The organism is Blastocatellia bacterium, from assembly GCA_035275065.1.
GTDB lineage: Bacteria > Acidobacteriota > Blastocatellia > UBA7656 > UBA7656 > DATENM01.
Genome location: DATENM010000064.1, coordinates 1 through 57,671, shown reverse-complemented (window position 1 = coordinate 57,671; position 57,671 = coordinate 1). Strand labels below are relative to the sequence as shown.

Sequence of the window (57,671 nt, the reverse complement as noted above, 5' to 3'; positions counted from 1 at the left end):
GTCGTCTGGGTCGGCACCGGCGAATCCAACGTCCGCAACAGCGTGTCGTTCGGCGACGGCGTTTATAAGTCGAATGACGGCGGCAAGACATGGAAGCACATGGGCTTGCGCGACACCATGTACATCTCGCGCGTCCTCGTGCATCCGACGAATCCCGACACCGTCTATGTCGCGGCGCTCGGCCATGCCTTCGGGCCGAACGAAGAGCGCGGCGTCTTTATGACCACAGACGGCGGCAAGACCTGGCAGAAGACGCTCTACATCGATCCGCAGCATGGCGCCGCCGATATCGACATCGATCCGTCGAACCCGAACATCCTCTACGCCGCGATGTGGAATTTCGAGCGCAAGCCATGGACGTTCCACAGCGGCGACGAAAAAGGCGGCCTCTACAAATCGATTGACGGCGGGCGGACGTGGCAGAAGCTTACGAAGGGCTTGCCCAAGCTCATCGGCCGTATCGGCGTGCGCGTCGCGCCGAGCAACCCCGAAGTCGTCTACGCCATCACCGAAGCCAAAGACGGCACGCTCTATCGCTCGGATGACCACGGCGAGTCATTCAAGATGGTCTCGAAGCAGGCGAGCATCGTCTCGCGCGGCTTTTATTACACCAGAGTGCGCGTTGACCCGCAGAACGAAAATCGTGTCTATGCGGTGGCGTCGACGTTGTTCGTTTCGATAGACGGCGGCAAATCGTTCCGCCCCATCTCTGGCAAGACTCACGTTGATTTTCATGCCTTCTGGATCGATCCGAAAGACCCGAACCGCATGTGGCAGGGACAGGATGGCGGCATCGCCGTTTCTTATGATCGCGGCGAGCACTGGGAATACGTCAACAACATCCCGCTCGGTCAGTTCTATCAAGTGGCGGTAGACAATCGCCAGCCATTTTATAACGTCCACGGCGGCTTGCAGGACAATGGCGGCTGGACTGGCCCGAGCCGCACGCGCGAGCCGGCGGGCATCCTCAACGACGACTGGCGCATGGTGAACTTCGGCGACGGCTTCTTCGTCTTGAACCACGCGGACGACCCCGACCTCTATCTATCCGAATCACAGGGCGGCAACGTCGTGCGCACCAACTACCGCACACGCGAGCAGCAGCTGGTCACGCCGCAGCCATTCGATAATGGCGGCCCTGCCGGCGAGATGAAGTACCGCTTCAACTGGAATTCGCCGATCATCCAATCGCCGCATGACAAGAACACCGTCTGGTTCGGCGGCAACGTCATCTTCAAATCTACAGACTTCGGCAAGACGTGGCAGCAGGTCAGCCCTGACCTGACGACGAACAACCCCGAGCGCTTGAAGGATTCGGGCGGCCCTGTGGCCATCGAAAACACCGGCGCAGAGTATTACTGCACGGTCATCAGCCTCGCCGAATCGCCGGCGCAGGCGGGCGTCGTCTGGGCCGGCACAGACGACGGCAACCTGCAACTGACGACCGACGGCGGCAAGACGTGGTCAAACCTCGTCAAGAACGTCAAAGGCATCGGCGCCGATTCGCCGGTGTCGCACGTCGAGCCGTCGCGCGCCGGGGCCAACGTCGCTTATGTCGCCTTCGAGCGGCACATGTTCGACGACTTCCGGCCCTACATTTATAAGACCACGGATGGCGGCAAGTCGTGGACGAACATTGCCGGCAACCTGCCCGACCACGCTTACGTGCAGGTGGTGAAAGAAGACCCGAAGAATCCTTCGCTGCTCTACGCCGGCACCGAGCTTGGGCTATTCGTTTCTTACAGCGGCGGCAATACGTGGATGCCGCTCAACCTGAAAAACCTGCCGGCAGTCTCTGTGCATGACATTCTGATTCACCCGCGCGAAAACGACTTGATCCTGGCGACGCACGGGCGCAGCCTCTGGATATTCGACGACGCCACGCCGATTCAGCAGATGAGCGAGCAGATTGCCGCAAGCGATGCCCACCTGTTCGACATTCGCCCGGCAGTGCGTTTCACATCGCGCTTCACACGTTATGGCATTGGCGATAAAGTCTTCGCCGGCCCGAACCCGCCGTATGGCGCGTTGATCACTTATTACTTGAAGAGCAAAGTTGACGACAAGGCGGCCGTCAAAGTCGAAGTGCTGGACAGCAGCGGCAAGGTCATTCGCGAGATCAAGCAAGCGCCGAAGGACGCCGGCCTGAACCGCATCAGTTGGGACTTGCGTTACGAAGGGGCGCGCCTCCGCCGCGAGCCGCCGCCCGAAGAGGAGGCGTTCTTTGGTGGCCCGCGCGGCCCACAGGTCTTGCCCGGCACCTACACCATCCGGCTGACGGTTGGCGGCAAATCCTTAGAGAAGCGCGTCGAGGTGCGGCTTGATCCGACAGTCGAAACGGCGGCGGCGGACTTGCAGTCGCAGCTCGATTACGGCCTGAAGGCGCGCGACCTGCAATCGGCGGCGACCGACGCGCAACGCGCGCTCGACAGCATCAAGGAGCAGGTGCAGAACATTCAAAAGGTGGTCAAGGATCGCATGCCCGATGCGCCGAAGGAGTTGACCAAGGCGCTCGAAGATCACCTGAAGCAGGTCGAGGAGATGCAGAGCAAGCTGGCGCGGCAGGACAGCGGCGGGCTCGGTTTTGGCGGCAGGTCGGGGGTTGCCGATCAGATAGGCGGCTTCTTTGGGACGATTGACAGCGTCAACGCCGCGCCGACCGTCTATCAGCGCGAAGGCTTCACCGATTTGCAGACCAAGTTCCGCGCCCGCATGGAAGAGATTAACCGCTTCATCACCGACAATGTGGCGCAACTGAACGACACCCTGCGCCGCAACAACGCGCCGCCGGTGGTCGGCATTAAGCCGGTCGAAATCCCGCGCTGACCGCCGGCAGCGGGAAGAGAGACGCGGCGACGCAGAGACGCGGGGACGCGGGGACGCGGGGAAAGGAAGACAAGCAGTCAGTCTCTCTGTCTTTCCCTCGCCGCGTCGCCGCGTCTCTCTTTCTCTTAAGTGCGCTTGCGGCCCATCAGCGCGTCTACGCTCCAGACGCCGGAGCCGTGCGACGCGATGTAGAGGAAGAGGAAGCAGAAAAGCACCGCCAGCTCGCCGGCATTCAAGATCGGCAACGTCCCCCTCGGCGCGTGCTGAATGAAGTAAGCGAACGCCATTTCGCCCGAGGCAATGAAGGCGGCGATACTGGCGAACAAGCCGATGGCGATCAGCAAGCCGCCGACCAGCTCAATCACTCCCGCCGCTTTCAGCAAAGGGCTCAGTTCCATCGGTGGTTTGTTCGGCCAGCCCAACAGCTTTTGAGCGCCATGCATGGCGAACAGCAAGCCGGCGATGATGCGCAGCACGGCGTAGAGGTACGGCGAAAACCTTCCAAGCCAACGTGTCATTCATTATCTCCAAAGGAAAAGTTGGTGCACATCTCGGGTGCCTACGGATCGGCAAGATCACCGCGAGGATGCGTCACGGCTGCCGCCCGTTCAGGCCCCTGTGCTTTAGCCTGTGTGCAGTCTATGCGAATCGGCGCGGATTTCCAAAGCGTTTTTGCTAAGGCTGCGGGGCTGGTGCCGCGAGGTCTGCCATGCGACGGCGGAAGGCTTCATGCCGCTGCCTGGCTTTCTCCAGCAGGGCGGCGAATTCCGCATGGCTGCGGACGTTTTTCAGTAACGGGTCATTGGCGAAGTAGGAATAACAGAAGAAGCCTTGCTCAATGCTGCGGCTGAAGGCCCGCAAGGCGAGCTCCGTATTGCCGAGCGCGTCAAAGGCTTGCGCGAATTTATAGGCGATCTCGCCATCGCCGATGCCGGTCCGCGTGTTGGCCGCTTCCGCCTTCCGCAAAAGCCCCAGGCCCGCGCTCTTGTCTCCTTCAATCCCAAGTTTCAGCGCCCTGCCAATTTGCGAAACTACCCATGTGCCGTTGAGCTTGTAGGCGCGGTCGAAGTCGGCGGCGGCCAGTTGCAGGTCGTTCTGATAATAATGAGCCAGGCCGCGATAAAACGTCACGTACGCCGTTTCTTGAAGCGGCAAATTGCTCACGAACTTGTCGTACTGGCCTGTGTAGAGGTAGCTGTGAAAGACGTCCCTCTCGCGCTGCGGGTCTATGCGGATGGCGCGGTCGCTCTCGGCCAGCGATTCGTCGAGCAGGCCGGCGTAGCGATAGGCGTAGCTCAATTCCGAATGGGCGTTGGCGAGATTCGGATTGTCCGCGAGCAGGGCGAGCAAGTGCGGCACGGCTTCCTCGACCCGCCCGGTTTCGGTCAACAGCTTGGCGTACCACACACGCGTCTGGGCTTCATCGGGATCGAGTTCGAGCGCCTGTTGATAGTCGGCTTCGGCTTGTAATAGCTCGCGGTGGTCGCCGGAAAATTGCAGCGCGTTGATCTGATAAGCGCGCGCCAGGTAGGTCCAGCCCAATGCAAAATTCGGTTCGATCTGGACCGCCTCGTTGAGCAATTGGATGGCGTCGCGGTGGCGGTTGCCCGACATCAGGTAGCGGCTCCTGGCAAAGTCCGCCAAAGCGCGCGGATCGACCGGCACGCTGCGGTTGAGCCGCGCCCCTTCACGCTCGGTCAATTGCAGGCGCAGCCCCTTGACCACCTGTTGGGCGACGTAATCCTGAAGCTCGATCATCTTGCTCGACTGCCCTTTGATCGCTCCGCCCCACAACTGCGCTTTGTGCTCGACGTCAATGAGCTGTGCGTTGACCGTCAAGTCGTCGCCATCAACGATGTAGTTGCCCATCAGCAGGCAGTTGACATTTAACTGCCGCGCCACTTCTTCAGGCTCGACATCCATGTTGGCATAGCGCTCGACGTAAGGCGTCGGGCTGACGATGAGGGAACTGATCAGACCGAGTTTGTTAATCACCGAATCGGCGAGCGCCAGCCCGTAATCATACGGCTGGCCGCCCGGCCCTTTGTTGACGAACGGCAGCACGGCGAGCCTTTGAGTTCTCCCGCCGCGCGCCGGCGCTTTGCGCGGCCAGATCGTATAAGCGAGGACGGCCAACGCCACAACGATTGCCGCGACAATGAGCGTTTTCGGTTTGGTGAAATAACTTATAAGCGTCGGCGCGGTCGGGCGCTGGCTGGCAGACGCTGAGGCCGCCACGGAAGCGGCTGTAGCGGCCTGGCCTGCCGGCGCTGAGTCGCCCGCAAGCGGCATGGCGGGCGTCAGGTTCAGCTCGACTTCGTCGTTGAATTCGCGCACCGCGGCGGCGAAGCGGTAGCCGCGCCGCGGCAGCGTTTCGATATACTGGCCGCCGCCCGCCTGCTCGCCGAGCGCTTTGCGCAACATCGAAATGTGCACGGCAAGGTTGGCTTCTTCGACGAAGGCGTCGGGCCAGATCTGCTCCATCAACTCTTCTTTGCTGAACGAGCGCCCGGCCTGCCGCACCAGCACGAGCAGCATCTCGAAGGCTTTCGGGGCGAGCGCCACGGTTTGTCCGGCGCGCCGCAAAGTGCGCTCGTCTTCATCGAGGATGAACGCCTCGAAGGCGTAGCCGTGTCGTGGCCGTTTCTCGCTCGCTGCCTTCATACCGTCTCGCCGCCGGATTAAAAGAACGCCTGGCGGAATTGCTCTTGCCGCGCCCGCGCTTTCTCCATCAACGCGGCGAACTCGGCCTCGCCGCGCAACGGCGTCAGCAGCGGGTCGCTCATGAAAAAGGCATAGCAGAAGAAGCCCTGCTCGATGCTGTGGCGCAGCACGCGCAAAGCCGATGCCCGGTCGCCGAGCGCGGCGTAGGCTTGCGCGACTTTGTAAATGCCTTCGGCATCGCCGACGCCACTCTGCTCGATGCCGTGCTCGACATTACGCAACAAATCAAGCCCCGCTGCCAGCTGGTTGTGGATGGCGTAGCTCAACGCCTTGCCGATCTGCGTATACAACTGCGGTTCGGTTTCGTAGGCGCGATCAAATTCGGCTGCGGCGCGCTCCCAATTCTTCATGTAATAGTTGCCCAGGCCGCGGTAAAAAATCAGAAAGGCGTTGTCATCGCTGGCCGGCAGGCTGGCGAGAAATTTCTCGTACTGGCCGGTGTAGAGATAACTGTTGAAGGCCGAGCTGCCGGCTTTAACCAGCGGGTCGAGGGCGCGGGCGCGCTCGCCTTCCTCAACCGATTCCGCAAGCATGCCGGCGAAGCGATAGGCGTAGCCGAGCTCCCAGTGCGCTTCGGCATGGTTCGGATTGGCGGTCAGCAAGCGCCTGAGCAGAGGCACCGACTGTTCAACGCGGTTGGTGTCGGTGAAGAGGTTGGCTTTGAAGATGACCGCTTCCGTCAGGTCAGGGTTGAGATTGAGCGCCTGGTCGTAGGCCGCCTGGGCGCTCAGATGCAGATCGCGACCGCGCAGCTTGAACGACGCCGCGGCGTTGCGCGCCCGGCCCAGATGCGCCCAGGCGAGCGCGAAATTCGGGTCGAGCCGTACGGCTTCTTCGAGCAGCGGCACGGCGGCCATGAAATTGTTGTTCAGGTAGAGGTCGCGGCCTTGCAGGTAAAGTTCGTAAGCCTGCCGGTTTTCCGTGCCTTTCTGCTTCAGGGCCTCGGATTCATCGAAGCTCAGCTTCATCTGCAAGCGGTCAACGATACTAGCGGCAACCTGCTCATGGACTGCCGGCAGTTTGTCATAGCGGGTGTCGAGCGGCAGCCGCGCCAGAATCTCGCCTTTATTGGCATCGATCAACTGCACGGTGATGCGCAGCGTATCGCCTTCCTTGAGATACGTGCCGGTCATCAGCGTGTCGACATTCAACTCGGCGGCGGCGCGCTTCGGATCAATATTGGCGCCGGCATACTTCTTGACGTAAGCCGAGGGGCGGACGATGAGCGAGCGGATGCCGCCAAGTTTGGTGGTGATCGAATCGGCCAGCGAGCTGCCAAGAAAATCGGTGGCGGCGTTCGGGTTGAGATTGCGAAATGGCAGGATGGCTAGCCGGCGCGGCTGCGCGTTTGCCTTGGCGGTCGGGCGCGACAGCATGACGTAGCCGGCGGCGACCGCGATCAAGACAAGGGCGGCGGCGATGAACAGCGTTTTGCGCCGCAGGCCGCGCCCTCCCGCGCCGGCGCCAGCCGCCTGGGCGGTGACGGCGGGCGCGGCGTGATCTCCGCCGGGCGCGGCGCGGTCTGCGCCCGGCGGCGCAATCGTTGGTGTGGGCGGTAGCGCCGCTTCGCTCGTCGGGCCATTCTGCGCGGCGGCGTTGATTGCGGATTCTTCCGGGCCGCCCGTCGTGGCGGCGCCCGTCGGCACCTCCGAATTCGCGCCGGCCTGCACGGGCGCGGCAAAGCGGTATCCCTGACGCGGCACCGTCTCGATATAGAGGCCGCCATCGGGACGCTCGCCGAGCGTCTTGCGCAAGGCCGAGATCATCACCGCGAGATTGGCTTCGCCGGCTTCGCCCGCCGGCCAGATGCGCTGGATCAATTCGCCCCGCCCCATCACGCGCCCGCCGCTCTCGACCAGCGCCAGCAAGGCTTCAAACGCCTTAGGCGGCAGCGACACCGCCCGCGCGCCGCGCTGCAAACGGCGCGCGGCGGGGCTTAAGCGAAACCCGCCGAATTCATAAAAGCCTTCTGCTTCTAACGACATAAAGGCCCCTGCCGAGCATTTAGAAGATTATTTAGCGACTCTTAAAGACTTAAATATCGCCGTGCGGTTATCGTCCGCGGCGTGGAAAGGTGCTGGCGTCGGGTTGCAGTGAGAACAAGGTGCCCGGCGCCGGCGCCAATTATATGCCGGGTCCACATCGGTGACAAGGATATGGTTACAGACGACGGCAAAGGCAGCAGATTGATCAGCGCCATACGGCGCGCCGGCACGGCGCCGGCCTCGCGCCTCGCCTTCGCCGTCCTCATGTGGCTCGCCGCCGCACAGGCTGACGCGCCGGCGCGCCCGCCGCAGGCGGCGCCGCTCGACCTTCAGATCACGCAGGTGACGCGGCTGGCGCAGGCCAACCCGCAGGCGGCCACAGATGTCGAGGTTCGCTGGACGGCGCGCGTGCCGCAGGCGACGACGCTCGACGGCTTCGATGTGCTGCTCGAAGTCCGCTACAGCGATGGCGCGCGCGCCAGCGCCCGCGGCGACGCGCTCAAGGCGACGGCGCGCTCGGTGACGCTACAGGTCGCCTCGCACCCGAAGGCCAACCCGGCGGCGGCGCTCAAAACTTTCCACGTCAGCCTGCGGGCGCGCTTCAAAAACAGTCTCTCGGCGAGTGGTTCACAAACCGTAGTCAGAGACGGTTCATTTTAGTAGGCATCATTACAGCGGCCTCCGGGCGCGCTGGCTTGATCGCAGGATGTCCGCAGCGGACTTTCTAAACATTAATTTCAGTTCGAGAAGGAGAGACCCATGAAGAAGAGCCTGTTGATTGCGACTTTGATGTTCACCCTGACCGCCGGCTTCGCTGGCGTGCCCGCGGCCAGCGCCCAGGACTGCAATGTGCCGACGGCGGTTTCCAGTCTGGTCAAGCAACTGCGCGACGAGTGCAAGAAGCTGGAAGGCGACCAGGCCAACACCAGCACCTGCACGTCCAAGCGCGCCAGCTTCTTGAAGATGGTAGACGCCTGGAATCGTCTGGTCAGCGGCAGCTCGCTGCAAATCGGGCCGCGCGATATGGAGTTCGGCGTGGCGCAGACCGGCAACCTGCTCGCCCCCGCCGACCGCCGCTTCATTAGCCAGATCATCGAGCCCGAAAAAGGCGTCACCGTCAGTGTCAAGAAGCGTGATGACGGCAGAGCCGATTGCATCGTCAACATCTGCGCCGTTGATCTCAACACCGGCGCCGAGACCAAGCTGTCGAGCGACACCATAAACGGCAACGCCGCGGTCGGCACGGAGGTCAAGCGCACCTTCGCCGCCTCGCAGGTGGGCAACAAGATCGTCATCGTCCGCCTCGATGGCAAAGGGGTTGGCACACGCTTCCCCTACACCTTCACCGCCACCAAGAACTGATCACGCGCAGACGCCACCTCAAGGCAGGGCGACCACACAGACCCGCCGCCCTGCCAATTTATCAACCGCGGTTTCGCTTAAATGAAATCAACCTGAGGAGAATTTATGAAAACGCAAAGATCGAATCGTCGCACAGCCATCTCGGCGCTCCTGGCGCTGGCCTTACTCATCGCTCAGAGCTTCGCGCTCTCGACCCGCGCTGCCGGCCCGGACGTTGACCTGTCGAACGAGCAGCGCAACGTCAGCAGCTTTCTCAACGACCTGAGCCAGCTCGACGCCCTCGTCAGCTCGGCCACAGGTCCGCAACTGACGCCGCAGCTCAGAGCCCGTCTGGCGACGCAGGGCGACACCGTCAAGCGCCGCATCGCCGACTTCCAGAACGACATCCGCGCCGCGATCACCAAGCTGAAGGCCGCGGGTCTCTACGAAAGCCTTGACCAGCGCGCCCTGGCCAGGGTGCGGAGCGCCAAGCTGCGCAGCTTCATCCAGGAGCATGGCGGCGCGAGGAAGGTGCTGGAGTCTGCCATCGTCGTGATTGCCGAGCTTCGCGGCGACATTGACCAGACGCTCAGGGACTTGAACGCGCACGCCGGCGCGCAGACGATCAACGAGCTTGACCTCGCAAACGGCTCTGCGAGCCAGTTTCAAGGCTACCGAGTGATCCGCGCCGGCTACCACCCGGAGCCGGCATTCGGCAAGTTGAAGCAGGTCTTCAAGTGTCTGGTATCGGCAGGCGCCTACCTCCTTGCTTCGAGCAAGGAGAACAACGGGGCGGCGGTGCAGACCACCGAAGAGGCGTTCGACAAGAACTGCTAGAGGCCCAGGCCAACGCGGCGCGGCGACCCGTGTCAGCAAGACACCGTCGCCGCGCCGCCCCGTTCACCGCCAGATTGAGGGATTCATCATGACCAGGCAGAGAAGAGCATCTTTATCACCGCGCCATCCGCTGCATCTGGCATGGATGACATTGATGGCGCTGGCCGTGGCCTGCGCCGGTGGCGGGTGGTTCGGCGTCCGCGCCCAGGATGGCAGCGCGACGGCACGTCCGGCGCTCGTCGTGACGCCGGGCTTCAGCGGCGACCAGACGCTCGCGGCAGATTCGCTGATCGAGTTAAGTTTGAACCGCCCGCTCGGCAAAGACGAAGGCCGCGTCGCGCTGTTCATCGGCCAGATGGATGTCACCAGTCTTTGCGCGATTGGCGAAACGTCGCTGCATTACGGGCCGAAGCTCGTGCCGCTGTCTTCAGGACAATCGCTGTTGACGGTCTACCTGGTGCCGCCCGAAGGCGCCTGGCGCGAAGTGGCTCGTTTCACCCTGCGCGTCGAAGAGAAAAAGAACGAGAGCGCCGATACAAAAATTGCCGCGACGGCGGCTAAGCCAGCGACCGCCGCGGCTCAAGCCGGCTCGCCCGCCCAGCAACCCGCGACTGCCGAGACCGCTAGGCCGGCGACTAAACATTTCGGATTCGATAAGCTCGTTCTCACCCCGGCGCTGGTCATTGGCATTAAATCGCAGCCGGCGCAGTCGAACTTTCCGCTGACGGCGCGGCCCGACCGTCCGACCTTCACCGATCTGACCATGCAGGGCAGCATCAAGAGTGAGGCGGGGCGCGGCCTCTTCGGCTCGCAGTCGCAGTTTGATTTCGTCGGCGCGAGCTTTCAGAAAGAGGCGCTGCGCTTCGGCCAGCTCGGCGAGCGCGCGCCGCAGGTAGACCTCGCCAGTTACCTGATGCAGATTCAAATCGGCAAGGTGAAATATCAAGCCGGCCACTTTTCATTCGGCACGCTGCGCCACCTGATGAGCAGCTTTTCGAGTCGCGGCCTGATGGTCACCGTGCCGATTGCCGGCCGGGGCGACCTCTCGTTGGCGGCGATGAACGGCAGCAGCGTCGTCGGCTTCGGCAACTTCTTCGGCCTCGACAAGCGCCGCCATCAACTCTTAAGCGGCACGCTCGGCTGGGAGTTTTTACAGAAGCGACCGGGCGGCTTGCGCTTCGAGGCCGGCATGCTGGACGGCTGGCTGCAACCGGTCAACGGCTTCAGTCAGGGAAGCATCAACGACGCCGAGCGCAGCCGCGGCATCGCCTTCCGCGTGCTGGCGAGTGACGCGGCGCAGCGCTTCAAGATCGATAGCGGCCTGACGCGCAGCCTGTTTGTTAATCCGGCGGATGCGCTGCTCAACCAGACGGCCAACGTCAAACCGTTGCCGGCGCTGACCCGCAACGCCCGCTTTCTGGATGCCTCGGCGCAAGTCATAAAGGATAAACCGATCACCAAAGAGAAGAAGGCCAATCTGACTTTCGGCTTTCGCCACGAGCGCGTTGACCCGCTGTTTCGCAGCCTCGGCGCGTCTGTGCAGGCCGACAAATTTACAAGCGAGCTGTCGGCAGTCGCCAACCTCGGCGATTTCAATGCGCAGTTCACTCACGCGCGATTCAACGACAACCTGGCGAACATTCCTTCGATACTGAAGTCGCTGACGCGCGCCAACACTTTGACCGTGGGCGTGCCGTTGGCGGCGTTCTTCAGTGATCCGCAAAAGCCTTCGCCGCTGTGGCCGCGGCTCTCTTACACCTTCAATCAGATACATCAATTCGGCGCGGCGATTCCCGTACGCGGCGGCTTCGAGATTGACCGCGGCGCCATCCCCGATCAGGTCGCCACCAGTCAAGCCTTCACCGCCGACTGGCAGGTTCAGAAGCTGCGGCTCGGCTATCGCCTGAATCACTCGTTGCAGGACAACCGGCAGCCGGGCTTTGCGCAAGCCGACCTGGCCGGGCTGGTTAATGGCTTCAACATCGGGCTGGCGGCGAGCGGCGCGCTCGATCTTGGGCTCGATATCAACGACGAGCGTGCGGACAATCGCGGCGCGCGAACCCTCGATCACACCCTGCGGCTGGCGCCGACGATGAACTGGCGAATGAATAAACGGATGACCTTTGCCTCGAACTTCTCGACGACGCGGGCTGCCGACGAAGCCCGCACCAAACGCAACCGCAATATCGAATTCGACTTGCAGTGGACCTATCAATTCGGCTTCGAGCGCGACCGCCTGCGCAGGCTGCAAGGGCAATTCTTCACGCGCTATGCCAACCGCTACGCCTTTACGCGCAACTTCCTGGTTGTGCAAAGAGACTTGCAGAAGACGCAGATTGTCAACATGGGGTTGAGCCTCAACTTTTTCTGAGATCGCATGCGACCGCCATTCAACTCTCCGATCAACGTAGTCGTCAGGAGAAATCATGAAACGATTTGTCATCATCACGACATTCATTTTGGCGCTGGCTGTGAGCGCGGCAGCGCAGGAGATCAAGGTGTCGCCGTCGAGCGTCAACGCTTACTCGCAGGGCGCGACCAGCGCATTCCTGAGCTTCAGCAATGTCGTCAACCGGCGACCGGCTGACGCCTGCTTTTGCGGCGAGCTGGTGTCTGCGTCCCCCGACCTCGGCATGCGCTGCCGACCGGGCACAGAGTTCGGCTGCCTGCCGGTGCGCTACGATCAATCGAGGCTCGCCGGCAATGGCAGTTACACGGACATTATGTCTGTGCCGGCGGCGGTCGCAAGACGGGCTTACCTGGATGCGGCGGGCGGCGCCGAAGCGACTTTCTTTTATGTGCGCCGTTTCGTCAGCACCGCCGGCGGCCCTGACGAGTTCGTGCCGGTGACCATCAGGCTGGCGGGCAATGGCGTGGCCTCGCCTTTTTCGATCACCAACGTGAAGCTGAGCTGGGGCGTTGACAAGCCTGTGCTGCTGATCAACAGCGACGAGCGGCTGCCGGCGATTAAGGCTGAGATCACTTACACCGGCAGCGGGCGGCTCACGGGCCGCTGGGAGATCGTCAAGCCCGGCGAAGCCTTGCCCGACGGGCGTGACCTGTTGACCGAAGCGACGCTGCCTGTAGCCGAGCGCGGATTGCAGCGCCGCTTTACGGAGTTGAGCCGCTTCAATATCTTTTTGCCGCCGGTCGGGCGCTTCACCATGCCGGGGCCTGAAGGCTGGCGCGTGCCGAGCCACATCGAGGGCTTATACGTCGTATTGCTCAGAATCGAAGCCGCTGACGATGCCAACCCGGCCTCGCTCGCCACCGCCACCGCGACCGGCGGCGTCGCCGGCTTTGCCATGCCTGTGCTGCGCTATTACGTCGGCGGCAGCAGCGGCGCGACGGCGGCGGGGACGACGCCCGCCGATCCGTTGCTTCCGGCAGACGGGGCGCGCTTTGCCGCCGGCGCATCGGCGGAATTCAACTGGACGCCGGTCGCGGGCGCGGTCTTCTATCGTCTTGACATCGAAGACGAGCAATCACAACCCCTGCTGTCAGCGATCTTGCTTGCCGGCACGCAGCAGTACCGCGCCCCGTCATGGCTCGGCGAGCGGGCGGCGGGCAGCGCCCTGCGATGGCGCGTCAGGGCTTTCGATGCGTCGAATAGCTTGCTGAATGAGACGCCGAAGCGCACCCTTCGCCTGGCCGCCGCTGTGCGATAGGCGGAGAGAAAAGGTTTTTACATCGCCTTTCATTTTGCCGGACCTGGCCCGGCCCAGCGCGCCACAGCGGGTCACACGGTTGGCCAGCGACCGTCGTATTTGCTCGTCAGTCGCCCCGCACTAATTTTCGGAATCAAAGGCTGGTCATGGTGGCCAGCCTTTTAAATTTGGGTTTTCAAGTGCGGGATAACTGAGTATTATGGTGACGTGGACTCGATAGCCAGGCCGCCGGGCAAAGGCCCGAGGCTTCAATCCTCCGTTTATTCAAGAACTTGATGTCATGTAGGGGAATCGTTCCAGACCCGCGTGTCTTCTGCCTTTTAACGGACTCCTACATCACCCCATAACCCGGCGCGTTGCGCCCCGGCTGTCGCTCTACATCCGCGGGCGCTTCTTCACGAACCCATTGCAGTCCATGCGCCGGGCTGCATCCTCTTATTGTGCAAGGGAGATCAACAATGGCTAGCACGGCAAGCGAGGCGCTTAATACCGGCGCGTTGGATACACGCCTATTACTGCGGACGTTGATGGCGGTCAAGAAGGGCGACTTTTCGGTTCGCCTGCCGGACGACCAGACCGGCGTTGCCGGCAAGATCGCCGATACGCTCAACGAAATTATTGAAATGAATGAGCGCATGGCCAGCGAGCTACAGCGCATGAGCCTGGTGGTTGGCAAGGAAGGCAAGATCACGCAGCGCGCGACGGTGGGCAATGTCAGCGGCTCGTGGGCGAAACAGATTGACTCGCTCAACAGCATGATTTCGGATCTCGCGCAGCCGACGACGGAAGTGTCGCGGGTCATCGGCGCGGTTGCCAAAGGTGACCTGTCGCAGACGATGGCGCTTGAGATCGAGGGCCGCCCCTTGAAAGGCGAGTTCCTGAAAACCGCAAAGATCGTCAACACGATGGTTGACCGGCTCGGCTCGTTCGCCTCTGAAGTCACGCGCGTCGCCCGCGAAGTCGGCACCGAAGGCAAACTCGGCGGCCAGGCGCAGGTTAAAGGCGTGTCGGGAACGTGGAAAGACCTGACCGACTCGGTCAACCTGATGGCCGGCAATCTGACGGGGCAGGTGCGTAACATCGCCGAAGTCACAACGGCGGTTGCTAACGGCGACCTGTCGAAGAAGATCACCGTCGATGTGAAGGGCGAGATTCTTGAGCTGAAGAACACCATCAACACGATGGTGGACCAGCTCAGCTCGTTCGCATCGGAAGTCACGCGCGTCGCCCGCGAGGTCGGCACCGAAGGTAAGCTCGGCGGCCAGGCCATCGTCAAAGGCGTCGCCGGTGTCTGGAAAGACTTAACGGATAATGTGAACCTGATGGCCGGCAACCTGACCGGGCAAGTGCGAAACATCGCTGATGTAACAACCGCCGTGGCCAATGGCGATTTGTCGAAGAAGATCACGGTGGATGTGCGCGGCGAAATTCTTGAGCTGAAGAACACGATCAACACGATGGTGGACCAGCTTAACTCGTTCGCTTCCGAAGTCACCCGCGTCGCGCGCGAAGTCGGCACCGAAGGCAAGCTCGGCGGGCAAGCGGTGGTTAAAGGCGTTTCGGGAACGTGGAAAGACCTGACCGACTCGGTCAACTTCATGGCTAGCAACCTGACGGGGCAGGTGCGTAACATCGCCGAAGTCACAACGGCAGTCGCAAACGGCGACCTGTCGAAGAAGATCACGGTAGACGTGAAGGGCGAGATTCTTGAGCTGAAGAACACCATCAACACGATGGTCGATCAGCTCGGATCATTTGCCTCGGAAGTCACGCGCGTCGCCCGCGAGGTCGGTACGGAAGGGAAACTCGGTGGCCAGGCCGAGGTCAAAGGCGTGTCGGGAACCTGGAAAGACCTGACAGATAACGTCAACGCGATGGCCGGCAACTTGACGGGGCAGGTGCGTAACATCGCCGACGTGACGACCGCCGTAGCAAACGGGGACCTATCGAAGAAGATCACCGTCGATGTGAAGGGCGAAATCCTTGAGCTGAAGAACACGATCAACACGATGGTTGACCAGCTCAACTCGTTCGCCTCCGAAGTCACGCGCGTCGCCCGCGAAGTCGGCACCGAAGGCAAGCTCGGCGGCCAGGCGCAGGTTAAAGGCGTGTCGGGAACGTGGAAGGATTTGACGGATAACGTCAACGCGATGGCCGGCAACCTGACTGGCCAGGTGCGTAACATCGCCGAAGTCACAACGGCAGTCGCAAACGGCGACCTGTCGAAGAAGATCACGGTAGACGTGAAGGGCGAGATTCTTGAGCTGAAGAACACCATCAACACGATGGTCGATCAGCTCAGCTCGTTCGCATCGGAAGTCACGCGCGTCGCGCGCGAGGTCGGCACCGAAGGCAAGCTCGGCGGCCAGGCCATCGTCAAAGGCGTCGCCGGTGTCTGGAAGGATTTGACCGACAACGTCAACCTGATGGCCGGCAACCTGACTGGCCAGGTCCGTAACATCGCTGATGTAACAACCGCCGTGGCCAATGGCGATTTGTCGAAGAAGATCACCGTCGATGTGCGCGGCGAGATTCTTGAGCTAAAGAACACCATCAACACGATGGTCGACCAGCTCAACTCGTTCGCCTCCGAAGTCACGCGCGTCGCCCGCGAGGTCGGCACCGAAGGCAAACTCGGCGGCCAGGCTGATGTGCGCGGCGTGGCTGGCACGTGGAAAGACCTGACCGACTCGGTCAACTTCATGGCTAGCAACCTGACGGGCCAGGTCCGTAACATCGCCGACGTGACCACGGCAGTCGCTAATGGCGACCTGTCGAAGAAGATCACCGTCGATGTGAAGGGCGAGATTCTTGAGCTGAAGAACACGATCAACACGATGGTCGATCAGCTCAGCTCGTTCGCCTCCGAAGTCACGCGCGTCGCCCGCGAGGTCGGCACGGAAGGCAAACTCGGCGGACAGGCCGATGTGAAGGGTGTGGCCGGCGTTTGGAAAGACCTGACCGACAACGTCAATCTGATGGCCGGCAACCTGACCGGGCAAGTGCGAAACATTGCTGACGTAACAACTGCGGTCGCAAACGGTGACCTATCGAAGAAGATCACGGTGGACGTGCGCGGCGAAATCCTTGAGCTGAAGAACACGATCAACACGATGGTTGACCAGCTTAACTCGTTCGCATCGGAAGTCACGCGCGTCGCCCGCGAAGTCGGCACCGAAGGCAAACTCGGCGGGCAAGCGGTGGTTAAAGGCGTGTCGGGAACGTGGAAAGACCTGACTGATTCAGTAAACTTCATGGCCGGCAACCTGACGGGGCAGGTGCGTAACATCGCCGCAGTTACTACGGCAGTCGCAAACGGCGACCTGTCGAAGAAGATCACCGTCGATGTGAAAGGTGAAATCCTTGAGCTGAAAAACACGATCAACACGATGGTGGACCAGCTCAACTCGTTCGCCTCCGAAGTCACGCGCGTCGCCCGCGAGGTCGGCACGGAAGGGAAACTTGGCGGCCAGGCCGAAGTCAAAGGCGTCGCCGGTGTCTGGAAAGACCTGACCGACAACGTCAACTTCATGGCGGCGAACCTGACCACACAGGTGCGCGGCATCGCCCGCGTCGTCACCGCCGTCGCTAACGGTAATCTGAAACGCAAGCTGACGGTCGAAGCGCTGGGCGAAATCGCCGAGCTTTCCGACACGATCAACAGCATGATCGATACGCTCGCCACCTTTGCCGATCAGGTGACGACCGTGGCCCGCGAGGTCGGTATCGAAGGCAAGCTCGGCGGCCAGGCAAACGTGCCCGGTGCCAGCGGCACGTGGCGCGACCTGACCGATAACGTCAACCGCCTGGCAGCCAACCTGACTACACAGGTGCGCGCCATTGCCGAAGTCGCCACCGCCGTTACCAAGGGTGACCTGACGCGTTCGATTACGGTCGAAGCGGCGGGCGAAGTCGCGGCCTTGAAGGACAACATCAACGAGATGATCCGCAACCTCAAGGACACGACGCGCAAGAACACCGACCAGGACTGGCTGAAGACCAACCTGGCGAAGTTCACCCGCCTGCTGCAAGGCCAGAAAGATTTGATGACGGTGTCGCGCTTGATCCTTTCCGAGCTTGCGCCGCTGGTCAGCGAACAACACGGCGCTTTCTATATCTCCGAGAATGGCGACCAGAACCCGGCGCTGAAGCTGCGCGCCAGCTACGCTTACAAAGAACGCCGCGGCCTGTCGAACCAGTTCCGCCTCGGCGAAGGGCTGGTCGGGCAGTGCGCGCTTGAGAAGGAGAGAATTCTCATCACCGACGTGCCGGAAGATTATGTGCGCATCAACTCCGGCCTCGGCGAATCTTTGCCGATGAACATCGTCGTCCTGCCGGTGCTGTTTGAAGGACAGGTCAAGGCGGTCATCGAGCTGGCTTCGTTCCATCACTTCAGCGACATCCACCTCGCCTTCCTCGATCAGCTCACCGAATCGATTGGCATCGTCTTGAACACCATCGAAGCCAATATGCGGACGGAGGAGCTGCTGACGCAGTCGCAGTCGCTGACACAGGAGTTGCAGGTGCGCCAGCAAGAGCTGACCGAGACCAACAAGCGGCTGGAGCAACAGGCCAAGTCGCTGCAAGCTTCCGAAGAGCTGCTCAAGAAACAGCAGGAAGAGTTGCAGCAGACCAACGAAGAACTGCAAGAGAAGGCGCGATTGCTCAGCGAGCAGAAGAACGAAGTCGAGCGCAAGAACCGCGAGATCGAAAACGCCCGCCGGGCGCTCGAAGAGAAGGCCGAGCAGTTGTCGATCACCTCGAAGTACAAATCCGAGTTCCTCGCCAATATGTCGCACGAGCTACGCACGCCGCTCAACAGCATGCTGGTGCTGTCAGAGCTGCTGGCCGAAAACAAGGACGACAACCTGAGCGAGAAGCAGATCGAGTTCGCGCAGACGATCCATTCCTCGGGCGCTGACCTGCTGGCGCTGATCAACGAGATTCTCGACATGTCGAAGATCGAGTCGGGGACGGTGGATGTCGAAGTCAACGACGTTCCCTTCGACAACCTGCGCGAGTCTTTGGAGCGTGCCTTCAAGCCGGTCGCCGAGACCAGGGGGCTGGAATTCACTGTCGATCTCGACCCGCAGTTGCCGCCGTTTATGCGCACGGACGCCAAGCGTTTGCAGCAGGTCTTGAAGAATCTGCTGTCGAATGCCTTTAAGTTCACCCACGAAGGCAGCGTCCGGCTGCGTATCGAGGAAGCGACGCAGAGCTGGGTCTTTGACAACGAGGTGCTCAACCGCGCGGCGCGGGTGCTGGCGTTTTCGGTCATTGACACGGGCATCGGCATCCCCGCCGACAAGCACCGCATCGTCTTTGAGCCCTTCCAGCAGGCCGACGGCACGACGACGCGCAAGTACGGCGGCACCGGGCTGGGACTGTCAATCAGCCGCGAGATCGCCAGCCTGCTCGGCGGCGAGATTCGCATGTCGAGCGCGCCCGGCGAAGGCTCGACCTTCACGCTCTACCTGCCGCTCTACTTTACGCCAATCCCGGGAAGGGGCGAGGGCAATGGCTCAAGTCAGGCCGACCTCGAGATGTCGCGGCGGTCGAGCCTGGCGCGCTCGGGCGAGTCGCTGGTCAGCAGCGCCGCCGACCCGCTGCTCAACCTCGACTCGTCGCTGCTGTTACAGGTTGATATTGCCGACGACCGCGAGCAGATCGAAGCCGGCGACCGCGTCTTGCTGATCGTCGAAGACGACACCAACTTCGCGCGCATCCTGCTCGACCTGGCGCGCGAGAAGGGCTTCAAGGGGATTGTCGCATCGCGCGGCGACGCGGCGCTGGCGCTGGCCAAGAAGTTCACGCCCGACGCCATCACGCTCGACATCCGCCTGCCGGTGGTCCACGGCCTGGCGGTGCTCGACCGCTTGAAGCATGACCCGGCGACACGCCACATCCCCGTGCATATCATCTCGCTGATGGAAGATCACCATGTCGGCTTGAAGATGGGGGCGCGCGTCTACCTGAAGAAACCTGTGACCAAGGAAGGGCTGACCGATGCCTTGAGCAATATCAAGAGCTTCATCGAGCGGCCCGCCCGGCGGTTGCTGGTCGTCGAAGACAACGACGTGCAGCGCAACGCCATCGTCGAGCTGATCGGCAACGGCGACGTGCAGACGACGGCGGTGGCGAGCGGCGAAGAGGCGCTGTCGGCGCTCAAAGAGACGGCCTACGACTGCATGGTCTTAGACCTCGGATTGCCGGGAATGAACGGCTTCGAGCTGATCGAGCGGGTGAAGTCCGAGGTCGGCTCAATCGATTTGCCGATCATCGTCTACACCGGCAAGGAGCTGTCGAAGTCCGAAGAGACCGAGCTAAAGCGCGTTGCCGAAACCGTGATCATCAAAGACGTGAAATCGATGGAACGCTTGCTCGATGAGACGGCGCTCTTCCTGCACCGCATCGAGGCCAACTTGCCGGAGCCGAAGCGGCGCATGCTCGAGCAACTGCACATGACCGATTCGGTGATTGCCGGCAAGAAGGTGCTGGTCGTTGACGACGACATCCGCAACATCTTCGCCATCACCAGCGCCCTCGAACGCCACCAGATGGAGGTCGTCTACGCCGAAAACGGCAGGGGGGCCATCGAGCTGCTCGAATCAACGCCGGATGTTGATGTCGTGCTGATGGACGTCATGATGCCGGAGATGGACGGCTACGAGGCGATGAGCGAAATCCGCGGCAAGGCGCAGTACAAGTCCCTGCCGATCATCGCGCTGACCGCGAAAGCCATGAAGGGCGACCGCGAGAAGTGCATCGAGGCGGGGGCCTCGGATTACATCACCAAGCCGATTGACATCGCGCAGCTTTTGTCGCTGCTGCGCGTCTGGCTGTACAAATAGCAGGGGAGGTGACGAGTGACAAGTGACAGGTGACAAGACGATGTGACTGCGCTTCCCGACACGGCATGGGTAGCGTAGTTCTTCTCGTCACTTGTCACCTGTCACTTGTCACTGATCGTTATGAATTGGTCGAGCACAAAGATGAGTCAGCGCGAGAGCGATCCGGACATTGAGGATATCGAGATCAAGCTATTGCTGGAAGGCGTCCACCTGCATTATGGCTACGACTTCCGCGAGTATGCCCCGGCCTCGCTCAAGCGCCGCATCGGCGACCTCATGCGCGACGAAAAAGTCGCCAGCATCTCGCAACTGCAAGATCGCATCCTGCATGACGCGAGTTGCTTCGAGCGTTTCGTCATCGCCTTGACGGTCAACGTCACGGCGATGTTCCGCGACCCGAGCTTCTACCTGGCGTTGCGCACACAGGTGGTGCCGCTGTTGAAGACTTACCCCTTCGTGCGCATCTGGCACGCCGGCTGTTCGAGCGGCGAAGAGGTCTATTCGACGGCGATTGTCCTGACCGAAGAAGGCATCTACGACCGCTGCCGCATCTACGCCACCGATCTGAACGAGGCGGTGCTGAAGCACGCCCGCGAGGGCATCTATTCGCTCGAATACATGCAGGGCTACGTCAACAACTACGTCAAGGCCGGGGGGCGGTCAGCCTTTTCCGAGTACTATGTGGCGGACAACGACAGCGCCATCTTCCGCTCGTCGCTGCGCCGCAACGTCGTCTTCTCGCAGCACAACCTGGTGACCGACCGCTCGTTCAACGAGTTCAATCTCATCCTCTGCCGCAATGTTCTGATCTACTTCAATCAGGCGTTGCAGAACCGCGTTCACCATCTGCTTTACGAGAGCCTGGCGAAGTTCGGCGTGCTCGCCCTCGGCCACAAGGAGACGATCAGCTTCACGCCGCACGAAGATCGGTACGAGGCGCTGGAAGCGAGCGAGAAGCTCTACAGGAGGGTCGCCTGATGAATCACGAACTGGTCGTTGTGGGCGCCAGTCTGGGCGGCTTTGACGCGCTGGCGGTGCTGCTCGGCGGCCTGCCGGAAAACTTCTCGCTGCCGATGGCGGTCGTCCAGCACCGCAGCGTTGATTCGGACGAGTTGCTGTCGACACTGCTTCAGCGCGTCTGCCGCTTGCCGATTGCCGAGGTCGAAGACAAGCAGCCGATCTTGCCCGGCAAGGTCTACCTCGCGCCGGCGGATTATCACTTGCTGGTCGAGCGCAATCACTTCGCGCTGTCGGTTGACGAGCGCGTGCAGTTTGCGCGGCCCTCGATAGATGTGTTATTCGAGTCGGCGGCGGATGCTTACCGCGACCGATTGGTGGCGATCTTGCTGAGCGGCGCTAACGAAGACGGGGCGCAGGGCATTGCCAGCGTCAAGGCGCACGGCGGCCTGACCATCGTGCAGGACCCGACCTCGGCAGAGAGCGCCCGCATGCCGGAAGCCGCGATTGCCGCTTCGGCGGTCGATTACGTCCTGCCGCTTGCCGGCATCGTCGAGTTCATGAATGATCTGGTTCGCAAGAGCGAGGGGAATTTATGGTACGGGCGCAGCAGGCGAATACAGTGATATTGGAACAGGGGCTGAGCAGGCCGGCGCAGGAATCGCAGGTCCATATCCTGCTGGTCGATGACCGCCCTGAGAATTTGCTGGCCCTCGAAGCGACGCTCGGCTACCTCGGCCAGAACCTGATTATGGCCAGTAGCGGCAGGGAGGCGTTGAAGCTGCTGCTCGACCAGGATTTCGCGCTCATCCTGCTCGACGTTCACATGCCGGACATGGACGGGTTCGAGACCGCCGCGCTGATCCGCGACCGCGAGAAGTCGCAGAGCATCCCCATCATCTTTCTGACCGCCATGCACAAGGGGCCGGGCCAGGTCTTCCGCGGCTACTCGCTCGGCGCCGTCGATTACATCTTCAAGCCGTTTGAGCCGGAAATCCTCAAGGCTAAAGTCGCCGTCTTTATCGAGCTGTATAAAAAGACGGAAGAGATCAAGCGTCAGGCCGAGCTGCTGCTGCTGAAGAACCAGGAACTGGATCACACCAATAAAGAGATCGTCGAGCTTTACCGCGAGATCGAAATCAAGAACGACGAGCTGGAGATGCGCGTCGAGCAGCGCACCGCCGAGCTGGCGCGCGCTAACACCGCTTTGCAAGCCGAGATCATCGAGCGCCAGCGCGCCGAAGAAGAGCGCCTGCAACTGCTGATCAGCGAGCAGCAGGCGCGCGCAGAGGCCGAAGCCGCCAACCATGCCAAGGACGAGTTCCTGGCGACCGTCTCGCATGAGCTGCGCACGCCGCTGACTTCGATCCTCGGCTGGACGCGGCTGCTGCGCGTCCGCGAGGCCGACGCGGCGTCGCTGGCCCGTGGCCTTGAGACCATCGAGCGCAACGCCAAGTCGCAGGCCAAGCTGATCGAAGACATCCTCGACGTCTCGCGGATCATCAGCGGCAAGCTGCGCATCGAGGCCCGGCCCATCAAGCTGGTGCCGATCATCGAGATGGCGATTGACGCCGTGCGCCCGGCGGCCGAGGCCAAGGCGATTGACATCGCCACCACCTTTGACGCGCCGGCGGGACTGTTGCGCGGCGACCCGACGCGCTTGCAGCAGGTGGTCTGGAACCTGTTGTCAAACGCCGTCAAGTTCACCGCCAACGGCGGCGAGATTCGCGTCCATCTGGAGCGTTACGGCGAGTGCGCCCGCCTGATCGTCAGCGACAATGGCTGCGGCATCAGTCAAGAGTTCTTGCCTTTTATCTTCGACCGCTTCTCGCAGGCCGAGCGCCACATGACGCGCAAGCACGGCGGCCTGGGCCTGGGGCTGGCCATCGTCCGCCACCTGGTCGAGATGCACGGCGGCAGCATCCAGGTCGAGAGCCCCGGCGAAGGCCAGGGCGCGACCTTCACGGTTGACCTGCCGATGAGCTTCGGCCAGTCGGAGGCGGCAGGCGTTCATGAGGCGGCAGACGACAGCGAGGCGGCTGAACATGCGGACGAGCCAGAGCCCCGGCTCAAAGATTTGCGCGTCCTGGTGGTCGATGATGACCCCGACACCTTGCACATGTTGACCGTCGCCCTGGAGATGGCGGGCGGCGAAGTGCGCGCCTGTGCTTCGGCCAGCGAAGCGCTCGACACCATGGGAGAGTGGCGAGCCGATTTGCTGGTGTCCGACATCGGCATGCCGAATGAAGACGGCTATGCGCTGATTCGCAAAGTGCGCGCGCTGGAGCCTGAGGCGGGCGGCGCGATTCCGGCCATCGCGTTGACGGCTTTTGCGGGCGCCTCGGATCGGGCGCGCGCCCTGTCGTCAGGCTTTCAGACGCACATCAGCAAGCCGGTCGAGCCGAACGACCTGATCAAAGTCATCCTTCAACTGGTCGGCCCTCGCGAAGCGGTCGGAGAGCCGCAACCGAAATGAAGAGGCGCAATCTGATAGATTGCGCAGCGACTCGCGCAATCTATCAGATTGCGCCACATCCAAATGAAATCCGCTCTAGCGCTTGAGTAAGCGCCATCCCATCCCGCATAATGGAGGATCGTTACAGCGACGATTGAAGCCAGCGCATACGTCTGAGCTTCGGTCGTCTCGGTGACGCGGTGTAAAGCTCTCAGGGTCAGGCAAGCATTATCGGTTAACCCCCACGTTCGAGTCGCCGCGGAGTTCATCCGGAGGAGGGAACTCGCTGCGGTCTGTTGTGCCGGCCAAGGCCAGCGTTGATGTCGGTCTGCGCTCTGTGACGCGCTTTGCAGAATCTGTTGATGTTCGAGGTCAGTGATTTAACATGAGTTTGCTTGTTCAACCGATAGGCGATGAGGCGGCGGAGGCCATCGAAGCGCCGCTGTTTCTGCACCAGTTTTTCGAGCGCGCCGCCCGCCGCTGGCCGCATCAAGTGGCGATAGATGTGCCGCCGGGCATGCATCGGCCCGCCCGCCAACAACTGACCTACGCCGAGGTCGAACGGCAGGCCAATGCGCTGGCGGCGTTCTTGAGCGCCTTCATCAGCGGTGAATCGGTCGTCGCCATCGCGCTGCCGCGCCGTGGCGCGCTGCTCTACGTTACGCAGTTGGCGGTGCTGAAAGCCGGCAGCGCTTACACCTGCATCGATCCGGCCTTCCCGGACGATCAGGTGCGCGACATTCTCAAGGATTCCGCCGCCGTCGCCTTGCTCACGGACGCCGAGGGCTTAGGCGGCGTCAGCCGTCTGGGCTTCGACCGCGAACTCGCCTTTGATGTCGCCGAGCTGATTGCTCAATCCCGCAACCTGCCGGTCGCGCCGCCGCCGCCCGACTGGCTGACGCCGAGTAGCCTGGCTTACATCATCTACACGTCGGGCACGACGGGGCGGCCCAAGGGCGTCGAGATCGAGCATGGCGGCATCAGCAACCTGGTCAGCCATGACCTGGAAGTCTTCGACTTCTCGCCCGACGACCGCGTGTCGCAGAACTCGTCGGCTGCTTACGATTCTTCGGTTGAAGAAATCTGGTTCGCGCTCGCCGCCGGAGCGACGCTGGTGGTGATGGACGATGATGCGGTGCGGCTCGGGCCTGATCTGGTCGCCTGGCTGCGGCGCGAGCGCATCACCTTGTTGTGCCCGCCGCCGACCTTGCTGCGGACGATGGGCTGCGAAGACCCTGAAGCCCTGCTGCCGGACTTGGCTTTCGTTTACGTCGGCGGCGAGGCGCTGCCGCGCGATGTCGCCGACCGCTGGGCCAGGGGCCGCCGCCTGGAGAACGGTTATGGGCCGACGGAATGCACGGTGACGGCGCTGCACGGCAGGGTCAGGGAAGGCGAGCCGATCACCATTGGCCGGCCGGTGCATGGGCTGCGAGCCTACGTGATGAATGAAGCGCTCGAAGAAGTCGCCGACGGCCAGCCGGGCGAGTTATGCCTGGGCGGTGCCGGGCTGGCGCGCGGCTATCGCAACCGGCCAGAGCTGACCGCCGCGAAATTCCCGACGCACCCGCGCTTCGGGCGGCTCTACCGCACGGGCGATCTGGTGCATCGCGATGCGGACGGCAATTATTTTTTTGATGGTCGCATAGACGCGCAGGTTAAGCTGCGTGGCTATCGCATCGAGCTTGAGGCCATCGAGGCGCGGCTTGCGGAGATTCCCGGCGTGCGCGAGGCCGCGTGTTGTGTTCAAGGCGAGGGCGCGCAGCAGGGGCTTGTGGCTTTCATCGTGCCGGATGAATTGAGCGCGCCGCCGTCGTTTGATGATCTGAAAGCGCGGCTGGCCGACGTGCTGCCGCATTACATGGTGCCGGGCCGTTTCGGCTTGCTTGCAGAGTTGCCGACGAGCGTCGCGGGCAAGATGAACCGCAAGGCGCTGCCTCTGCTCGACGCCATCGGGCGCGGCGAGAGTCAACCGCGAATTGCGCCGCGCAATCCGCGGGAAGAACAGATTGAATCGGCTTTCCGCCGGGTGCTGCAAACGCGGCAGGCGGTGTCGGTTGACGATGATTTCTTTCACGATCTCGGCGGCGACAGCCTGCGCGCCGCACAGGTAATCTCGCGGCTCCGCGACGCGCAGGCGACGGCCCACTTGACGGTGCGCGATCTGTACGAAGCGCGCACCATCGAGGCGCTGGCACTTCGGGCCGGCTTCGCGTTTCAGCCGCCGGCGATGATCGAAGAGCGGAATGAAGCGGCACAGGGCCGCCCGATCCTGGCGACGGTCTGCCAGGTCGCGTGGTTGCTGGCGGGTCTGGTCGGCGGCTCGTCAGCCGCTTACTTTGTAGCCTCAGACGTATTGCCGGGTCTGATTCGCCGGCTCGGCTTAATCCCGTTTCTCGTGCTGGGGCCGTTTCTACTATTCGCCGGTTTAATCGTCTACACGCCGCTGGCAATTCTGCTGGCGACTGCGGTCAAGCGCGCATTGATTGGCCGCTATCGCCCGCTGCGCGCGCCGGTCTGGGGCAGCTTTTATGTGCGCAACTGGATGGTGCAGCAAACGCTGCGGATCATTCCGTGGTCGTTGCTCGAAGGCACGGTCTTTCAACTGAGCGCCCTGCGCGCGCTTGGGGCGCGCATCGGCAAGCGCGTGCATATTCATCGCGGCGTCAACCTGCTGCAAGGCGGCTGGGACTTGCTCGACATCGGCGACGACGTGACGATCAGTCAGGACGCGTCGCTGCGACTGGTGGACTATGAGGATGGCCAGATTGTCCTCGGCGCGATCAAGATTGGTGAAGGCAGCACGCTCGACATCCGCGCCGGTGTCGGCGGTGACACGGTCATCGAGCCTGAGGCTTATCTCACGGCGTCCTCATCCTTAAGTGATGGCGACCACATTCCGCGCGGCGAGTGCTGGGACGGCATCCCTGCGCGTCCCGCGGGTTTTGCGCCGCCGCGCCCCGTCGTCGCTGAAGGTGAGCGGCAGTTGTCGCCGCACACGCACAGTGTCGCGCTCATCTGTGCGCGCTTCGCGCTCGGCTTGCTGCTGGCGCTACCGTTCGAGCTGCCGGTGTTAATGCTGGCGTTGAGCTGCGGTGTGGACACCGAAACGGCGCTTGATTGGCTCAATGCGCCTGCGCTCACGTCCTCGCTGTTGATTGCCGGGGTTTTGATGGTGACGCTGCCGGTGCCTTTGACGCTGGCGCTGGAAGCCATGTTGATGCGGGCGCTGGGCCGCGTGCGCGCCGGGGTCATCAGCCGTTGGAGCCCTGCCTATTTGCGCGTGTGGCTAAAGACACAGATGGTGCAATCGGCGGGCGAGTGGCTGAGCGGCACGCTCTTCTGGCCGATCTGGCTGCGGCTCGCCGGTATGAAGATCGGGCGCAACTGCGAGATCAGCACGATCACCGATGTGGTGCCGGAGCTGGTCGAGATTGGCCGCGAGACGTTTTTCGCCGACGGTATCTATCTGGCGGGGCCGCGCGTTCATCGCGGCGCGGTGGCGCTCAAGCCGACGCGGCTGGGAGTCAATACCTTCCTGGGCAATCATGTCGTCATCCCTGCCGGCCAGCAGATGCCCGACGACGTGCTGCTAGGCGTCTGCACGGTCGCCGATGATACGCAGATACGGCCCGGCACCTCATGGTTCGGCCATGCGCCATTCGAGCTGCCGCGCCGCGAAATCGTCGAGTGTGACCGCAGCCTGACGCATGAGCCCTCGCGGATTCGTTATGTGAATCGCGTCTTCTGGGAGGTGCTGCGCTTCGCGCTGCCGGCGATGCCGGTCCTGGTGCTGCCTGTCTGGTACAAACTCCTGGCGGATGCCGAGCAGGCATTCACGGCGCCGGTCTTCTTCTTTGCGATGGTGCCGCTGATGAGCATGGCGGCGGGCGCGTTTTTCTGCCTGCTGGTGCTGGTGATGAAGTGGGGGCTGGTCGGTCGTGTACGGCCCGGCACGCATCCTTTATGGTCTTGCTGGTGCAGCCGCTGGGACTTCCTGTATGTCGCCTGGGGGGTGTACGCGCGGACGGCGCTGTCGACGATTGAAGGCACGTTACTGCTGACGTGGTATCTACGAGCGATGGGCATGAAGATAGGCCGGCGCGTGGTGCTAGGGAGCGGCTTCGCGCATGTGGTTGACCCCGACATGCTGCACTTTGAAGATGGCGCGACGGTGAGCTGTCAGTTCCAGGCGCACACCTTTGAAGACCGCGTCCTGAAGATCGATCACGTTCACATTCGCCGCGGGGCGACCGTCAGCGGCAATGCCGTGCTGCTGTATGGCGCGGAGATTGGCGTGCGCGCCAACGTCGCGCCGCACAGCGTCGTGATGAAGCGCGAGAGCTTGCTTGCGGGACAGGCGTATGCCGGATGCCCGACGCGCCCGGTGCAGGTGACGCCGCAAGCGGCAATGGCCGCCGCCGGCGATTGACTGTGAGCGCCGGATCGGTAGCGCCGGGCGATTGATCGCGGAAGGCATGGCCATTGCGGAAGCCGATCTGAGTAGAGTACAATCCTCTGCGAGCCAGCGGTTATCGCCGGCGGTTTGAAAGTTTGGTATCGGGGCGTGGCGCAGCCTGGTAGCGCACCTGGTTTGGGACCAGGGGGTCGGAGGTTCGAATCCTCTCGCCCCGACTGATCAATAAAAGCAAGCGAGAGCGCCTGCCGCTCTCGCTTGCTTTTTGCAATCCGTCTATGACCGTACGCGCCGATTTTGCGCCATTCTCCTACCGGCCCGCATCCTCACCCGCCGCCGTCACAGACTTAAAACTGACCCGGTTACGGATCGCCTTGCCGACACATTCGCCACAGCCGAGCCCGTCGTTATTGTCAAATGAGTAGTGGATGCCGCCATACAATCTTGAGATGGCTGCTTCCGCCGCGGCCTCGTCGAAAGAGTTGAACGTGCGCGGCTGCTGGGCCGGCGTCAGCGCGTGATTGGCATGGGTCATGTCCGTAAACCGCTTTACCCCGAACATGTCGGTCAGCACGCTCGCCGCGGCGCCCGACTGGGTCGAGTGTCCTGAGGTGTAGGTTGGAAAATTCGGCGTGACAATGTAAGGCTGCCAGTTGCGGTCGATGTTGTCGTTGATGAAAGTCACCGGACGCTCGAGGTTATATGTGTACTTGCTGTTCCAGCAGACGACGAAGGCGTCATGAACGGCCATGCCGACGCGCGCATAGGCTTCGGCAGCCCTGGCGAGCGAAAGTCCCTGGCCGCGGGCGAACTGGCTGACGATGGCTATCCAGTGTCCCGCCGGCGTGCCGGTGGCGCCGGGATTGTCAGCCCAGTAATCAGCAATGGTCTTCTGCTCGGCGGTGAGCCCTACCCCGATGTTATAGACCTCCAGGGCGGCGGCGTAAAAACTTGACGTCGCCGAAGTTGAAAACGCCGGGTGGCCGGGCGGCGGGCATTCGCCGCCTGATGTCAGCACCATCGGGCGGAGCTTGCCCCAGCATGGCTGTAGCGGATTCGGGTTGAAGGCCGGCGTCGTCGGCTGCCAGGCGCCGGCAACAGGCGCCGGAATGTAGGCGCAGTTGTTATTACTGGCGAAGCCGTCGCCGGCTGCCCAGGCGAGGATCGCGGCTGCCATCTGCTGGCCATAAAGCACTGAGCGAGTGTAGCCGATGGTCGAAGCGTCGCCCTGGAATTGCGAATCGAACTTTTGCTCCAGATTGTTAATGGCGGTCAAAGATGGCGCGGAGATCGTCGGGTAGAGGCCGCGGATGACGGCCGCCAGGGTCGTGTTGGCGACTGTGAGCCAGTCATATTTCTTGTTCTTCTTCGGCTGCGGCAGCAAGGTCAGCCCGTTCAACTGGCCGACCAATGACCGGTTGTCGTTAGCGCCGGCGACGATGGCTTCGTACAGCGCGACGGCGGTGATGCCATAGATGCGCGAGGCCACCGGTGGCGTCGTCTTCTCAGTCTTCACAACGTCATATAAGGTCTCGAACCAGGTCGAGGCGACCTCTGAGGGTAGCTTATCGGCTGTTCTTTTGCTGATCTCATAGACTTGAGCCGAAGCCGGAGAACCAATCAACAGCAATGAGGTGATCAGGATCAGTGGGAGTAACCTTGCCTGCATGAAGGCTCCTTCGAGAAGTGATGCGAGAGGCGTCCACACAAATAACGGATAGAATCCTATCCGGCAAGGCGACCGATTAGCAAGTCACCAACGGGCACGACGAGCATCGAACCCCTGGCCACGACGTCGTTGGGATTCTTCGTCATGAGATCGGTGAAGACTTCCTCCGCTTTATGCAAGCTCGCAAAGGCGGCGGCGCGACCGCGCCGAGCGTGCTGCCGAGGTCACGATAGCAGGCGACTGATGCTCTGTTCGACGGGTGCACCAGGCGACGCATCGCGCCGAATATTTTTTGCCCGGTTGAGGGAGCGCGGTACGATGCCAGGCTTTACGGCATCAAGTTCATTCGATGAAGGAGGTCAGGGAATCGCGGGTCAGCGTGCAAGGCGTCGAAATATGGGGCGACATTTGTGTGTATCATCCAGGGGGAATGTTCGGTTAAGCCTTTCGCCAACCACTCGAAAGCCCTGTCCTGATCACCCAGACCCACATAAGCCAGGGCCAGCCAGTATGGCTGAACATATCGCTGCCGCGACAGCCTGAGCAATTCGCCCAGAATGCGTTCGGCTTCACGCCGATTACCCATAAGCGCGCAGACATAAACGGTCGCTGCCTGATATTCAATGCCGCCACCGCATTTCATCCCCTCGCGCAACTCGCCGAGGGCTTCGACAAACTGCCCCTGTCGGGTCAAGTCCGTGGCCAGGTTCAGGTGAGCGGCGGCAAGGCGCGGCTCAATTTGCAGCGTCTTGCGGGACTGCTCTATCGCTTCGGCGTAGCGGCGGCTCGATTCCAGGATTAATGCCTTGTTCGAGTTGGCCACCAGGTTGAGAGGGTCGAGCCGCAGGGCCGTATCAATTTCAATGAGCGCCTCGTCCAGTCGCCCATTGTCCATCAGGAAGCCCGCATAGTACATGTGCGTCCTGGCGGCGTTCGGGTCCATTTGCAGGGCGCGTCGGAACTCCCTCTCTGCCCCCGCATGGTCCCAGTGGTACTTGTATTTGAGGATGGCCAGCATCACGTGGGCTTCCGGCAGCGTCTCGTCCAAACGCAGCGCCGCCTGCGCCGCCGCTTCGGCTCGCGGGTAGGCTTGTGACGGCGGCGTCAAATAGCTAAGGGTGTCGTAGGCCTGAGCCAGACCGACGTAGGCGAGGGCGTAGTTCGGGTCTTTGGCCAGCGCCTGCTGGTAATAGTTAAGGCTTTTTTCGAGACTGCCTTCGACGCGCCTGTCCCAGAAGTAACGGCCTTTGAGGTAGAGTTGATAGGCCTCGACATCGTCCGTGTAGCGACGGGTTAAGAGCTGTTCGTCCTGGCCGCTCAACTTCAAGCCGAGGTTCTTGACCACTTCCCGCGAGATGTCGTCTTCGAGGCGCAGCATATCCGACATCTTGTAGTGATACTGTTTATTCCAAAGATCATGATTCTTACTGACGTCGAAAAGCTCGACGCTGGCCGTGATGTCGTCGTCATGCTCGTCGAGCCTGCCGACGAGCACGACCTCGGCATCGAGCGCGTGACCTGCCACTTGCGGGTCGAAGGCCGGATCGTCCGCGCTGTAGTGTGCCGCGGCGGTGCGGGTCGCCACTCGCAGGTTCGGCACCTGCGAGAGCCTGTCGAGCAACTGGTTCGAGATCCCGTTGGCCAGGTATTCGGTGCCAGCGTCATGGTTGACGTTGACGAAGGGCAGGACGGCGACCGAACCGACGGGCTTATGATTCTGGATGAGCCAAAACAGGGCGACGCCGGTAATCAGGAACAGCAGCGCCGCCGCCGCCGCCGACAGGAAGGCCGCCCGGTGGCGGCGAATGAATTTCGCGCCCCGATAGCCGAAGGTGTCCTTGCGCGCACGCACAGGCAAGCCGGCGAGGTGACGATGGATGTCTTCGGAGAACTCGCTCACCGAGCTGTAACGGCGTTGCGGTTCCTTGCGCAGCGCCATCAAGACGATATTGTCCAGATCGCCCTTGAGCTGAGACGCGGGGACGGGCAGACGCGGCGACGCGGCGACGGATGACCCTGTTGATGGGGTCGCCGCGTCGTCGCCTCGCCGCGTCGCCGCGCCGCTTGGCCGCTCCGGCAACTGTTCGCAGATCGCTTTCGCGACCTCTTCGACTTTGCGGCTCTTCACCCGGTAAGGGCGGCGGCCCGAGAGCAACTCGTAAAGCAACACGCCGAGCGAATAGACATCGCTCGTCGTCGTTACCGGCTCGCCTTTCACCTGCTCGGGGCTGGCGTATTCCGGCGTCATCACGCGTGCCGCCGTCGCCGTCAGCTCCGCCTCTTCGCCTTCGGCTTGCAGCAGCTTGGCGATGCCGAAGTCCAAGAGCTTGGGCGTGCCGTCTTCGGTGACCAGGATGTTCGATGGCTTGATGTCGCGATGAATGATCAGGTTCTGATGCGCGAACTGTACTGCTGTGCAGACTGTGCAAAACAGCTTGAGCCGCTCTTTCAGGGTCAGCCGATGCGCCTCCGCATAGTCGCTAATCGGCTCGCCTTCGACGTACTCCATGACGAAGTAAGGCAGGCCGTCTTCGCTGGTGCCGCCATCAAGCAAGCGCGCGATGTTCGGGTGCTGGAGGTTGGCCAGGATTTGCCGCTCGCTCAGAAAGCGGCGCAGGATCGCCCGCGTCTTCAGGCCGCCTTTGACGAGCTTGAGCGCCACCCGGCGGTCGAACTCCAGGTCGCGCGCCAGGTAGACTTCGCCCATGCCACCTTCGCCGATCAGCGAGACGATTTCATAATGGCCGATGCGTTCGCCGCGGCGTGATTCTTCCAGCTCGCGGGCGGTGTGGCTGGCCTGTAGCTTGAGCGCCGGCTCGCGCATGAAGCCGGCGGCTTCGACCTCTTCGTCGGCTGAGAGCAGCGCCTCGACTTCGGCCAACAGGTGCGGCTGGCCTTCGCAGGCGCGGGCGAGAAAGGCGCTCCGCTCATCCGGCTCATAATTGATGGCGTCGGCGAACAGCTCTGCCACTTTCTCGTCATGTCGGTTCATCGCTGACCCTTTCCCCGTCCGCTTGTTCGTTATTCTTCTTTGATCGCGCCGAGCAGCCAGGCGCGCGCAAATCGCAAGTCGCGCTCGACGGTGCGCTGCGACACGGCCACCTCGTCGGCGGCAAGGACGGCGGGTATCTCTTCGACCTTGAGCCCGCCGAAGAAGTGCAGCTCGACGACCTGCGCCTGGCGAGGATATTTCTTCTCGAAGACCTTGAAAGCGTCGCCGAGCGCCACGAGATTGACGTCGCGCGTCGGGGCGAGGCGTTCGGCGCGGCTCAAAGAGAGCGCGATCTGGCCGCCGCCGCGCTTTTGTGCCGACTGCTGGCGCGCGTAATCGATCAGGATGTGGCGCATGGCGCGGGCCGCGATGCCGATAAAATGCGCCCGGCTCTGCCACTCGATGTGCCGCAAGTCGAGCAACTCCAGATAGGCCTCATGCACCAGGGCGGTGGCTTGCAGGGTATGGTCGGGCCGCTGGCCGCGCAGATAGCCCGCGGCCAGGCGGCGCAGCTCGTCATAAACCAGCGCCGTCAGTTGTTCGAGCGCCCGCTCGTCGCCGCCGCTCCATTGCACTAAAAGTCTGGTAATCCCCTCGGAATGCGACATGGCCCCTGGATCGAATCCCTTAGATTGAAGTTTGGATCAGCTGATCCCGAGGTTGGGGACGGGACCGGCTAGGCAGCATAGCAACTCCGCCATCTTTTTTCAAAATGTTTTTTAAAGTCCCGTGGCGGGTTCGCGGCGCAGAATCCGATTACCTCAATGGCCAGCCAAATCTGCTGACGGCGAATGTCTGTCTGTCGCGGCAGAGGGGCGGGCAGTGAAGCGGCCCCGTGCTCATTAGCACAAGCTGGCGGCAAGCCTGAAGCTGCCCGCCACAAACACAAAATGCGGATAGAGTGGCAGAACGTATCGCGCACCCGTCCGCCAGATAATCACCCGATCAATTTCCCCTTGCACCCATGCCAGGGCCAACACAGGAGTAATGGCCATGAGACATTCAAGAAAGTTGGCGGTCTTCATCCTGACGCTAACCTGCGCGCTGTACAGCCTCGCCGCGCTCGCCCACTCTTCAGTCCGGGAACAGAAGTTGGGCCACAAGACTCTCGCAGATCATTCGCCCGCCGCAATCGCGGGCCTTTCCAAAGCCGACCAGGCCACCCGCTCGCAGGTGAGCGAAGCCTATGGCAAGCTGCCGCTGAGTTTTGAGATCAATCGCGGGCAGGTCGCCAACCCTGTGAAGTTCCTTTCGCGCGGCAGCGGCTACACCCTGTTGCTGACCCCGACGGGGGCCATCATTTCGCTCCCTAAAAATCAGCCGGAGGGTACCGACCCCCTGGCTCGTGACGGGCTTTCGCAGACGGACGCCGAGGCGAGCGCCACAACCTTCGGCATGAGTTTGGTCGGCGCGAATTCTCATCCTCGTATAAATGGCTTAGACGAACTGCCCGGCAAGAGCAACTACCTGATGGGTAGTGAGGCGAGCCAGTGCTTCACTAATATTGCAAATTTTGCCAGAGTCAAGTACGGGCAGGTCTACCCCGGCATCGATATGATTTACTATGGCAACCAGGGCCAGTTGGAATACGACTTTATCCTTGCCCCGCACGCCGACCCCGGCAGGATCAGATTAAGTTATGAGGGCGTTGACCGGCTGGAGATAGACGAAAGCGGCAACCTCGTACTCGACATCGCGGGCCAACTGATCCGCCAGCACAAGCCATTAATCTATCAGGAAGTCAACGGCCAACGCCGCGAAGTCGCCGGCGGTTACTCCATCATGAAAGGCCAGCGGGTCGGCTTCAAAGTCGCGGCCTTTGATCATTCCAAATCGTTGCTGATCGATCCGACAATCGCCTACTCGACAGGCATCGGCGGTGGCAGCGCTCAGGGCATCGCCGTCGACGCCGCCGGCAGCGCCTATGTCACAGGCTACGTAACCACACCAACCGCGCTGGTCACCACCGAAGGGCCGCTGCCTTCGACCACCCTGGATAGCCGATACAAGTATATTTTTATAGCCAAGCTGAACCCGACGGGCAATGCGCTGGTCTATTCGACGCTGATCGCAGGCCGCGGCGGGTTAGGCAAGAGCATCGCCGTCGATGCGGCGGGCAATGCCTACATCACCGGCACCATCACGGGCGATGTCGGGGGCGATTTCCCGCTGGTTAATTCATGGCGCACCTTCCCGCTCATCAATGGAGCGGCGATTCTGACGAAGATAAGCGCCGACGGCACGCAACTGCTCTTCTCGACCCTCATCGGCCATTTCTCAACCGGCTCCGATGTCGCGGTCGACAATTCCGGCAACGCTTATGTCGCCGGGCCGATCTCCAGCCAGCTCGAAGTCACCGCCAATGCCTACCAGCCGAACTATGGCGGCGGCGCGGCGGATGCCTTTCTGGCGAAGGTCAACACCAACCTGTCGGGAATCTCTGCGCTCACCTACTGCACCTACCTCGGCAGCACAGGCGTTGATGGCGCAGATGTCAATGCAGATGGCACGTCGGTGGCCGTAGATAATTCGGGCAATGCGTATATCGCCGGGATAACGGATTCAGGTGGCTTCCCGACTCGCAACGCCACGCAGCCGACCATCGGCGGTAACCTTGACGCGTTCGTAGCCCATATCAATACCAACCTCTCCGGCGACGCCTCGCTGATCTACTCCACCTTCCTGGGCGGCTCAAACATAGACGGCGCGCGCGGCATTGCGATTGATGCGGCGCACAACGCCTACGTGACCGGCTATACCTACTCGACCGACTTCCCTCTAAAGAATCCGGCGCAGGCGACCAGAAAGGGCAGCAGCGACGCGTTCATCTTCAAGCTCGACGCCGGCGGCGCGCTCGTCTACTCGACCTACCTGGGCGGCACAGGCAACGAGAATTCTCAGGACATCGCCGTAGACCCTGCGGGCAATGCCTGCATCACCGGCCAAACCGATTCGGCCACCTTTGGGCCGCCGCTGCCCTCGGACGGTTACTTCGGCATCAAGAATATGTTCGTCGCCAAGCTGAGCGCGAGCGGCTCAAGCGTCATCTACGCGAATTACATTGCCACCTACTCGGCCGGGCTGGTGGCTTATGACGTGGGCCTCAGCATCGCCACCGATTCGTCGGGCTGCGTCTACATCGCCGGCGCCACCAGCGCGACCGGTTATCCGAAAGTCAACCCGCTGCCCTACAATGTCGGGAGGTTTGGCTCTGCCGTTGCGACGAAGATCTGTTCAGGCGACACGGGCACGCCTCCGACTTGCGGCTCGCCGATCACTGCGGGACTGGCCGCCTACTGGCCCGAAGACGGCAACGCCAACGATGTCGCCGGCGCGAATGACCCGACGGCGACGAATGCCATCGGCTTCGTGCCGGGCAAGCTGTCTCAGGGCGTCACGTTCGGCGGCCTCGGCTTCATTGACATCCCCGATAATGGCAGCCTTGATAACCAGCAATTCACCCTGTCCGCATGGGCGAGACCCGATGGCCCTGGCCCGAACAATGATACGTTGGGCGGCAGTGTCCTCATCCAGAAGGGGCTGCCCTTCCCGCAGGGCGCGACGGCGGTGTCAACCGGCATCTGGTGGAGCGCCGTTGACAACCGCTTCACGCTCGGCATCGGCGAGGTTACCTCGCAGTCCGTCCGCTCGACCGACGCGTTCCCGCCGGGGCAGTTCTATCAGGTCACAGGAACGTATGACGGGACGACGCTCAGGCTGTTCGTCAACGGTCAGCCCGAAGGCGAGAAGGCCATCGCTACCACTCTGGTCTACGACCAATCCCTCCCCTGGACCATCGGCTCGACGGCGGCGATCTTCCGTGCCGTCGGCTTCCCGCGCACCTGGAACGGTGTGATTGACGACGTGAAAATTTACAACCGCGCCTTGAGCAGTGACGAGATCGTCTGCAACAGCACGCCGCCCTCGACGGCTTCGTGTGTCACCAGCCGCTGGCTTGCTGAAGGCAATGCGGCTGATGCTGCGGGCACGAACGGCGGCACGCTCAAGAACGGCGCGGCCTTCGCGGCGGGCTATACCGGGCAGGGGTTCAGCCTCGACGGCAACAACGCCTACGTCGAAGTCCCCGTGAACACGCCGGAGTTCAACACCCCCGCCTCGTTCACCTGGGAAGCCTGGATCAATCCGACCAGCCTGGCCAGTAACCCGGTTGTCTTCAGCAAAGAGAGTGACCTTTACAACCGCGCAGGCTTGCAGATTCTCACCGACGGCAGCCTGTGCAGTTACATGAATTCGGGCGGTTGTGCGGCGGTCTCGGCACCGGGCCTTATCTCGACCTGCGCCTTTACCAAAGTGACGCTGCTCTATGACGGCTCGACACATCAGCTCGTGACCTATGTCAATGGCTCACAGGTCAGCAGCGCGACGGTGGCAGCGCCGTACAACAATACTGCGCCTTTCAACATCGGTTGGAGTCCGTTCGGCTCTGGCAACACGCACTTACCTGGCCGGATTGACGACGTCAGCTTTTCAAGCTGCGCGGTGCCGCCGTCCGCGTCGCAGAGTGTCGCGACCGGTTGCGGCACGACACCGCCATCATCGTCTTGCAGTGGGAATCCGGGCGGCGTCTTTGTCACGGGACATGACCCGGATTTCACGGCAGCCGCAGGCGGGAACTTTGCAGGCGGACAGCACCTCATTCAGAAATCCATTGCCTACGTCACTCATGGGAAGGCGAACCCGCGAATCTTGTTGGTCATGGATATGCAACCGCCTGCGGGCACGAACTCGGACTCGCGGCTTGCGATGGTTGCGTCGGGCTTCGGCACGTTCGACGTTGCAGACTATGGGTCAGGCCAGGGCGGGGCGCTCGATCTGCACACCGTCAATTTCGGCAATTACGATGTCATTGTGGTCGCGTCCGACTACGGCGGATGGTTGAAGCAAGCCGAGCTGGACGTGCTCAATGCTCGGCAGAGTGACATCGCTAACTTCGTCAACGGCGGCGGCGGCCTGGTCGCTTTCGCGGAATCGGGGAGCAACGACGGCGGCGTACCCAGCACCACCCATGGCCGTTTCGACTTCGTGCCATTCCCGGTCCACGCTCAGTCTCGTGTTGAGTTTGAGTCTGGCAATACGCTGACGGCGGCTGGTCTGGCGCTCGGCTTGACCAATGCCGACATCAACAATGGGAATTTTCTCTTCGATTTCTTCAACAGTGACAGCGGCATGGACGTGATCGACAGAGACCCATCCGGCGGGATCATTTCGCTCGCCACTCAGAGGTGCATCACGCCGACGCCGTGTATCGGCGGCTCTATTCTTTTGGATGATAACTTCGATTCGGAGAATGGCGGCGTCGGAGCCGGGGTCTATACCGGTTTTGCAAATTGGGATGTCACCAAAGGCAGTATTGACTTGATTGGCCCGAACGGCTTTTTGACCAACACCGGCCTGTACGTTGACCTTGACGGCACGGGAGGCGGGAGTGCTGGCACGTTGGTCACACGAAAGTCATTCACACTGAATCCCGGCACCTACCAGTTACAGTTCGATCTAGCCGGGAACAGTAGGAACAACGACCCGGATACCGTGAACGTCAGTCTGGGCAATGTCTACTTCGAGAGCTTCACGCTGAATGGGACGGCTCCTGTGCGAACCATTATACGGACCATCAACGTGACGACAGCAACAACCGGGAGGTTAGTGTTCGAACATTTGGGATACGACTTTGTCGGACTCTTGCTCGACAACGTCAAGTTGCAAACGCTGACCTGTGGCGGCTCGGGTACGCCGCCAGGGTGTTCCGCCACCGTGACTGTTCCCGGCACGTCGAACCCCTGGCTGGCCGGAATGCCTGCCGGCTCGACCGACGCGGGCAATGATGCTGCGCCGCAGCAATCGCCTGCGCTTGTCACCGGAGTATCCGTAACCGGCGGCGCTCAGCTCAATTTTTCGGCTACTGGAGCCGTGGGCTTTTGTAATTGCGGAGTAGATGGGCCGGATGGAAGCGCGGGGTCGGGAGGCCATAGTGGCGGCTCTGATGGAAGCGTAAACGGCATCGGCCAAATCGTCACGACGTGGAACTCACTCGTCGGCGTGTTTCTCGATGACAGCCAGCCCGATTCTTCTCCGGCTCCCACAAACGTGCTGAACTTCTCTACGCTTGCGAGCCGCGACTACCTGACGCTGTCCCCGGCTCTGAAGCAGCCATTCTTCATCGGCGACGGCCAGACCAGTGCCGGCGCGACACAAACGATCATTGCTCCGGCGGGCGCAACTCGTCTGTTCCTGGGCACGATGGATGGCTCCGGTTGGTACAACAACGTCGGCTCATTCACGGTTACGGTGGGCGGCGCTTGTATCGCAACGCCGCCAACGCCGTCAACGCCGCCTCCATCTATCGGCGGCGGGCTGCCGCCCGATGGCGGCATTATGGGGCCGGGCAGCGGATACACGCCGGTCGCACCGGGCCGCTACCACACGACCTTGGCCGGCACCGGCCACCCCGGCTGCTCTATCCAGGTCACCGTCAATGACCCGGCGCGCCCGGTCAACAACATCACCCTTACCACGCCGGTTGACGCCTCGGGCAACTGGTCGTTGGGCCTCGACCTCTACGACTGCGACCCTGAAATTGACATCGTGCAAATCTGCGACGGTGTGCCGAGCGATCCGATTAAACGGCACATCTACGTTGACGGCACACCGCCTGTGTTCACCAATGGCGGGCCGGGCGACGGCACCGATTACACAGGCTCAGGCGGCACGGCGACGATCATCCTCGACGGCGGCGCGGGCGATCCGGGTCAGGCGATTCACTTGCCACCGGGCGATGGCGTCACCTACGAATGGCATCTGTTCGGGCCGGGTGGCGGTGACATCCTCTTGGGCGGTGGCGGCGGCTCGTACTGGAGCTTCACGGGTGGCGGCGGCATCCTCACCATCAACCTGCCGCCGGGTGATTATTTCATCGAAGAGCATGTCTGTGACACGGCAGGCAACTGCTTCGTCAAGCGCTGCCACCATAGAGTCTGCGCTCATCTGACGGTGACCAGCGGCCTGCCCGGCGACGGAGGCATCTACGGGCCGGGCGACGGCGTGACCATCGGCAAGGTGACTCGCGTTGTCACTGGCACCGGCAATCCCGGTTGCAGCGTTCAAGTCGCCGTCACCGACCCGACTCACCCGCAGCTCGTAGACAATAACAAGTCCTACACGGTGCCGATTGACAATTCGGGCAATTGGTCATTGCCGCTCACTCTCGACGACTGCGACCCGGTGGTCACGGTCACGGAAATCTGCGACGGCGTGAGCGACGGCGGCGATGTCATCCGCCAGCACGTCTACGTTGACGGGACGCCGCCGACCGTGGGGCTTGGCGACGGCGACATCTACGTCGGCACGGGCGGCACGGGCGGCATCGTGCTTGACGCAGGAGCCGGCGATGCGGGCTCGCACGTTCCCAACGATGGCCTGAGCTATTCGTGGTACATCATCCCTGACGGCGGCAACGGTGTGCCGAGGCTGCTGTGCGGCGGTTGCCCTGGCGTCTACACCGACAATGAGCCGGCGGGGGATTATACCTATCAGGTCGTGGTCACAGATCGCGCCGGCAACCAGACGACGAAGCGTTGTCACCGCCGCGTCTTGAAGCGACCGACGGCGATTACTTACACGGGTGACGTGATGATTGCCAACGGCGGCGTGGCCGTCTTGCAAGGCGTGCTTACGGACATCACGCCGCCGCTCGGCGCGACGCCTGTGCCGGTCGTCGGTCGCACCGTGACGCTGACGCTCGGCAGCGGCCCCGGCGCGCAGAGCTGTAGCGGCGTGACCGACGCAACGGGCTTCGTCCGCTGCACGATCAACCCGGTCAACCAGCCGCTCGGCCCCGGTGGCGTGGCTACGGACGTCTTCGCCGGCGATGACGTCTACCTGCCGTCGAATAACGGGGCGCAGACACTGATCTTCGCCTTCCCGTCGGCGACCGGCGACTTCGTCATCGGCGACCTGAACGCGCAGGTCGGCAATCAGGTCACCTTCTGGGGCGCGCAGTGGGAGAATCTCAATTCCATGAGCGGCGGCCCGTCGAACAATGGCTTCAAGGGCTGGGAGAATCAGAACAGCGCCAACCCGCCGAGGTGTGGCGGGACGTGGACGACCGGCCCCGGCAACAGCTCAGGCCCGCCGTCTACGATTCCGTCCTATATGGGGGTGATTGTGTCGAGCGCCATCAGTAAGTCGGGCCCGAACACCACCGGCAACATTCCGAAGATCGTCATCGTCAGGACGAATGCCGGTTACAACTCGAATGCAGGCCATGCGGGAACGGGAACCGTCGTCGCCGTCTTCTGTCAGTAAGCAAGGAGTGGTTTTCAAGCGGGTGTGGCGCAATCTAACCGCATTGCGCCACAAGGAGGGGATACGCATCCCCTCCTTTTTTATTGCCTGACTTGATTAGCGGCGAGATAAGATTGAGCGCGGGATCGTCGAGCCGTAGTTGAATGCCAGATAGATTTTGGCCGTCAGCGCGCCCACCGCCGATTGAATTGAGACCGGCGTGATCGCGCCGCCTTCCGCCGGCGCAGGGCCCGGGTTGTAGCTCAGCTTGACGTGATTAATGGAGCGGGCGAAATAACTGCTCGTACGCGGCAGCGATTCCGGCCACTGGTCTTTGAGATTCCGCGGATGAAAGTAGGCCGGCCAGTTGTGCGCCGCTTCGGCGCGCGCCGGCAAGCATAAACCGTGCGCGGTCAGCGACTGGAGGAATCGCTTCCAGGCGGCCACCTGATCTATGGTCTGCTCGAACGAAACCTCCATGCCGACGCGACTCAAGGTCTGCTCGTCTACGTCGAGGTGCAGGGCGACGTGCTGGACATAGTCGAGTAAGAAATTGATCACCCCGGCAATCGGCTCTCGCGCATGCGGCCAGCCGACCTGACGCAGATAACCGGTCAGCTCGCTCAAAGGCACGCGGTCCAGCGTCAGCCGATAGCCCGGCGTCTGCCGCGCCAACATCACGCCGACGTAGCTCAGCCGCGAAGGCGCGGGCCGCTCTTTGAGAATCTGCTCCAGCAAACCTTCTCGCGCCGGGTTGATCGTCATGCCGAGCGTTTCTAACCCTTCACGGATGATGGCGACGCTTTCGGCCAGCCGCGAGGCGACCTCGGGGCCGAGCAGCGGCGGGCGGCCCGCGTGATCGTCGAGGCTGAAAAAGAGATTCGGCGGCTTCAGCGTTTCGCTCTCATCGAGATCGAATTCAAGCCAGGCTTCCTTCACGGCTTTGTGCAGCGGGCGCAGCGCTTCGTTGCGGTGGCGGGCGAACTCGCGCACGCGCTGCCAGCCTTCCGCCTCGCCGAACTCTGCCTCAAGCCCTTCGGTCGCGGCCAACCACCTGAAGCCGCCATCCGCCGCCGTCGCGCGCAACGCCAGATCAACCGGGCGTTGCGGGCCGCCGAGCGGGCATTCGAGCAGCCCGCCCGACAACAGCGGTAAGCGCGCCAGGTAACGTTTGATGTTTGCCAGCGCCCCCGCGGGCACGAGGTCGCGGCTCAAGGCCGGCTCGATGAGCGGGAACAGAGTGAGCAAGCTGTGTTTCATGCATGGTCTCCCGCGGCCCTGGCCGCGCCATCGGCCATCATTGATTCGGCGTGTCGGGGTAAGTCGAAATCCATGTCACCTGATTGAGCGTGCCGTCATTCAGGTTGCCGGAATGATCGTAGAGCGTCGTGCCCGCGCCTTCAACCATCGGATACCATGCCCGCAAGGCACCTTCAGGCGTCGGCGTCTCGCTGCGCCGGCTCAGGAAATCGCTGCGGATGTCGTCAGCGTTAAGCGCTCCGCTCCACACGCGCACGTCAAAGATCAAGCCTTCAAAACCGCTCTGCCCTTCAGGGGCACCGGGGCTGCGGCCAAGCGTCAAGTTATCAGCATTCGCGCCAATCGTGCCGGTCGCCGCGGTCGGCGGCGTCAGCACGACATCATTCAAATAAAGCTGTACCTGCTGCCCGTCATACACACCGGCAAGGTAATACCAGATGCCGACTTTGAGCCTCGGCAGCGGGTTGCCCGGCTGCGCGACATAATCCGTGCCGCCGAGGTTGACGATAAAGCGCGGCACGCCGCCGCCGACGCGCAACTCCCAGCCGCCGTCGCTCTGATGTGTCGAAGCAATCACGTCATCCGTGTCGCCGTGGAAGGCCGTCGCCTTGAACCACGCCTCGACAGTGATGGCGTCTTGAATCGTCAGGCTGTCGCTCACAGGGATTTCAATCGTGCCGCCTGAGCCGGCTAGAAACTCTGCCGCGTAAGGCGGATTAAAGATGGCGCCGTGCGGCGCGTAGGGCAGCACGATGTGAACAGCGCCGCCTGTTTCGACCAGCGGCGTCAGCGTAATCGCTTCGGGAAAGCGGAAGTTGAACTGTTGCGCGAGCGCCGCTGTCGGATCAGCCGTGAAGGCGCTGTAGAAATCGCCGTCGGTCATCAGCAGGTAGTTCAACTGGCCTTTAAACATTCGCCGCGAGGTGAGCGCCATCGGCGCGACGCTGACGACGGCCACCGTTCCGACGCTCTCATCCAACGTCGCCAGGCCGCCCATGATTTCGCTTAATCCGCGCTTGTCATCTTCTGCCGCTTCGACTTCGTCTTCGATGGTCTGTGCTTCGGGGCCGGCATCGCTCAAGTCAGGGAGTTGCTCAGAGCCATCGAGCACGCCGTCGCTTTCGAGCTCGCCGGGCGACAGGACCGGATGCAGCACCCAATCGTCTTCGCTGGGCACGACCTCGCCGGTCGTGTCAGGCACGACGTGGTAAAAATGCATCGCGTCTTCGATGCTCACGTTGATGGTCAATCCCGTGGGCGGCGCGTTGCCGAACAGATCGGTCAAGGCGGCCACCGGGTCGCTGATGAGCAGGGCGCGCCACTCCGCGTCGTGGATCGATTGATTGATGATGAGCTGTTCCAAATGGCCGCGCACCACCGCATCCGGCAAACTGTGGGCAACGGTCGTGTCCGGCGGCTCGCCGCCATAAACCGAGATGACATCGCCGTGCGCCACAGCGGTCGTGCCGCCCAGCAAGTACCGGAACGCATACTCGCCGTCATCAACCGGCGCTGTGAATGGGAACTCGCCCGAAGCCGCGCCGCCTGTCGATTGGTAAGAGATCGGTGACACGTCCGAGTCGCTCAACCTGTAAAGGCCGACTTCATCGCTCGACGTTGTGTTGGTGGCGTTCCAGGTGACGGTGAGCGCGCCGCCCGGCACCACTGTCGTCGGCACGGCGCTGAGCGTAATGCGCCGCAAGGTCACGGTGATGGCATTGCTGCGCGCCGCCGCGACATCGCTGCCGGCGAAGAAGTAACGAAACTCATACTGCCCGGTCGTCTCCGGCTCGGTGAACTGATCGGGCGCGATGAAGGTCAGGCGGCCCGCGGGCGCAATGCCCGTGCGCTGCGTCGTGAGCGGCGATGCGTCGTCGGCATCAACCGCGAAGAGGCCGACGCGGTCGTTGATCGAGCCATTGAAGGCGTCCCAGGCCACGGCGATCTCTGCGCCCGACGGCACGGAGCCGGGCGTTGCGGCAATTGAAACCTGCGATGTTAAGACGGTCAGCAGATTGCTGCGAGCCGCGGGCGTGGATGTGCCGTATGCAAAATAGCGGAACTGGTAATGCCCTTCCTGCGCCGGCGCGGTGAAGAGAAGTGTGCCGGATGTGCCGCTGCCGATGGGCAGCGACGCGAGAGGCGTTGCGTCGCGGTCGGTGACTGCGAACATGCCGACCCAGTCATTCGCCGCGGCGTCGGGCGAATCCCAACTGACCGTCACCGCGACGTTCGGCGCGACAGTGTTGGGCGTCACCGAAAGCGTGGCCGCGCGCGGCGCAGATGCGCTCACCATGATTGAATTGCTGGTGCCGATGGCGGTCGTGCCGCCCGCCAGGTAACGGTATTCATAATCCCCGGCATCGGTCGGCGCGGTCGGCGTCAGCGTGCCTGAGTCATTGCCGCCTGTGTCGTAGGTCGTCTGCGGCGCAGCGTCGGGCGCGCCTACCAGAAACAGCCCGATCAAGTCGCCATTGGCGGGCGCGGACGCGCTCCACGTCACCGTCACCGGGTCGCCGCTGGCGACGGAGCGTGGCGAGGCGGTGAGCGTCGCCGTCGGCGGCTCCTCTGAAGCGACCGTGAACGGCGCGCTGTAAGCTTCGGCAATGGCGCCTGATTGCAGATAGCGCGCCTGGTAAAGCTGGCCATCAGGCAGCGTAAAGCTCGTTGTGCCTGCCATATAGCTCTGCGTCGATTTCTCCTGCCGCGGCGATGTGTCATACGGGTCGCTCGCCAGATACAGGCCAATCGTGTCAGCCGAGCCGGCCGTGTGCGTATTCCACCCGACGTTGACTTGCATTGTTCCCGGCTCAAGCGTGGCGGTCACAGAATAAACGCTGTTGACCTCCACGGTGATCGCGGTGCTGGTCACGGTGTAGTCTGCCGGCGCCCAGTAGTAGCGGAATTCATACTGGCCGGGCGTGGCCGGCGCGTTGAGGTAATACGTTCCGTCAATCTCGCCGGTGAGAGGCGCTTCCCATATCGGCTCGCCGCTGGGCGCGCCGACCGCATAGAGGCCCAGCGTGTCACGGGGGTCAGGAGAGACGGTCTGGCAAAAGACGGAGATGGGCTCGTAGGGCTGGCAGGTCCGCACCTGGACGGCGACGTCAATCGGCGGGTATTCCGCGACGACGGAATTGCTTCTGGCCATCATATTGTTTGTGGTCCCGTCGAAGTAGCGGAACTCATAAGAGCTCGACGGAGTCGGGGCAGGGACATCGGCATCGCCCGAGATGCTGCCCCCAGTCGTCTGCCGCCACAGCTCTGTATGGCCGTTGACCGCATACATCGCGACGTAGTCGGTGGCCTTGGGCGTGCCCTCGACTATGCTCCACTGAACCGTGAACTGCTGCTGCCTGCAATAGGCAGAGCTCGGAGTTGCGGTGAGGTAGTAATTCGTCATAGTTCACCTGCGCCGCCGCGTGGCGCTTACCAGTTCTTCGGGTTCAGGTAGTGGACGACCGTGTGCGCCGCGTCCGACACCCAGTTGAAGACCCTCTTCATCGCGTCTTCGATCTCGCTGACGACATAGCCGGCGGCGCCGAGCGCGTCGTGAACGACGGTGTCGGCAATCTTCCATGTGTCTTTGAAGAACTGCGCCACGTCGTTCGCCGACTTGCCGAAGACGTTCTTCAGCGCCTGGGCGATCTGGCCGAGGTCAAAGCCGATGGCCTTCAACACCTTCGCCACATCATCATACGCCAGGCCGAAGACATGGCCGATGGCCTCGGCGACCGACTCGACATCGTAGCCCGCCGCCATCAAGGCGCGCGCCAGGTCGGTCGCGCTTGCGGCGTAGGCGCTCTTGATCATCGAGGCGATGTCGCGGACGCGCCACGACAGGACGTGAGCCACGCCCTTCAACAACTGCACCGCCTGCGTCAGCCCCGTGCGCAGCTCGCTGAACAGGATCGAGGCGATTTCGGTTGTCAGCGACAGCGCCCCTTGGCCGACGAAGGCGAACAGCGCGGTCACGTCTTGCAGGATGCGCGCCGCTATCGTCCAGAGGTTCGCCGCCAATGCTTCGACGTACTTCGTCAACAGGTCGGCAAGGCGCGTGATGCTGGTCGTCAACGTGGCGCTGATCGAGAAGCTATAACCTTGCAGGTTGAACGTCGCGCCGAAGGTCAGCAGGAACGCGCCACCCGGCCCGATGTGAAGGCTGAAATTCGCATTCAGATAAAGGTTGATCTTGATCGTGCCCAGATGACGGCCGCCCGTCGTCGTGATCGCAATATTCGAGACCGCGAAGTAGGCCGAGGCATCAACGGCAAACTCGTTCTTGTTTTGCAGGTACGAGTCGAAGTGGACCTGGCCGAGCCCCGAGATGCTGTAGTCGAAGTAGAAGTAAAACGCGCCGCTCGAAACCTGCGCGTTGACCGTGTACGACGAAATCTCGTACATCGTCAGCTTGGCGTTGAACGTCAGGTAGGGCGAAGTGGCCGAGTTGATCTCGAAGTACGGCCCCCTGGCCGGGTCGGTGGCGCTGGCCAGCGTGACGAGGTTGGCGATGTGCAACGGCACGTCCATCGAGCCGCGCGCCGAAATCCCCGTCTGATAGGAGACCTGGATGGCGAAGTCCGCCGTCAGCCCATAGAAGTAGAGCGACGTGCTGAAGGCCAGGCCGAAGCTGTAAAACTTCTTATTCCCCGGGTCGCGCCAGCCGAGCGGGTTGGCGACGACGATCAGCGTGAAGCCACGCAGCTCGATGTCGAGGAGGTCGCGCGGCACGTGGGCGCGCGTGAAGGTAAGAATCACGTCCTCCAGCTTGATCGTGCGGGACTCGATGGCCAGCAGCGCACTGGGGATGTCTTCTTCAACGTTGAACTCCCCCCCGACTTCAACATCGATCTGCGATGCGCCGGAGCCGATGACGACCTCGCCGCCGAGGCTGAAGGAGACCACCGCGCCGAGGCTGAACTCGACGCCCATGTTGACGATGATCAGGCCCCGGATGCCGAACGGATTGACCCACGGCGTTTCCGTGCGCAGCGCGAAATCGAGCTCCTCGCCCTGCAAGGCGATGTCGCCGCCGAGCGTGAACGACCAGCCGAACAGGTTGAACGTCATGTCCACATGAAAGTCTACGTAGAGATTCAGTGGCTGCATCGTGAGGTAGACGTTGTTGAGAACGACATCAGAGCCGATCAGATTAAACGAGCCATTGAGCGCCGCCGTCAGCGTCGTGTTGTCGTAATTGTCCCACGGAATCACGGCGCTCAACATGAGGCTCGTCGAGCCGCCGAGCAATCGGGAGACCGTGTTGAGCGGGCCGCCCTGCAACAGCAACTCGGCGTAGAACTGCATCCCCGCCTGCACGCCATGCTGCGGCGTGCTCGGCAGTCTGGACGGGAAGGCGACGGCCTGCGTCGAGATCGAGCGGAAGCTGAAGGTCGGGTCGTCTACAGTGGCGACGATCAGTGACAGGTTGCGGAACTGGAGCCACGCGAGCGAGCTGAATGTCGGCGAGAGATCGGCCAGCGTCCAGGTCTGCGGCAACACGAAGCCGAAGGCGAAGCCTGTGCCGGCGTTGGTGTTGATGAATTCGATTTCGAAGTCGCCCCAGTCGACGCTGTCGTATTCGACCGAGGTGCCCAGCGCCAGGTAAAAATTGCCTGTGCCGAAATTCTCTTCGATGAAGAGAACCGAGTTGATTAACTGAAGGTCGGGCAGGTCGTATTTGAGCGGCTGCGTGCTGAACAAGTCAATCAGCTCGGTCAGGCTGATCGAAGGGAGCTGGCTGGTGAACTGGATGTCACCCGGCAAATTCCAGACGACATCGATGGTGGCGCTGCCGATGCCGAGCTGGCCGCCGATCATCGCCAGGGTGCTGTCCTGTGTGTGATCTATGGCGAAATAGACTCGCTGAATGGCCAGGTCGGTCTTGCCCAGCGAGATCGTCCAGTCGGAAGTCACCATCGCCGAACCTTCGTAGGTGCCGTTGAGCGCATCGATGAAGAATTCCAGCTCGGCGACCGCAATCGTCGGCACATCCGGCAGGCTGCCGACGAAGTATTCGGCGATCTCTTTCAGGTTGATATTCGTTGCCGGGTCGAGCTGGCCCGACAGCGAGAATTCTGGATAGGCGCCTTCGATATTCATTACGCCGGTGCCGATGCCTATCTGTCCGTACAGTCCGAGGGCGATTTCAGAAGAACCCGACTGCGCCAGCGGATCGAGAAGCGTGAATTGCAAACCGATTTGCTCGACGGTGAAAAGATTCGGGATGATGGTCCACGATTGATTGGTCGCCACACTGGTGGTCACGGTTACCAGCTCGGCGTCCTCCGGGTCAACGACGACTTCAAAGCCGATCAAGCCGATAGGGAAGTCACTGCTCCAGCCGGGCGGCAGCACGCCGCTCAAGGGGGTGCTGTTCATCAGGCCCTCAAGCTCAGAGAGCGCCGCGCTGATGACGTTCTCCAGGTCGAGGTCAAAGACCAGCAGGGAGCCGCTGTCCTGGTAGGCGGCGCGAACCGGCAGGACGACCGCCGTATCCGATGTCCTGAACGTGATCTTGGCCTCAAGCCCGATCTCTGCATAGGCGAGCGGCGGCGCGCCGGGCGGGTCGGTGTTGACCACAGAGCTTGACAGTGTGAGCTGCGCGGGGGCTTCAAAATAGCCTAGCTCGATGGCGGTGCCGAGCGGCGCCACAAGCTCCATCTGCGGGACTTGATTGACCAGCGCAATCGGCCCCTGCACGGTCAGACTGGTCTGACCTGAGAACAGCCAGGTGATCGCCGCCAGCGAGCCCGATAACGGCAACGTGCCGCCAAACGACAGTCCCGGCGGCACGTCATCCGAGACGCGGAAGGAATTGAAATAGAACTTCGAGCCGCTGCCGAACTGCAATTGGGCGAACGATGTGGTGGCAAGCGCCGGGAAGCTGCTGGCAAACGTCCAACTCGGCGCTACCGCCGCCGTCATCGCCAGTTCCGCCTCCGTGCCATCGGCTGAGACGGTAAAGACGGCTTCGATCTGCATGCCGGTAAACGGCGCCACCCCGCCCGCGCCGGTGACGCTGACCGACGTATCGCCCTGTGTGATTTCGGCGTTGTTGATAATCAGCGCGTCGCCGGGCAGGTAGGCGTCAATCAGCGCCTGAACGTCGCTTGAGCCGAGCGCCGAATCCGGCAATGTCAGCGTACCGGCGTGGTAATACGCCGAGTTGGTTAGCGTCGTATAGATTTGATCAATAGTCATTAAATCGGCTTTCTCGTCCCGGACGCAGCGCACGATAGGGGATCAGACATCGAAGGTTGCATAGACCGGCAAGTGGTCGCTGACGATGCGGTAGTAGATACGCCAGGCGTCGGTGACGTTGGTCGGCGGGTTCGTTGTGACCTTGCCGAATTGCGGCCTTATCGCAAGCCGCGCGTTGAGGGTATTGATATCAAACCTTCCGGCGCACTGCTGGAGACTGCTCAGGCCGCCACCGCCGCCCACGGGGTTGACGAACTCGTTAATCGTATCCTGAACCTGTCCCTCGCTGAGCGCTGAGTTGTGGGCGAAGATGTTGTCGTAGGCATTGACGCGGAAGGTTAGTGAAGTCGGGGCGGCGGCGGCAGGGTTGTCGCGCACCAGCGAGGTTTTGGCGTTGTCGCCGGACGCAAACGGCACCGCCGGTGTGGCGGCCCAGCCCTGTGCCGCGTTGGTGACGTTTGTGTAAGCAGCTGGGGAGGTGAGGTAATTGACGTTGAAGTCGCCGCTGACGACAGAGACCGGAACCGGCGTGTCCACCCCGTCAACGACGATCTGCCTGACCGGCGCGACGTTGGCAATGTTGATGATCCCATTGTCCTGATTATTGCCCCCCTTGCAGGCGTGATAGCAGATGACCGTGAAGATGGTGCCTGCCGTGGTACGGAAGGCGACGTAACCCGGCCAGCGGCCCCCGCGCCCCACCGTCGACGACGCAAAGTTCAGGTCGTTGCCGTCAATGTCCTTGTGAGTCAGGCCCTTAACCACCTGACCGTTGCTGTCACGCAGGACATCGAATCCGCGCCCCCTGCGGTAGGCAATAAAGTAGACATCATTCTTGTTAGACGGTACCAGTTGGACGGTCCAATTGACGAACGTCGTTTTTTTGACCGCTCTCAAAAATAGTTTCCTGAAGCCCGCGGCGGTGCTACCGCACACTTCCAGCACCGAGACGATGTCGGCGCCAAGCATCTCTACGTTTTCGCCAATCGTCCGTAGCAACGCCGACATCTGGGGTGGCCGTGGCCGGCGCCCGGTGTAGGGGACAAACCGTCCGCGATCATCTGCCTCGAATTCACCGACCTTCGATGGGCCGAGAGTTCTAATATTCCATGACAGTAGCGTCAGCGCTGGCATCAACCCACCCCCTTGAGAACTGATTAGGTTAAACTGCTGTTTGAAACTGCGGGAAAAAGCTTGCTAAAAGGACGACAACCGTCGGGCGGTGAGAGAGGCCAGTCAGGTAAGGCAACCCCTTCACCGGGCGTATGTTATACCATAGGGTTTTGATGCCCGCAACCAGCGCCTGTCGCGGCGGCTTTTTCCAAATGAAATTGATTCGCGTTATAATGGCGCTGCCCGATTCAACTGCGCGCCGGAGGCCCTGTTTTGTTATCGCGTCTATTCACACGGCGATTCACCGCAACCTTTATTGTCGTTATGTTGCTGGCGGCTGGCGGCGCGGCGCGCCAGAACCCGCCCGCGCCGTTGCGCCTGCTCGATCTAACCGGCCAAGAGGTTGACCCGCTTCAGACCAGGGGGTCGAAGGCGGTGGTTTTTCTCTTCGTTCGCACCGATTGCCCGATCTCGAATCGCTACGCGCCCGAAGTCCGCCGCCTCCATCAGAAGTTTGCCGGGCGCGGCGTCGGCTTCCGGCTGGTCTACACGGACGCGGACGAATCGGTCGAGATGATTCGTCAGCACCTCAAAGCGTATGACTATCGCCTGGAGGTCTTGCGCGACCCGCGGCACGCGCTGGTCAAGCTCGCAGGCGTGCGCGTCACCCCGGAGGCCGCCGTCTTCGTCGCCGGACGCCGGGTTTACCGTGGCCGCATCGATAACCGCTTCGTCGCGTTCGGCAAGACACGGCCCGCGCCAACCATCCATGATCTTGAGGCGGCTTTGGATGCGATCCTTCAGGGCAAAGCGGTAGCCTCTGAAACCACCACCGCCATCGGCTGCTACATTTCGGAACCGTAAGGCTGAGCCTCGGCAAGCCGGCTGCTCCCGGTGAGGTTTCGGCCCTGGCGCAGATGCGCGCCGCGATAGCCGCGCCCGCCGCCTGCCTGACAATCTGATATGACAGCTCGACCCGCGGGTGAATAGGTCTTTGAGCGATGGCCGTTGGCCTTAACCGCAGCGCCCTGTCGCGAAATCCGCCAGCCTCATTCTGCTCAGGCAAAGGGTTGAGCGGCATGGCGCGCATGCTTGACAGCTTTCATGAGGATGTGATAGAACGGAAGCCACTTTCTAGCAGAGTGGGGAGTCAGGTGCAGGTCCCAAATCAACGGCCTTCATAACATCGCTGATGATCTGGGGCACAACCGGAAGGACGTGCAATCCTATAAGCGGTTGCGTGAGAGGCGAGACGCAACCGAAAGGCCGCGGCAGACGGCCCTAAACCAATACGCTCTGGAGTCATCCGCGGCGACCGCCCGAAGCAAGCGGTCGCTAATTAGCAGCGCCGCCAAGACGCTGTACCACAGTTACCGTTAATCAGGCTCTCAGTACCCCTGGAACTCATGCGAGTTGAGCATCCCATTTGCTGTTTGCCTAACTTCTAACTTGCCCTTTGCCTCTGCGCAGGTCGAGGGCAGATTTCGGGAGGCACCACTTATGCTAAGAAAGGCAATGCCGTTGCTGATATTCAGCCTGCTGCTGCTGCTGACAGCTCTGTCTGTCGACAGCCGGGCGCAGGCTGTTTACGGGAGTATTGCTGGCACCGTCACTGACCCGCAAGGGGCCGCTGTGGCCGATGCGACAGTGACGGTCACCGACATCGCCAAAAACACCTCGACGACCGTGAAGACTAACGAGTCGGGGAATTACAACGTCACCCACCTCATCCCCGGCAGATACAGCGTGAAGATCGAAGCGCAGGGTTACAAGGGCGTAACCCAGGAGGTGGAGGTCAAGGCGGACGTCGGGGCGCGCACCGACTTCGCCATGGAAGTGGGCGCGATGACCGAACAGGTCAACGTCACCGCCGACGCCCAGCAACTCTCTCTGAAAACCGACCGCGCCGACGTGGCGACGACCTTCAATACGCGGCAACTCGAAGAACTGCCGATCCTCGACCGCAACTTCACCAAGTTTCTGCTGCTGACGCCGGGCACCCAACAACTCGGCTGGCAGCACGCCTCGAGCGAAAACCCACAAGGCTCTGTGCAGATCATGGTGAACGGGCAGCACTTCAGCGGCACGTCGTTCCAATTGGACGGCACCGACAACCAGGACCCGATTCTCGGCATCATCGTCATCAACCCGACGCTGGAGTCGACGGTCGAGTCGAAGATCACCACGCAGAATTATGACGCCGAGTTCGGCCTGGCCATCGCCGGCGTCGTCACGGCGCAAACCAAGTCGGGCAGCAACGAGCCGCACGGCAGCTTGTTTGAGTTTCGCCGCAATGACGAAACCAGCGCCCGCAACCCGTTCTCGCAATCCGCGCCCAACTCGCTTACCGGCAGAGCCATCCCCGACACGCTGTGGAACCAGTTCGGCGGCGCTTTCGGGTGGAAGCTCAAGAAGGATAAAAACTTCATCTTCGGCGACTATCAAGGGACGCGCCGCAAGAATGGCGGCTCGGTGCTGACGACGGTGCCGACGTTGCTGGCGCGCAAGGGCGACCTCAGCGAGTATGGCCGCACCATCTTTGATCCGCTGACCGGCTCAAGCACGGGCGTCGGGCGCGTGGCCTTTGCCGGCGCGCGCATTCCGAACAATCGCCTGTCGCCGCAAGCCCTGACGCTCATCAACATGCTGCCGCCGCCGAACCGGCCCGGCATCGAGAACAATTACAGCGCCTCGGGCATCGAAGCCTTCAACAGCGATCAGTTCGACATTCGCGACGACCACTTCTGGAGCGAGAAGCTGCACCTGTTCGGGCGCTACAGCTTCGCGCGTTACGATAAGTCCGGCCCCGGCGCTTTCGGCACGCTGCTCGGCGGCCCGGCCTTCGATAATATCTTCTTCTCCGGCACGTCGTCGGTGCGCAACCAGTCGGTGGCCTTCGGCTTCGACTACACTTTGAGCACCAAGACGATCACCGACTTCCGCTTCGGCTTCCTCCGCTACCGGGTGAACGTTGCGCCGGGCGGCGTGGGGACGACGCCGGCGGCGGATGCCGGTATTCCGGGCCTCAACATTGATGACGTCTTCACCACCGGCATGCCGGATTTCGGCATCCGCGGCCTGGGCGGCTTCAAGTTCGGCTACTCTCTGGACGTCAACCAGTGCAACTGCCCGCTCGATCAGCAAGAGCAGCAGTTCCAGTTCGTTAACAACTGGAACTTCATCCAGAGCAACCACACCTTCAAGACGGGCGCCGACATTCGTTACGCGATGAACCTGCGCGTCCCGTCGGATGCACACCGCGCCGGCCAGTTGCGCTTCGAGCCGGGCCGCACCTCTGACTTCAATGCGGATGGAACGATCCGCACCGAAGGATTGGGAATTGCGACCTTCCTGCTCGGCGATGTCAGCAACTTCCAGCGTTATGTCGGCAGGACCACCACGGCGGCTGAGCGTCAGCGCCGCTGGTTCTTCTACGGTCAGGACACCTGGCGCGCGACGCAGAAGCTGACGATCAACTACGGCCTGCGCTGGGAGCTGATTTTCCCTGAGCGCGTCAAAGAAGATGGCGACGGCAGCTTGCTGAACCTCGACACCGGCCTGTTGTTTGTCGGCGGCGTCGGCGACGTCAATCGCCACTTCAACGTCGACCCGACCTACAAGGCGTTGGCGCCGCGGTTGGGCATCGCCTACCAGTGGACAGAGAAGACAGTCATTCGCGCCGGCTATGGTCGTAGCTTTGACATCGGCGTCTTCGGCTCGCTCTTCGGCCACACGGTGACGCAGAACCTGCCGGTGCTGCAACAGCAGGACCTGGCGACTTCTTCTTTCGCCCGCGTCTTCACCCTGGCGAGCGGCCCGCCGGCGCCGTTCTTCCCGGCAGTGCCTGACAACGGCAAGCTGCCGTTGCCCAACGGCATCTTCGCGCGCGCCAGGCCGTTCACCCAGACGCTGCCGACGGTTGATGCCTGGAACGTCACCGTGCAGCATCAGTTGAAACAGAATACGTCGGTCGAAATCGGCTATGTCGGCAACAAGGGCACGCACGTCTTTGCCGGCAACGGCCCGGCCTTCAACGTCAACCAACCGGTCAGCAACCTGTCGCAGCCGGATGCGAACCTGCGCAAGCCGTTCTTTAGCAAGTATGGCTGGACGCAGGGCATCGACTTCTTCTGCAACTGCGCCGACAACCGTTACAACGCCTTGCAGACGAAGTTCGAGACGCGCTTCTCGGGCCTCAGCATCCTGGCGCACTACACGTTTGCGCGGGCGCTGAACAACTCGGACAACTACTTCCCCTACAACCGCGAAATCGGTCGCGGCCCGACCGACGAAGACCGCACGCACGTCTTCCTGTTCTCGGACGTGTGGGATTTGCCGATTGGCCGTGGCAAGGCGCTGTTGGGGAATGCCTCGAAGACGGTAGACCTCATCTTCGGCGGCTGGCAGCTCAACACCATCACCACGTGGTCGAGCGGTCTGCCGTTCACGCCTTCGGTGTCGGGCGCCAACTGCTCGGTCAACGCTGGCCCGTGCCAGCCTGATCTGGTCGGCGACCCTGATGGCCAGCGCACGCAGCAAAACTGGTTCGCGGTCGGCATCGGGGCCGGCTCGCCGTGGGCCAAGGCGGCACCGGGACAGTTCGGCAACGTCGAGCGCAACAGCTTGCGTGGGCCGCACTTCTTCAATACCGATGCGTCGCTGTTCAAGAACTTCCACATCTCGGAAAGCAAGAAGCTCGAATTCCGCATCGAGTCCTTCAATGCTTTCAACCACGTCAATCTCGGCCAGCCTGATAGCTGCGTTGATTGCGGCAGCAACGCCGGCCACATCAATGGTCTTGCCACCGGCGCGACCATGCGACAGTTCCAGTTCGGGCTAAGATTCCTATTCTAGTCTCGACTGGCTGAACCCGTGTGGCTGATCTGCGGCGCGCGAGCGCTTCAGGTCAGCCACCCCTTTCTTTAGCAAGCGGGATCAAGGTAGGCGACAACTCGCGCTCCAGCCTGTAGTCAATTCATGAGCAGGACATTCACTCCCATTATTCCCCGTGCCATTTTCATAAGTGCGGTGGTCTTCAACCTGATGGCGCTCGCCGGACAGGCGCGGTCAAACTTCATGCCGACGCCTTCTTCGCCGCCGCCCGGCCCTCGGACATTCAACAAAGACATTGCGCCCATCGTTTTTCAGAATTGCGCCGCCTGCCATCATCCCGGCGGCCCCGCGCCATTCAGCCTGCTCAGTTTTCAGGACGTCAAGAAGCGCGCCCAGCAGATCGTCGCCGTCACCGAGAGCCGCTATATGCCGCCGTGGCTGCCTGAGCCGGGCTATGCCGAGTTTGTTGGCGCGCGCCGTTTGAGCGACGAGCAGATCGCCGTCCTCAGGCAATGGCTGGCGCAGGGCGCAATCGAAGGCGCGCCGGCAGATTTGCCGCCCGTGCCGCGATTCACCGCCGGCTGGCAACTCGGCCCGCCCGATCTGATCGTCACCATGCCGCAAGCCTACAAGCTTGCGGCCGACGGCCCGGACGTCTTTCGCAACTTCGTTATTCCCATCCCGGTCGCGACGACGCGCTATGTCAAAGCCGTCGAGATTCTTCCCGGCAATAAACAGGTCGTCCACCATGCCAATCTCTTGGTTGATCGAACCCGGTCATTTCGTCGCCTCGATGCGCAAGATCAGGAAGTCGGCTTTGCCGGCATGGATGTGCGCGTCGAGTCCGAGAATTTCGACCCCGACAGCCACTTCCTGTTTTGGAAGCCGGGGACGCCGCAGGCCAGCGAGCCTGAGGATATGGCATGGCAAGTAGACAAAGGCACCGATCTGATTTTGAACCTGCACCTGAAGCCTTCGGGCAAGCCGGAGATGATTCAAGCCAGCATCGGCCTGTATTTCACAGACCAGCCGCCGACGCGCTTTCCCATGCTGTTACAGCTTGAGCATGACGGCATGATCGATATTCCGCCGGGCAAGAAAGATTTCGTCGTCACCGATGAGTTCGAGCTGCCCGTAGACGTTGACGTGCTCGGCGTCTACCCGCACGCGCACTACCTCGGCAAAGAGATTCAAGGCTTCGCGACATTGCCCGATGGCACACGCAAATGGCTCATCAAGATTGCCAATTGGGACATCAACTGGCAGGCGGTCTATCATTACGTCAAACCGATCTTTCTACCCAAAGGCTCGATCATTTCGATGCGCTACACTTACGACAACTCCGCGGCCAACGTGCGCAATCCGAACTCGCCGCCGCGGCGCGTCGTCGCCGGCAACCGCTCTGCCGACGAGATGGGCCATCTCTGGGTTCAGGTCTTGCCGCGCAGCCGCGATGACGCGCGGATTGTTTTACAGGAAGCGCTGATGCGACAGCGGCTGCGGAAGTATCCGGACGACTTCACCGCCCACTTCAATCTCGGCTCGGTCTGCTTATCCGAGGGCCGGACGGAAGAGGCGCTCGGCCATTTTCGCGCCGCGGTTGAGGCGCGGCCCGACGATGCGTTGGCGCGCACCAATCTCGGCGCGGCGCTGCAAGCTCTGGGTCAGGTAGATGACGCCATCCGTGAATTTCGCGAAGCCCTGCGCCTCAGGCCCGACTACGCCAACCCGCACTACAATCTCGGCACCTTGCTGTTGTCGCAAGGCCGAATCGAGGAAGCGATTACGCATTTCAACGAGGTCTTGCGTCTTCAGCCCGACGACGCAGGGGCGCACAATCACCTCGGCGAAGCCCTGGCAACTCAGGGCCATTTGACCGAGGCCGCGGCGCAGTTTGAACAAGCGCTGCGCCTCGATTCGCAAGCCGACGAGGCGCACAACAACCTTGGCAAGGTCTTCGCCATTCGCGGCGACTGGGCGCAAGCGAGGGCTCACTTTGAAGAGGCGCTGCGCATCAATCCACAGCACCGCGAGGCGCGCGAGAATTTAAGGCGGGTGCGCGCCCAGATGGAGAAGCCTCACTAGCGCGGTTTATATAGATGTAGCGCAATCGGACAAGTGCAAGCACATCCGAAACAGGTAAGTGCAAGCACATCCAGAACAGTATTCTATAAGAAAACGGATTCTGGAGGTCACTTGAAATGGCTAAAAAAGCGCTGTTGAAAAACGCCGCCGCGACATG

Annotated in this window: 25 protein-coding genes and 1 tRNA gene (1 of these 26 running past the window's edge); 16 read left to right on the top strand and 10 right to left on the bottom strand. The window is 61.9% G+C overall.

What is annotated here, in order from left to right; genetic code table 11:
- Positions 1-2,826 carry the 3' portion of a hypothetical protein gene (locus VJ464_15080; GenBank protein ID HKQ06456.1) on the top strand. The gene continues 339 nt to the left of window position 1, outside the view, so only the last 2,826 of its 3,165 coding nucleotides appear in the window; its start codon lies beyond the left edge, outside the window; its stop codon occupies positions 2,824-2,826.
- 125 nt (positions 2,827-2,951) lie between these two features.
- Here VJ464_15080 and VJ464_15075 read toward each other — a convergent pair whose 3' ends face one another.
- From VJ464_15075 to VJ464_15065, 3 genes are all read right to left on the bottom strand, one after another.
- Positions 2,952-3,344: a DoxX family protein gene (locus VJ464_15075; protein HKQ06455.1), complete on the bottom strand. Its 393-nt coding sequence runs from the start codon at positions 3,342-3,344 to the stop codon at positions 2,952-2,954.
- Between the two features lie 157 nt (positions 3,345-3,501).
- The gene (locus VJ464_15070; GenBank protein HKQ06454.1) at positions 3,502-5,490 is read right to left on the bottom strand and encodes a winged helix-turn-helix domain-containing protein; all 1,989 of its coding nucleotides are present in this window, start codon (positions 5,488-5,490) and stop codon (positions 3,502-3,504) included.
- Between the two features lie 17 nt (positions 5,491-5,507).
- On the bottom strand, positions 5,508-7,535 hold the full coding sequence (locus tag VJ464_15065) for a winged helix-turn-helix domain-containing protein (GenBank protein HKQ06453.1): 2,028 nt from the start codon (positions 7,533-7,535) through the stop codon (positions 5,508-5,510).
- Between the two features lie 171 nt (positions 7,536-7,706).
- Between VJ464_15065 and VJ464_15060 the strand changes: the two genes are divergently transcribed.
- The 11 genes from VJ464_15060 to VJ464_15010 all read left to right on the top strand — a co-directional run bounded on the left by VJ464_15060 (position 7,707) and on the right by VJ464_15010 (position 28,276).
- Positions 7,707-8,195 carry a hypothetical protein gene (locus tag VJ464_15060; protein ID HKQ06452.1) on the top strand — a complete coding sequence of 163 codons (489 nt, stop codon included), beginning with the start codon at positions 7,707-7,709 and terminating at the stop codon, positions 8,193-8,195.
- 99 nt (positions 8,196-8,294) lie between these two features.
- Positions 8,295-8,897, top strand: coding sequence for a hypothetical protein (locus VJ464_15055; protein HKQ06451.1), 603 nt, complete (start codon positions 8,295-8,297; stop codon positions 8,895-8,897).
- 105 nt (positions 8,898-9,002) lie between these two features.
- Positions 9,003-9,713, top strand: a complete 711-nt coding sequence (locus tag VJ464_15050; protein HKQ06450.1) for a hypothetical protein — start codon at positions 9,003-9,005, stop codon at positions 9,711-9,713.
- A gap of 88 nt (positions 9,714-9,801) precedes the next feature.
- On the top strand, positions 9,802-12,084 hold the full coding sequence (locus VJ464_15045) for a hypothetical protein (protein HKQ06449.1): 2,283 nt from the start codon (positions 9,802-9,804) through the stop codon (positions 12,082-12,084).
- Between the two features lie 55 nt (positions 12,085-12,139).
- Positions 12,140-13,381 (top strand): hypothetical protein, encoded by a 1,242-nt coding sequence (locus VJ464_15040; protein ID HKQ06448.1) that lies wholly within the window; start codon positions 12,140-12,142, stop codon positions 13,379-13,381.
- Between the two features lie 458 nt (positions 13,382-13,839).
- Positions 13,840-20,232, top strand: coding sequence for a HAMP domain-containing protein (locus tag VJ464_15035; protein ID HKQ06447.1), 6,393 nt, complete (start codon positions 13,840-13,842; stop codon positions 20,230-20,232).
- 141 nt (positions 20,233-20,373) lie between these two features.
- On the top strand, positions 20,374-21,210 hold the full coding sequence (locus VJ464_15030; protein HKQ06446.1) for a protein-glutamate O-methyltransferase CheR: 837 nt from the start codon (positions 20,374-20,376) through the stop codon (positions 21,208-21,210).
- Positions 21,210-21,815, top strand: coding sequence for a chemotaxis protein CheB (locus VJ464_15025; GenBank protein ID HKQ06445.1), 606 nt, complete (start codon positions 21,210-21,212; stop codon positions 21,813-21,815). Before VJ464_15030 ends, VJ464_15025 begins: the two co-directional genes overlap by 1 nt.
- Positions 21,785-23,665, top strand: coding sequence for a response regulator (locus VJ464_15020; GenBank protein HKQ06444.1), 1,881 nt, complete (start codon positions 21,785-21,787; stop codon positions 23,663-23,665). The genes VJ464_15025 and VJ464_15020 overlap by 31 nt, the downstream gene beginning before the upstream one ends.
- Before the next feature lie 364 nt (positions 23,666-24,029).
- Positions 24,030-28,073, top strand: coding sequence for an amino acid adenylation domain-containing protein (locus VJ464_15015; GenBank protein ID HKQ06443.1), 4,044 nt, complete (start codon positions 24,030-24,032; stop codon positions 28,071-28,073).
- Positions 28,074-28,202: 129 nt separating this feature from the next.
- Positions 28,203-28,276: transfer RNA gene (locus tag VJ464_15010), tRNA-Pro, on the top strand.
- 92 nt (positions 28,277-28,368) lie between these two features.
- On the opposite strand, the gene VJ464_15005 is transcribed toward VJ464_15010, so the two are convergent.
- The 3 genes from VJ464_15005 to VJ464_14995 form a co-directional block, all read right to left on the bottom strand.
- On the bottom strand, positions 28,369-29,727 hold the full coding sequence (locus tag VJ464_15005; GenBank protein ID HKQ06442.1) for a vanadium-dependent haloperoxidase: 1,359 nt from the start codon (positions 29,725-29,727) through the stop codon (positions 28,369-28,371).
- A gap of 328 nt (positions 29,728-30,055) precedes the next feature.
- Positions 30,056-32,719, bottom strand: a complete 2,664-nt coding sequence (locus VJ464_15000) for a protein kinase (GenBank protein HKQ06441.1) — start codon at positions 32,717-32,719, stop codon at positions 30,056-30,058.
- 29 nt (positions 32,720-32,748) lie between these two features.
- Positions 32,749-33,327 (bottom strand): sigma-70 family RNA polymerase sigma factor, encoded by a 579-nt coding sequence (locus VJ464_14995; GenBank protein ID HKQ06440.1) that lies wholly within the window; start codon positions 33,325-33,327, stop codon positions 32,749-32,751.
- Between the two features lie 385 nt (positions 33,328-33,712).
- On the opposite strand from VJ464_14995, the gene VJ464_14990 reads away from it, so the two are divergent.
- Entirely contained in the window at positions 33,713-41,041 is a 7,329-nt protein-coding gene (locus VJ464_14990) for a LamG-like jellyroll fold domain-containing protein (protein HKQ06439.1), read from the top strand.
- Between the two features lie 96 nt (positions 41,042-41,137).
- Here the strand turns inward: VJ464_14990 and VJ464_14985 are convergent, their stop codons facing one another.
- From VJ464_14985 to VJ464_14970, 4 genes are read right to left on the bottom strand one after another with little or no spacing between them, the layout of a single operon-like run.
- Positions 41,138-42,280 (bottom strand): hypothetical protein, encoded by a 1,143-nt coding sequence (locus tag VJ464_14985; protein HKQ06438.1) that lies wholly within the window; start codon positions 42,278-42,280, stop codon positions 41,138-41,140.
- Positions 42,281-42,317: 37 nt separating this feature from the next.
- A complete protein-coding gene (locus tag VJ464_14980; protein ID HKQ06437.1) occupies positions 42,318-45,683 on the bottom strand; it encodes a LamG-like jellyroll fold domain-containing protein in 3,366 nt (1,121 codons plus the stop codon).
- Positions 45,684-45,709: 26 nt separating this feature from the next.
- Positions 45,710-49,483, bottom strand: coding sequence for a hypothetical protein (locus VJ464_14975; protein ID HKQ06436.1), 3,774 nt, complete (start codon positions 49,481-49,483; stop codon positions 45,710-45,712).
- Positions 49,484-49,525: 42 nt separating this feature from the next.
- Positions 49,526-50,617 (bottom strand): hypothetical protein, encoded by a 1,092-nt coding sequence (locus tag VJ464_14970; GenBank protein HKQ06435.1) that lies wholly within the window; start codon positions 50,615-50,617, stop codon positions 49,526-49,528.
- A gap of 252 nt (positions 50,618-50,869) precedes the next feature.
- Here VJ464_14970 and VJ464_14965 point away from each other — a divergent pair, with 252 nt between their 5' ends.
- The 3 genes from VJ464_14965 to VJ464_14955 all read left to right on the top strand — a co-directional run bounded on the left by VJ464_14965 (position 50,870) and on the right by VJ464_14955 (position 57,514).
- Positions 50,870-51,460, top strand: a complete 591-nt coding sequence (locus VJ464_14965) for a redoxin family protein (protein ID HKQ06434.1) — start codon at positions 50,870-50,872, stop codon at positions 51,458-51,460.
- 636 nt (positions 51,461-52,096) lie between these two features.
- Positions 52,097-55,450 carry a TonB-dependent receptor gene (locus VJ464_14960; GenBank protein ID HKQ06433.1) on the top strand — a complete coding sequence of 1,118 codons (3,354 nt, stop codon included), beginning with the start codon at positions 52,097-52,099 and terminating at the stop codon, positions 55,448-55,450.
- Positions 55,451-55,573: 123 nt separating this feature from the next.
- A complete protein-coding gene (locus VJ464_14955; GenBank protein HKQ06432.1) occupies positions 55,574-57,514 on the top strand; it encodes a tetratricopeptide repeat protein in 1,941 nt (646 codons plus the stop codon).
- The last annotated feature ends 157 nt before the right edge of the window (positions 57,515-57,671 follow it).

Excerpts from the sequence above, each read along its gene's own strand:
- VJ464_15075 (HKQ06455.1), bottom strand. The coding sequence starts at position 3,344 with ATGACACGTTGGCTTGGAAGGTTTTCGCCGTACCTCTACGCCGTGCTG.
- VJ464_15070 (HKQ06454.1), bottom strand. The coding sequence starts at position 5,490 with ATGAAGGCAGCGAGCGAGAAACGGCCACGACACGGCTACGCCTTCGAG.
- VJ464_15065 (HKQ06453.1), bottom strand. The coding sequence starts at position 7,535 with ATGTCGTTAGAAGCAGAAGGCTTTTATGAATTCGGCGGGTTTCGCTTA.
- VJ464_15060 (HKQ06452.1), top strand. The coding sequence starts at position 7,707 with ATGGTTACAGACGACGGCAAAGGCAGCAGATTGATCAGCGCCATACGG.
- VJ464_15055 (HKQ06451.1), top strand. The coding sequence starts at position 8,295 with ATGAAGAAGAGCCTGTTGATTGCGACTTTGATGTTCACCCTGACCGCC.
- VJ464_15050 (HKQ06450.1), top strand. The coding sequence starts at position 9,003 with ATGAAAACGCAAAGATCGAATCGTCGCACAGCCATCTCGGCGCTCCTG.
- VJ464_15045 (HKQ06449.1), top strand. The coding sequence starts at position 9,802 with ATGACCAGGCAGAGAAGAGCATCTTTATCACCGCGCCATCCGCTGCAT.
- VJ464_15040 (HKQ06448.1), top strand. The coding sequence starts at position 12,140 with ATGAAACGATTTGTCATCATCACGACATTCATTTTGGCGCTGGCTGTG.
- VJ464_15035 (HKQ06447.1), top strand. The coding sequence starts at position 13,840 with ATGGCTAGCACGGCAAGCGAGGCGCTTAATACCGGCGCGTTGGATACA.
- VJ464_15030 (HKQ06446.1), top strand. The coding sequence starts at position 20,374 with ATGAGTCAGCGCGAGAGCGATCCGGACATTGAGGATATCGAGATCAAG.
- VJ464_15025 (HKQ06445.1), top strand. The coding sequence starts at position 21,210 with ATGAATCACGAACTGGTCGTTGTGGGCGCCAGTCTGGGCGGCTTTGAC.
- VJ464_15020 (HKQ06444.1), top strand. The coding sequence starts at position 21,785 with ATGGTACGGGCGCAGCAGGCGAATACAGTGATATTGGAACAGGGGCTG.
- VJ464_15015 (HKQ06443.1), top strand. The coding sequence starts at position 24,030 with ATGAGTTTGCTTGTTCAACCGATAGGCGATGAGGCGGCGGAGGCCATC.
- VJ464_15005 (HKQ06442.1), bottom strand. The coding sequence starts at position 29,727 with ATGCAGGCAAGGTTACTCCCACTGATCCTGATCACCTCATTGCTGTTG.
- VJ464_15000 (HKQ06441.1), bottom strand. The coding sequence starts at position 32,719 with ATGAACCGACATGACGAGAAAGTGGCAGAGCTGTTCGCCGACGCCATC.
- VJ464_14995 (HKQ06440.1), bottom strand. The coding sequence starts at position 33,327 with ATGTCGCATTCCGAGGGGATTACCAGACTTTTAGTGCAATGGAGCGGC.
- VJ464_14990 (HKQ06439.1), top strand. The coding sequence starts at position 33,713 with ATGAGACATTCAAGAAAGTTGGCGGTCTTCATCCTGACGCTAACCTGC.
- VJ464_14985 (HKQ06438.1), bottom strand. The coding sequence starts at position 42,280 with ATGAAACACAGCTTGCTCACTCTGTTCCCGCTCATCGAGCCGGCCTTG.
- VJ464_14980 (HKQ06437.1), bottom strand. The coding sequence starts at position 45,683 with ATGACGAATTACTACCTCACCGCAACTCCGAGCTCTGCCTATTGCAGG.
- VJ464_14975 (HKQ06436.1), bottom strand. The coding sequence starts at position 49,483 with ATGACTATTGATCAAATCTATACGACGCTAACCAACTCGGCGTATTAC.
- VJ464_14970 (HKQ06435.1), bottom strand. The coding sequence starts at position 50,617 with ATGCCAGCGCTGACGCTACTGTCATGGAATATTAGAACTCTCGGCCCA.
- VJ464_14960 (HKQ06433.1), top strand. The coding sequence starts at position 52,097 with ATGCTAAGAAAGGCAATGCCGTTGCTGATATTCAGCCTGCTGCTGCTG.
- VJ464_14955 (HKQ06432.1), top strand. The coding sequence starts at position 55,574 with ATGAGCAGGACATTCACTCCCATTATTCCCCGTGCCATTTTCATAAGT.